At 48.9% G+C, this 57,671-nt stretch carries 46 protein-coding genes and 1 pseudogene (1 of these 47 running past the window's edge); 19 read left to right on the forward strand and 28 right to left on the reverse strand.

Annotated elements, in window-relative coordinates; all coding sequences use genetic code 11:
• Positions 1-1,197: 1,197 nt before the first annotated feature.
• The 5 genes and pseudogenes from QGP82_RS06540 to QGP82_RS06560 all read right to left on the reverse strand — a co-directional run.
• Positions 1,198-1,472, reverse strand: a pseudogene (locus QGP82_RS06540) (transposase); the annotation flags it as partial.
• Between the two features lie 12 nt (positions 1,473-1,484).
• Positions 1,485-2,390, reverse strand: a complete 906-nt coding sequence (locus QGP82_RS06545; protein ID WP_499057900.1) for a glycine betaine ABC transporter substrate-binding protein — start codon at positions 2,388-2,390, stop codon at positions 1,485-1,487.
• 80 nt (positions 2,391-2,470) lie between these two features.
• Positions 2,471-3,550 carry an ABC transporter permease gene (locus tag QGP82_RS06550; protein ID WP_499057902.1) on the reverse strand — a complete coding sequence of 360 codons (1,080 nt, stop codon included), beginning with the start codon at positions 3,548-3,550 and terminating at the stop codon, positions 2,471-2,473.
• An 11-nt stretch (positions 3,551-3,561) separates the two neighbouring features.
• A complete protein-coding gene (locus QGP82_RS06555) occupies positions 3,562-4,242 on the reverse strand; it encodes an ABC transporter permease (RefSeq protein ID WP_163669206.1) in 681 nt (226 codons plus the stop codon).
• A gap of 21 nt (positions 4,243-4,263) precedes the next feature.
• Complete coding sequence (locus QGP82_RS06560; RefSeq protein ID WP_163669204.1) at positions 4,264-5,403, reverse strand: ABC transporter ATP-binding protein; 1,140 nt, start codon at positions 5,401-5,403, stop codon at positions 4,264-4,266.
• A gap of 782 nt (positions 5,404-6,185) precedes the next feature.
• Between QGP82_RS06560 and QGP82_RS06565 the strand changes: the two genes are divergently transcribed.
• Genes QGP82_RS06565 through QGP82_RS06575 form a run of 3 tightly spaced genes read left to right on the forward strand, consistent with a single transcriptional unit; the run spans position 6,186 to position 7,815 of the window.
• Complete coding sequence (locus QGP82_RS06565; protein ID WP_499057906.1) at positions 6,186-6,599, forward strand: hypothetical protein; 414 nt, start codon at positions 6,186-6,188, stop codon at positions 6,597-6,599.
• Complete coding sequence (locus QGP82_RS06570) at positions 6,577-7,032, forward strand: hypothetical protein (protein WP_499057908.1); 456 nt, start codon at positions 6,577-6,579, stop codon at positions 7,030-7,032. Before QGP82_RS06565 ends, QGP82_RS06570 begins: the two co-directional genes overlap by 23 nt.
• 6 nt (positions 7,033-7,038) lie before the next feature.
• Entirely contained in the window at positions 7,039-7,815 is a 777-nt protein-coding gene (locus QGP82_RS06575; protein WP_163669198.1) for a hypothetical protein, read from the forward strand.
• A 249-nt stretch (positions 7,816-8,064) separates the two neighbouring features.
• On the opposite strand, the gene QGP82_RS06580 is transcribed toward QGP82_RS06575, so the two are convergent.
• The gene (locus tag QGP82_RS06580; RefSeq protein WP_499057911.1) at positions 8,065-10,497 is read right to left on the reverse strand and encodes a CHAT domain-containing protein; all 2,433 of its coding nucleotides are present in this window, start codon (positions 10,495-10,497) and stop codon (positions 8,065-8,067) included.
• Positions 10,498-10,815: 318 nt separating this feature from the next.
• On the opposite strand from QGP82_RS06580, the gene QGP82_RS06585 reads away from it, so the two are divergent.
• From QGP82_RS06585 to QGP82_RS06595, 3 genes are all read left to right on the forward strand, one after another.
• Positions 10,816-11,736, forward strand: coding sequence for a trypsin-like serine peptidase (locus tag QGP82_RS06585; protein ID WP_163702201.1), 921 nt, complete (start codon positions 10,816-10,818; stop codon positions 11,734-11,736).
• Positions 11,737-11,801: 65 nt separating this feature from the next.
• Positions 11,802-14,261: a CHASE2 domain-containing protein gene (locus tag QGP82_RS06590; protein WP_499057913.1), complete on the forward strand. Its 2,460-nt coding sequence runs from the start codon at positions 11,802-11,804 to the stop codon at positions 14,259-14,261.
• Positions 14,258-14,953 carry a hypothetical protein gene (locus QGP82_RS06595; RefSeq protein WP_499057916.1) on the forward strand — a complete coding sequence of 232 codons (696 nt, stop codon included), beginning with the start codon at positions 14,258-14,260 and terminating at the stop codon, positions 14,951-14,953. Before QGP82_RS06590 ends, QGP82_RS06595 begins: the two co-directional genes overlap by 4 nt.
• Before the next feature lie 69 nt (positions 14,954-15,022).
• Here QGP82_RS06595 and QGP82_RS06600 read toward each other — a convergent pair whose 3' ends face one another.
• Positions 15,023-16,027 (reverse strand): PEP-CTERM sorting domain-containing protein, encoded by a 1,005-nt coding sequence (locus tag QGP82_RS06600; RefSeq protein WP_499057918.1) that lies wholly within the window; start codon positions 16,025-16,027, stop codon positions 15,023-15,025.
• A 181-nt stretch (positions 16,028-16,208) separates the two neighbouring features.
• On the opposite strand from QGP82_RS06600, the gene QGP82_RS06605 reads away from it, so the two are divergent.
• The gene (locus QGP82_RS06605) at positions 16,209-18,395 is read left to right on the forward strand and encodes a S8 family peptidase (RefSeq protein WP_499057921.1); all 2,187 of its coding nucleotides are present in this window, start codon (positions 16,209-16,211) and stop codon (positions 18,393-18,395) included.
• A 150-nt stretch (positions 18,396-18,545) separates the two neighbouring features.
• Positions 18,546-21,461 carry a CHAT domain-containing protein gene (locus QGP82_RS06610; RefSeq protein ID WP_499057924.1) on the forward strand — a complete coding sequence of 972 codons (2,916 nt, stop codon included), beginning with the start codon at positions 18,546-18,548 and terminating at the stop codon, positions 21,459-21,461.
• Between the two features lie 71 nt (positions 21,462-21,532).
• On the opposite strand, the gene QGP82_RS06615 is transcribed toward QGP82_RS06610, so the two are convergent.
• The 4 genes from QGP82_RS06615 to QGP82_RS06630 all read right to left on the reverse strand — a co-directional run bounded on the left by QGP82_RS06615 (position 21,533) and on the right by QGP82_RS06630 (position 25,979).
• Positions 21,533-22,096 (reverse strand): Uma2 family endonuclease, encoded by a 564-nt coding sequence (locus QGP82_RS06615; RefSeq protein WP_499057927.1) that lies wholly within the window; start codon positions 22,094-22,096, stop codon positions 21,533-21,535.
• Between the two features lie 141 nt (positions 22,097-22,237).
• Entirely contained in the window at positions 22,238-23,302 is a 1,065-nt protein-coding gene (locus tag QGP82_RS06620) for a DUF1822 family protein (protein ID WP_499057930.1), read from the reverse strand.
• 105 nt (positions 23,303-23,407) lie between these two features.
• A complete protein-coding gene (locus tag QGP82_RS06625) occupies positions 23,408-24,754 on the reverse strand; it encodes a hypothetical protein (protein ID WP_163669179.1) in 1,347 nt (448 codons plus the stop codon).
• Positions 24,755-25,082: 328 nt separating this feature from the next.
• Positions 25,083-25,979, reverse strand: a complete 897-nt coding sequence (locus QGP82_RS06630) for a tetratricopeptide repeat protein (RefSeq protein ID WP_499057932.1) — start codon at positions 25,977-25,979, stop codon at positions 25,083-25,085.
• Positions 25,980-26,294: 315 nt separating this feature from the next.
• Here QGP82_RS06630 and QGP82_RS06635 point away from each other — a divergent pair, with 315 nt between their 5' ends.
• A complete protein-coding gene (locus tag QGP82_RS06635; RefSeq protein ID WP_499057935.1) occupies positions 26,295-28,970 on the forward strand; it encodes a CHAT domain-containing protein in 2,676 nt (891 codons plus the stop codon).
• A 79-nt stretch (positions 28,971-29,049) separates the two neighbouring features.
• Here the strand turns inward: QGP82_RS06635 and QGP82_RS06640 are convergent, their stop codons facing one another.
• The 4 genes from QGP82_RS06640 to QGP82_RS06655 all read right to left on the reverse strand — a co-directional run bounded on the left by QGP82_RS06640 (position 29,050) and on the right by QGP82_RS06655 (position 33,756).
• Positions 29,050-29,790: a hypothetical protein gene (locus QGP82_RS06640; RefSeq protein WP_250565130.1), complete on the reverse strand. Its 741-nt coding sequence runs from the start codon at positions 29,788-29,790 to the stop codon at positions 29,050-29,052.
• A gap of 53 nt (positions 29,791-29,843) precedes the next feature.
• Positions 29,844-30,641 carry a hypothetical protein gene (locus QGP82_RS06645; RefSeq protein WP_499057937.1) on the reverse strand — a complete coding sequence of 266 codons (798 nt, stop codon included), beginning with the start codon at positions 30,639-30,641 and terminating at the stop codon, positions 29,844-29,846.
• 221 nt (positions 30,642-30,862) lie between these two features.
• Complete coding sequence (locus QGP82_RS06650; RefSeq protein WP_499057939.1) at positions 30,863-33,145, reverse strand: caspase family protein; 2,283 nt, start codon at positions 33,143-33,145, stop codon at positions 30,863-30,865.
• 155 nt (positions 33,146-33,300) lie between these two features.
• Complete coding sequence (locus tag QGP82_RS06655) at positions 33,301-33,756, reverse strand: GNAT family N-acetyltransferase (protein ID WP_163669167.1); 456 nt, start codon at positions 33,754-33,756, stop codon at positions 33,301-33,303.
• 457 nt (positions 33,757-34,213) lie between these two features.
• Here QGP82_RS06655 and cobM point away from each other — a divergent pair, with 457 nt between their 5' ends.
• The 3 genes from cobM to cbiD all read left to right on the forward strand — a co-directional run bounded on the left by cobM (position 34,214) and on the right by cbiD (position 37,126).
• Positions 34,214-35,005, forward strand: coding sequence for a precorrin-4 C(11)-methyltransferase (gene cobM, locus QGP82_RS06660; RefSeq protein WP_499057942.1), 792 nt, complete (start codon positions 34,214-34,216; stop codon positions 35,003-35,005).
• A complete protein-coding gene (locus tag QGP82_RS06665) occupies positions 35,002-35,733 on the forward strand; it encodes a cobalt-precorrin-6A reductase (protein ID WP_499057944.1) in 732 nt (243 codons plus the stop codon). The genes cobM and QGP82_RS06665 overlap by 4 nt, the downstream gene beginning before the upstream one ends.
• 235 nt (positions 35,734-35,968) lie before the next feature.
• Positions 35,969-37,126, forward strand: coding sequence for a cobalt-precorrin-5B (C(1))-methyltransferase CbiD (gene cbiD, locus QGP82_RS06670; RefSeq protein ID WP_499057946.1), 1,158 nt, complete (start codon positions 35,969-35,971; stop codon positions 37,124-37,126).
• A gap of 458 nt (positions 37,127-37,584) precedes the next feature.
• Here the strand turns inward: cbiD and QGP82_RS06675 are convergent, their stop codons facing one another.
• From QGP82_RS06675 to cbiB, 4 genes are all read right to left on the reverse strand, one after another.
• The gene (locus QGP82_RS06675) at positions 37,585-38,190 is read right to left on the reverse strand and encodes a precorrin-8X methylmutase (RefSeq protein WP_499057948.1); all 606 of its coding nucleotides are present in this window, start codon (positions 38,188-38,190) and stop codon (positions 37,585-37,587) included.
• Positions 38,191-38,264: 74 nt separating this feature from the next.
• The gene (gene cobD / locus QGP82_RS06680; RefSeq protein ID WP_499057950.1) at positions 38,265-39,326 is read right to left on the reverse strand and encodes a threonine-phosphate decarboxylase CobD; all 1,062 of its coding nucleotides are present in this window, start codon (positions 39,324-39,326) and stop codon (positions 38,265-38,267) included.
• Positions 39,327-39,383: 57 nt separating this feature from the next.
• Complete coding sequence (locus tag QGP82_RS06685; protein ID WP_499057952.1) at positions 39,384-40,325, reverse strand: Fic family protein; 942 nt, start codon at positions 40,323-40,325, stop codon at positions 39,384-39,386.
• A 228-nt stretch (positions 40,326-40,553) separates the two neighbouring features.
• Positions 40,554-41,531 (reverse strand): adenosylcobinamide-phosphate synthase CbiB, encoded by a 978-nt coding sequence (cbiB, locus tag QGP82_RS06690; RefSeq protein WP_499058062.1) that lies wholly within the window; start codon positions 41,529-41,531, stop codon positions 40,554-40,556.
• A 40-nt stretch (positions 41,532-41,571) separates the two neighbouring features.
• Between cbiB and QGP82_RS06695 the strand changes: the two genes are divergently transcribed.
• The 4 genes from QGP82_RS06695 (at position 41,572) to QGP82_RS06710 (ending at position 45,706) form a co-directional block, all read left to right on the forward strand.
• On the forward strand, positions 41,572-43,074 hold the full coding sequence (locus QGP82_RS06695; RefSeq protein ID WP_499057954.1) for a cobyric acid synthase: 1,503 nt from the start codon (positions 41,572-41,574) through the stop codon (positions 43,072-43,074).
• A 126-nt stretch (positions 43,075-43,200) separates the two neighbouring features.
• Positions 43,201-43,440, forward strand: coding sequence for a DUF4160 domain-containing protein (locus QGP82_RS06700; protein ID WP_163665285.1), 240 nt, complete (start codon positions 43,201-43,203; stop codon positions 43,438-43,440).
• Positions 43,412-43,669 carry a DUF2442 domain-containing protein gene (locus QGP82_RS06705; RefSeq protein ID WP_499057956.1) on the forward strand — a complete coding sequence of 86 codons (258 nt, stop codon included), beginning with the start codon at positions 43,412-43,414 and terminating at the stop codon, positions 43,667-43,669. Before QGP82_RS06700 ends, QGP82_RS06705 begins: the two co-directional genes overlap by 29 nt.
• A gap of 222 nt (positions 43,670-43,891) precedes the next feature.
• Positions 43,892-45,706 carry a cellulase family glycosylhydrolase gene (locus QGP82_RS06710; protein ID WP_499057958.1) on the forward strand — a complete coding sequence of 605 codons (1,815 nt, stop codon included), beginning with the start codon at positions 43,892-43,894 and terminating at the stop codon, positions 45,704-45,706.
• 19 nt (positions 45,707-45,725) lie between these two features.
• Here the strand turns inward: QGP82_RS06710 and speG are convergent, their stop codons facing one another.
• The 5 genes from speG to ppsA all read right to left on the reverse strand — a co-directional run bounded on the left by speG (position 45,726) and on the right by ppsA (position 51,156).
• Positions 45,726-46,244: a spermidine N1-acetyltransferase gene (gene speG / locus QGP82_RS06715; protein WP_163665278.1), complete on the reverse strand. Its 519-nt coding sequence runs from the start codon at positions 46,242-46,244 to the stop codon at positions 45,726-45,728.
• 132 nt (positions 46,245-46,376) lie between these two features.
• Complete coding sequence (locus QGP82_RS06720) at positions 46,377-46,859, reverse strand: hypothetical protein (RefSeq protein ID WP_163701635.1); 483 nt, start codon at positions 46,857-46,859, stop codon at positions 46,377-46,379.
• 568 nt (positions 46,860-47,427) lie between these two features.
• Positions 47,428-47,925 (reverse strand): hydrogenase maturation protease, encoded by a 498-nt coding sequence (locus tag QGP82_RS06725; protein WP_163665274.1) that lies wholly within the window; start codon positions 47,923-47,925, stop codon positions 47,428-47,430.
• Between the two features lie 160 nt (positions 47,926-48,085).
• Positions 48,086-48,622: a universal stress protein gene (locus QGP82_RS06730; protein ID WP_499057961.1), complete on the reverse strand. Its 537-nt coding sequence runs from the start codon at positions 48,620-48,622 to the stop codon at positions 48,086-48,088.
• An 80-nt stretch (positions 48,623-48,702) separates the two neighbouring features.
• Positions 48,703-51,156 carry a phosphoenolpyruvate synthase gene (gene ppsA / locus QGP82_RS06735; RefSeq protein WP_499057963.1) on the reverse strand — a complete coding sequence of 818 codons (2,454 nt, stop codon included), beginning with the start codon at positions 51,154-51,156 and terminating at the stop codon, positions 48,703-48,705.
• A gap of 373 nt (positions 51,157-51,529) precedes the next feature.
• Here ppsA and QGP82_RS06740 point away from each other — a divergent pair, with 373 nt between their 5' ends.
• The gene (locus tag QGP82_RS06740; RefSeq protein WP_499057965.1) at positions 51,530-52,204 is read left to right on the forward strand and encodes an IS5 family transposase; all 675 of its coding nucleotides are present in this window, start codon (positions 51,530-51,532) and stop codon (positions 52,202-52,204) included.
• On the opposite strand, the gene QGP82_RS06745 is transcribed toward QGP82_RS06740, so the two are convergent.
• Positions 52,152-52,370 carry a hypothetical protein gene (locus tag QGP82_RS06745; protein ID WP_499057967.1) on the reverse strand — a complete coding sequence of 73 codons (219 nt, stop codon included), beginning with the start codon at positions 52,368-52,370 and terminating at the stop codon, positions 52,152-52,154. The two genes, QGP82_RS06740 and QGP82_RS06745, sit on opposite strands and share 53 nt — an antisense overlap.
• Positions 52,371-52,498: 128 nt before the next feature.
• Here QGP82_RS06745 and QGP82_RS06750 point away from each other — a divergent pair, with 128 nt between their 5' ends.
• Together QGP82_RS06750 and ung are read left to right on the forward strand one after the other, a co-directional pair.
• Positions 52,499-52,816, forward strand: coding sequence for an FkbM family methyltransferase (locus QGP82_RS06750; RefSeq protein ID WP_499057968.1), 318 nt, complete (start codon positions 52,499-52,501; stop codon positions 52,814-52,816).
• 203 nt (positions 52,817-53,019) lie between these two features.
• Complete coding sequence (ung, locus tag QGP82_RS06755) at positions 53,020-53,721, forward strand: uracil-DNA glycosylase (RefSeq protein WP_499057970.1); 702 nt, start codon at positions 53,020-53,022, stop codon at positions 53,719-53,721.
• A 17-nt stretch (positions 53,722-53,738) separates the two neighbouring features.
• Here the strand turns inward: ung and cobJ are convergent, their stop codons facing one another.
• The 3 genes in view from cobJ to cbiE are tightly spaced (each overlapping or abutting the next) and all read right to left on the reverse strand, a layout consistent with a single transcriptional unit that may run on beyond the window.
• Positions 53,739-55,745, reverse strand: coding sequence for a precorrin-3B C(17)-methyltransferase (cobJ, locus tag QGP82_RS06760; RefSeq protein WP_499057972.1), 2,007 nt, complete (start codon positions 55,743-55,745; stop codon positions 53,739-53,741).
• Positions 55,729-56,478 carry a precorrin-2 C(20)-methyltransferase gene (locus tag QGP82_RS06765; protein WP_499057974.1) on the reverse strand — a complete coding sequence of 250 codons (750 nt, stop codon included), beginning with the start codon at positions 56,476-56,478 and terminating at the stop codon, positions 55,729-55,731. The genes cobJ and QGP82_RS06765 overlap by 17 nt, the downstream gene beginning before the upstream one ends.
• Positions 56,468-57,671: the 3' portion of a precorrin-6y C5,15-methyltransferase (decarboxylating) subunit CbiE gene (gene cbiE / locus QGP82_RS06770; RefSeq protein WP_499057976.1), read on the reverse strand. The gene runs 92 nt beyond the window's last position; the window shows 1,204 of its 1,296 coding nt (coding positions 93-1,296); the start codon falls outside the window, past its right edge; the stop codon is at positions 56,468-56,470. Before cbiE ends, QGP82_RS06765 begins: the two co-directional genes overlap by 11 nt.

The following is a 57,671-nucleotide window of genomic DNA, read 5'->3' on the forward strand; positions in this document are numbered from 1 at the left end:
TCGTTGCAACCAACAAGTTCAGGCTTTGATGAGACTCGACCGAAACAAAATTGAGTATCATTTACGAGGGCTAAGAGCTATAGAAGCTGTCCTAGATACGCTTTAGCCGTTGTGTCTCCCTTTCAGTAAACATAGATGTCTTCTTTATTATTTTTCACATAACAATTGATTAGGGAGAAACTTTCTGCCTAATTCTCCGATTTAGTAGATTAGGTAGAAATATTTCAGTCTAATACTCTTTATAAGAAGATTAGGTAGACACCTGTCAGCCTAACATACCGATTTGGGGATTATTAGGTAGACACTTTCCACCTAACCACCAAGGCTTTATACAGTGGTATAGCTGCATAAAACTACAGCTATACCACCTCGCCCCTACCACTCCATCAACCTCGGATCAAAATCACGACTATCCACCGCCGCCACCGGACCACCCACATCATCCACATCCTGCATCCATGTCTTGCATTCCACGCCTCAAACCGGGTCGCCTGGCTCAGCACAATAGGGTACGGCAATGATCGAAAATACTTCAGCTTGCCCGTCGCATTCCGCAATTTAGGCAACGGGTCTGCCCCTTGGCTGGCAATTTGCGGTCTTGGCCAGCGCATCGGCTCTTAACCCAAAATTGAATTATCTGAATTCTAAACGGATCAAATCACCACTTGCAGTGTCATCAACCACAACATCCTAGAGACCTACCCCACTGACCAGTCACAAAAGATTACAACATTAACCTTTATGTCAGAGAAGAGACATTGAACCCCTCAAGGAATATGCTAAATATATGAGCTGAAAAGCTTATAACCACAACAAAGGAGGTCAACAATCGATATTTCTATATCATCGTTTGACAGACTACAAATAGCACCCAAACAGGTCACTGATATTTCTTCTTACTTGCGCTAGAGAGTATTGTTTTTAGTAAAGATAGTCCTTCTTAGAACAACTCTAGAAAGCCTCGTTTAATGCAGAAGAGTTCCTCAGGTAGATCGTTCTGGGTGCTGTTGTGCTTTAAAGCGTCCCTAGAACCATTGCCCAACGCTACACCTCACTGGGCCATAGCATCAGAGAAGCGCTGCTCAGACTATCGAAACCATGGAAACTGATGCTGAGCTGTCCTTCATGGGTCGCACCTTCACAATGAGAGCCCCCAAGGCCATGCCTGCTTAGCCTGCTACTCGCAGCCTCACATATCACGGCGTTCGAGGTCACCACGGCTGCCAGAATCTCTCCCATTTGCTCATCGACACCCAAATGGAGTTTGAGCCAAGTGCGACGTTTACTGACGCCATGGAGACGGGTTTTCCATTCCTCGTCTCCATAGACTTTAATGCCCGTACTGTCTACCACCACATGACGTCCTCCAGTCGTGGGTTTCGTTGGTAACTCAATGCTACGATCTTTTGACGACGCGACAGGGTTGTATGCACCGGTAAGGTCACCAATACTCCCATCAGCTCAAAGTAAGAACAGATATATTGTTATTCTCCAATTAGTCCATTTTGTTCTAAAAATTCACGGGCTACTTCATCAGATTCTCGCCCATTACCGGCCACCTGCCAATTGAGGGTTCGCATTGTATCAGCGTCTAGTAAGGCAGAGAGCTGATTGAGGATATCTGCAATTTCGGGATATTCATTGAGAATTTCTTGTCTTACAATAGGAGCCGCCGGATAAGGTGGCCAGAAGTTTTTGTCGTCTTCTAAGGCCAGTAAATCATAGGCGACAATTTGTCCATCTGTGCCAAATCCAGCAGTTACATCAATTTCTCCTTCTTTAATGCCGGAATAAAGTAACCCTGGATCAAGGGCAACAACATCTCTAAAATTGAATCCACCGTAGGTATTTTTCAACCCAGGTAGTCCGTCCTCTCGGGCAGTAAATTCCTGGATGGTGCCAAGTGTCAAATCATTGGCTTTACTCGACAGGTCACTCACAGTTTGAATGCCCAATTCACTCGCCCGTGGCTTGGGCATAAGGAAGACATAGGTATTATTAAAGCTTGTTGGGTCAAGGACAGCTAGATTGAATTGTTCGGCATAGGTGTCTTTAACTGTATTGTAGACTTCATCTGCTCCCATGCTTGAGTCAAACCCCATACTGAGGTGAACTAGTAGAGCGGTACCTGTATATTCTGGATAGATATCAAGATCTCCGCTGACAATAGCCTGATGGTTTTCACTGGTTCCTCCTATAGATCGGTAGTCTGCATTAAATCCTGACTCATCTAACAGGATTTCGTAGAGATTGCCGAGAATGTATTGTTCGGTAAATTCTTTTGAACCTATGCGAATTTTTGGTGCGTCTGGATTACTACTATTACAAGCGGTCACACCTCCGATTGAGAGGCCTAATAAAATACCTAAAAAGATACGTCGTCTAAACATCAGTACTCTCCTGGCAAGCTACAAGATAAACAATTAATCAAAAACATAGCGAAAATACAAAGGTCAACAAACATCAGGATTTATGGCGATGAAGCCATCCCTCGGAGTTGTTTAGTTCTGGACTGATAATTGCGATAGTTAAGGATACATTCAAATCCAGTGATCACCGCAATGCTCAACGTCGCTAAGAGAAACATTCTCAATCCGATTTGAAGTTGTTCAATAGTGGTTAAGATCCCGATCAACAGCCATATCAACCCAGCAAGTGCTGTTCCGGCAAGGATAAACGAGGTCAGAAAAGAATGATCCTGCGGCTTTCGTCGAGGAAACAATGTTGCAGTTAAACTCAAAAGCAAAACGGGTAGACCAATGGCTCGATACTCAGGGTGGAGACCCGTTAGCACAATAGGATTGCCAGAAACATCAATAGATAGTTCCCAGGGTAGCAAAACTCCAAAGATCAGTGGCATCACAACAACAGCTAATAAAACACTCGTAAATCCAGTGGGGGTTTTGGCTATATCCCTTAAGCCCTGAGGTGTGGCCCAAGTCTCTAGGCGACCAAAGGCCTCCTCAAAGTAGAACGCTAATAAGGTCGCAGGCAATGCCCCTGCTAACATAATGTGATCTTTATTCAGGGCATGTCCCCGCAAAATCAAATCTCCTAAACCGCCACCGCCAATAAATGCTGCCAGGGTAGCACTCGCTACGACCACCACAGCTGCGGTTCTCACACCTGCCATAATGATGGGCAACGCAATCGGCAGTTCAAGTTTTAGTAAAACGTGGAGATCTCTCATCCCCATGCCATAGGCCGCTTCTTTGGTATCCGGGTTAACTTGTTCAATGCCAACGGTTGTGTTGAGCAACACAGGTAAGGTACCAATAAATCCCAATGCAACTAAGGTGGGTGGCGTACCAATTCCCAACAATGGTAAGGCAAGCGCCAAAATTGCCAAACTTGGGATGGTACGACCAATTTTACTGATGGTGAGCAAAGGGTCTCGTAACCATCTCACCCGTGAACTCAAGATGCCTAACACCAGGCCCAGGACAATCGAAATGGCCAGCGCAATGAATGTAATCTGCAAATGCTGACTCAACGCAATTGTAAACTCTTGAGACTGACTGACAATGTAATCGAACATTTCCCTCAACATGCAGACTCCTCCTACTGAGTGGCGGAGCCGGGCAAGGCTCGCTCAATGTATCCAATGACCTGATCAAATAAAACAGCAAGGACAGCGGCACCAATCGCGCCAGCCACAATTTTGTCGTTCCGGGTACCGCCTGCAGAAATCCCTTCAAAAATTAGATTGCCTAGACTAGTTGCTCCAAAAAACGAAGCTAACGTGGCCAAACTAATGGTCGAAACCGTTGCAATGCGGATTCCTGCAAATATGACCGGTAAAGCAAGGGGGAGTTCAACCTTAAGTAAAATACTGCGATCGCGCATGCCCATGCCGCGAGCAGTTTCAATGACAGCGGCATCAACGCCGTCAATACCAACCGCCGTGTTACGGATAATCGCCAGCAAAGAATACAGGGTGAGGGCAATAATCGCCGCCTTAAACCCAATGCCTACCAGCGGCACCAGCATACCAAACATCGCTAAGCTGGGGACGGTATACAACATTCCAGCAAGTTTAATGACCGGATCATAAAGAACGCGTACACGCGTGATTAAAATCCCCAATGGCACACTAATTAGGACAGCAAGCACCAGTGTCACCAATGTGATCAACAGGTGTCCTCCCAAAAAATCTAGCACTCGGTCAGGACGTCCTACACCAGGCAGGTAATACAGCAAACCATCTTTGATACTGACTAGAAAACGAACGAAATTTTCCATTATTACACTGGGGTTAACGGCCTATTTTACGGAGGTAGTCAGAACCTTGGAGCGTTTGATCAGACGCTGGGCATCGTCCGCTGAAACCAGTCCCACTAAGTGGTGCGCGCTGTCAAGCACAGGCAAAAGACTTATCCCATAGCTCAACATTACAGAGAATGCATCTCGCATGGTGGCTTCCTCTTCAGTTGTCGTAATAATCTCATGCACAATCTCATGGGCATATTTACCCGGATGAGCTTGTGCACCGTCAAGGGTGACATAGCCAATAAGCGTTTGAGCATCATCAACGATAAATATGCTATCCAGGTTGTACTGCTGCATGCGAGTGGCCAAATCCGACGCAGACTCATTACATTGACCTTGAATTAGAGTGGTCTGCATCACCTCACCGACACGCACCAGGGTAAGCTTTTTTAAGCCTCGATCTGAACCGACAAAATCTGCAACAAAGCGGTTAGCCGGATTGGACAGAATATTAGTCGGTGTATCAAACTGTTGCAGGACTCCCCCGACTTGCAAAATACAGATAAGCGTTCCCATTTTGAGGGCTTCATTGATGTCGTGAGTAACGAACACAATGGTTTTTTTCAGCTGCTTTTGCAGACGCAGGAATTCGTTTTGCAACCGATCTCGAGTCATGGGGTCAATGGCCCCAAAGGGTTCATCCATCAGCATTACCGGTGGATCAGCCGCCAGTGCTCTTGCCACACCCACGCGCTGACGCTGCCCCCCTGAAAGCTGTCGAGGATAGCGATCGCAAAACTGCGAAGGATCTAGTCCAACAATGTCTAAAAGCTCATTCACACGACGATCAATGCGCCTCTTACTCCAACCCAACATTTGAGGAACAAGGGCAACATTGTCTCGAATTGTGAAATGGGGAAATAGACCGACCTGCTGAATAACGTAACCAATATTGCGACGGAGCTCAATCGTATCCTGCTTCAGGATATTGCGTCCCCCAACAAAGATATTGCCACTGGTGGGTTCAATCAGACGGTTGACCATTTTTAGAGCCGTTGTTTTGCCACATCCAGAAGGACCAATGACGACACAGGTTTCACCTTCAGGCACGGCAATCGTTAACCTCTGAACCGCAGGCTTGCCTGAACTGGGATAGTATTTCGTGACATCATCAAATTGAATCATTGGTACCATTGCATTTACCTGGATTGTGAAAGATCAATACCAGCTAGTTGAGAACAGTCATTCTTAAGATTTAGTTCTTATTACATTTATTTTTATAGTGTGATTGTTAGGGATAAGAGTCATACCACAAGTCCATATCCTTGACTGTGTCTCGTCAAGCTACAAAAGACACCTTCTCATCTTTAATGCCACACCACAAGTAATTGGCAAAGATATTGTCAAAGCTTAACCTCAGAAGAATATTAATAATAATTGAATATTTGGCTCTTAAAACACCTTGATTCGAAGGTGTCTGAGCATTCATGAACAACTCCCTTCTAAGCTGATTGGCTCTCTTCAAAAAGATGAACTCACCTAAAAACAATTAATTGGGGTGATATATCTAAATATCAATTTGAGGTCAAGGGCTAAGTTGTTCCATACTACTTTAGTAACATAGATATTACAGAACAACTTTCTCACTAAATCAAGAGTAAACTAACGATTGTTTTTGAGCAATGAACAACTCCAGTACTCAATTGAGCTGATCATTAATGGTGATAATCACTTTCTGTCATCCCAGTTCTGGGGAGTAGAAAAGAGTTCTTCTATATCAACGACTCTGTTGCATCCACTTGCCCTAGCTGTTGCAAAAATAGTTTTATTTTTTTTAACAGCTAATCAACCCTTGTTGCTGCTCCTTTAGAGGCTATTGCACAAAGCCTAAAACCTCTAATACATAAGGATTTAGCTATTGTTTCTTGTAGATAAACACGTCTATACTCACATCATCTGGACACAAGGAGTATCCCATGAACCAACGCCCCAAACGACAACCCAGACGACGACCTAGACAACAACGGCGTTATCGCCTTATCAGCGGTAGCATGCTTATACTCCTCGGCTTCAGCCTTGGTATCGGCCTTCGCTTCCAAGCCAAAGCTGCCTCAGCCAAGAAAGACCTCTGCCAGGATATAATATCCAGCCAAGCCGTTCTTTCACGACAACAGCTTATCCAATTGCTCACGATCCCCGAACGAGAAAATCGCCAGGCCATCGAAGCCATTGCAGAAGAGCCTTACTGCACACTAACCACCCTTGAGGTGAGGGCTGGGGTCATCGCTGAACGCACTGCCTATCCCCTGGCATTTGATCCCAATACCTGGTTGGTTGTGCTTTACGAAGAGGAGGAGTATGTCGGCTATGGCTTTAAACTTCAGCACTAAACACATACTAAGAATCACTGGTGGTGCACTGCTCACTCTGCTGACGGCCTGCCAGTCAGATCCCCCAACTCGCAACATTACCATTCAACAAACCTGGGAACTCCAGGTGGGTAATCAGGTAGGAGATTATCGCATTAGTAGCGGTCTTGGGGACGTTACTCTTGAATTGGATGATGATCCAGTGCGGCTACCCTTTGATGGCCAAGTCCAGCCTATGGATCCGCATTGCATTGCGATCACCAGCCCCGAGGTGCCCGCTTATCTGTTTCGACTCTGCGGCATCAATAGCCCCAAGTTGGGGCAAAACAACAAAGGTCACATCATTGGTCGGGCTCAGCAGCTAGTTTTTGCCGCTTTTAGAAAAGAACCTAACGGTACTTGGGCACTGATCGAACCGGCCACTGATCTGATTGAACAATTTCTGACGGAGTAATGCATCATGACCTATCGCTGGTCAGTTCACTGGTCAATTCCTATGGGCATTGTCTTACTGTGGGCCGCTCCGGCTCCAGCCAAAGATATTGCCCTGACATTTGATTCACCAAGGGCTCATCCTCCCCAACGAATCAAAAACACAGACCACAACAACGCAGTTAGTCTCAGCTTTGCGCCCAAGCCTCAAGGGGCACCAGTACCAGTTACCCAGGTTCTCCATACTTTAGACACGTTATTCCACGGCGGGAGCAACTCCTTAGTTGCTCGTGCTGTGGGCAGTGCTGAGGGCACCCGCACCCCCGACGGTGGCTATACCTCTGCTTACTACGGCCATATAGATCCTGGCAACCACAAGTGGAATCTGGGCAGCTTTTCTTATCAGCATGGAGCCAACTCCCCTGGCGAAGCCGATAACAAACAGCTCCAGCGCCTGTACAACCAGGCTATTGAGCTCCGGCAACAGGCTAGTGCACAACAGATCACTCTATCCCTTGCTGAGGAACTCAACGGTATCGATCTAGCTAATCAGGCCCCCTTAGCGGCTCTAGATCGAGGCTATATCAATTGGCTGGCAAAGCTCTACAGACGTGACAACACCAACCTGCAAACAATGAGTGCAACCGACCGCATTATCTGGGCCAGAACCCATGCATTTCTTGATCCCGATAGCGGTCACTGGAATGCCCCTGGTCTAGGTAACACCCTAAACTCCATCCGCTGGGACCAGGCTAGACGGCAACAGGCTGTGCAACAGGCAATTGAAATGAACTCAAGCAGGTGAGCCACAACATCGCTCACCCCTAACTCTAAATCAACAAACGTTCTGCTGAGGGATGGGAATGGTGAGGGATGGGGTGATGGGGGTGAAGGCTAGGATGTTGATTGGCTATTTCTGGGGTGAGGAGGCTTATGCGATTCTGGGGATATATTCGCTGGATGGCTTGTATATCAAACTATTGGGCACTGTTGTCTCCCCCTTGAGAAAAGGGGACTTCTTAATCTTGTGGAAGTTTAGGTGTAACTGAGCCGATTACAGACTGTTGCCAATCAGGTTAAATCCGGCCCATTCTCTGGGAGTACGATCCTGTTCAATTGCTTGTAACATAGCCTGACGTAGGGCTTGGGCATAAGAAAGATGAGGATTTTTGGTCACTTGTTGATAAAAAGCTTGCATCAGGTCCGCTGTTGGGGCATCGGGAACTGCCCACAAAGAAACCATCACCTGCTCTGCTCCGGCTAGCAAAAGAGAACGGGATAACCCAACTACGCCATCGCCCGTAATCTCACCACGCCCAGTATCACAGGCGCTTAACACCACTAGCTCTGCTGATAAGGATAGGTTGGCAATTTCTGTTGCCGTTAGTAAGCCGTCCTGACCATCTCCGGCAGCTAACGCGATCGCACCGGGGACCGTAATCGATTCATCCTCACCAGCGTAATCCAATAATCCATGGGTCGCTAAATGAATCCATCGGGCATTGGTCAATTGAGGAACTACGGTTGCTTCAGTTGCAGCTTCCCCTAGTAAGGGAGTGGTATTGAGGAGGGGTGCGATCGCAATCGCTTCCTTCTCGGCCCCTGGCAATGGGGCCAGCTCAAACCCTGGCACCTCTGGCATCGTTGGATCACCCACTACAACAGCGCCAGACCCACTGGCAGGTTGGATTAACCCTAATGCTTGCAAAGAGGGCGCACTGAGTAGGGTATGGTGCTCAATAAGATAGCGATTATCATCATCCAGTAAGGCTGCAAACGGCACCAGCAACAAACTTTCCTGGGGAATAACCACAACTGGCTCAGTGGGGTCTGGGGGTAAATGCTGAGCAATGGGGTCTATTAATATGTCGTGGAGCTGGCGTAATGAGTTACCTTGTTGTTCCGGATCAAACGTAGAAACAACCTTAATGCCACCTCGACCCAGTACACCCAAGTCTGAACGAGCATCAGCCACCAAATCACCCAGGGCAGGATAGTCTGTCAGGTCAACCTGCTCAAACTGAATCTCTCCGGTGGGTTGTACCACCCAGATGAGGAGCTCCATAGGCTGATTTTGCAGTTGATTATCCCGTCGCTGGGGTGCAAAAATCTCTTGGTTATCAACAATGAGGGCATATTCTACTACCGTAATTTGCTGCTCTTGGGCAATTCGTTTAAGACCTGCCAGGGTGGGCTTTGGTTGGGCAGGTGGTGGGTTCTCTTTTGCCAGCTGTTCAACAAACGAGCGGGCGCGCCCTTGTTCAGTCACTTCCAGGGCTAACTCAGGCTGGCCTTGGGCAACCAATACCTGCTGCAGGGTGCGATAGGTTAATACCTGGGTATCAAACAACTGAATCCGACTTTGATCATCGGTACCCAGGGTAGAGCGTTGGTCTTCCCACAAACGAATGGCTTGTTGTAGGTAGATAGCAGCTTCGTCCAGACGGTCATCAAGAAAGGCCACATTACCCAGATTATTGAGGGTTTGGGCAGTCCCTAACAGACTACCTGCCGCCTGTTCCGCCTGTAGCCGCTGTTGCAGCAGGTCGGTGGCTTGGCCATAGTTACCCAGGGTGGCATGGGCTAACCCCAGGGTGCCTAGAACATTGCCAATGAGGGTCGGATCACCCGTTGCTTGGGCTAGTGTTAGCGCCTGGGGCAAGGTTTCTAGAGCTATCTCGGGTTGTTTTAGCGCCAGCTGGGTTTCACCAACGTTGGCCCGTCCTATGGCTTGAAAATAGGGATCTTCTAATGCTTCTGCCAGGGTGACAACCTGTTGATGATACGTCAGGGCTTGGGGATAGTCTCCCTGGAAGAAGTAGGCGATGCCCAGACTTTGGGCAGCCTGTATTTGGAGGCTTGGATTTTGGGTTAACGTTGCCACCTCCTCCAACTCCTGTGCCGTATTCAACAGACGATCATAATTGCCTAGAACAGAATAGGTGACTGCCAGCAAACTCAGGGCCCTAGCCTGGTTCAGCGGGTCTGTTTGAGAAAGGGCCAAACTCTGCTGCAAATAGGTCTCAGCCACATCAAACTGCTCGGCCTGCACGGCAGCACTGCCTAGATTGCCGAATGCCTGGGCTGTGAGCGATGGATCACCTAGCTGTTGGGCGACATTGAGCTGTTGCTGGTAGTGGGTGATGGCAGCGGTATAGTCAGCGGCACTAAAGGCTACCAATCCTTGTTGACCATAGATCAAAGCCAGGGTTTGCCAGATCAACGATAGAGAAGCCGTGTCATTAATCTGTTGGTAGAGACTGAGGGCGGTTTGGAGAGAGTCAATAGCATCGTCTAAACGGTTTTCACCATAGGCGGTGACACCTGTCTGGAGTAAACCATCAGCTTGGTCTTTTAGCTCTTGAGAAGAAGCTGTTTGGGCGAGGGTTGATCGTACGCTATTTCCAGCAGGTATACCACTGGCAGCAACGCTGCTAGGGATCAATAGCAGCAGGCAGGATAGGAGCAGACAATAACGGTGGAGCATAGGGCACTGGCATTGATGCGGACACCTCTGGGGCAAACGTTATTTTTAGCTAGGCCGTCAAATTAAGTCTAACTAATTTAATATCAATCATTACCATAGATTGAGAGTCGCTTTAGATCGCAGTCTTTCCATTGATATATGGTCATTTTGTAACTGTTGTCAGCATCCCTGTGCCATCTGAATGAAATCTTAAAATTACAGCTCGTTCGAATAACCTGGGTGCATCGAGCGGTAACGATAGATGTAGTGCAAAGAGTGCATCAACAGATCACCACATTGCAATTGACTTCGTTTATCAGATTGGTTTTAGACTAACCCATGAAGAAATTAGTATTCTCTTCTATCGTTGGCATTGGTATTCTTTTTACCAGTGGATTGAACTGGCGACAGCTACAGTCTGCTAAAGCAGATGTAACGATTCGGCGTTCAGCTCCTACATTCACCCTTGACCCCAGCGAACTTGATCTTTCCACATCGGCGTTTGTGCCCGATAATCTGCCCATTTCTAATGAACCTGACGGCGGTCGTGGCATCATTGGCCCTGATGACCGTACTGAGGTGCGCCTACGCGCCTACCCTTGGACAGCCATTGGCCGTTTAGATGGCATGACCCAGGACGGTGGCCGCTACCATTGCACCGCCACCCTAATTGATGTCGATATTATTCTGACTAATTCTCACTGTGTCATTGACCCTGAAACCAGTCAATTTGCTGCTCGGCTAGTCTTTTCACCGAATGTTATCGATGGCACCGTTAGTTCCCCCCTAGACCGTGCAGAGGTCATTGACGGGCTGCTCGGTACAGAATTTCAAGACCGTAGTGATCCCCCCCATGAGGATGATTGGGCCATTCTGAAACTCAATAAATCCCTTGGGGAACAGTTTGGGACTATTCCGTTAAAGGCGATCGATACCCAAACCCTTGTGCAAGGGACCTACCGTAATAACCTGATCATGGTGGGTTACTCCGGTGACTACCCTGCAGTACTTCCCGGTCTCACTGCCGCCGCCCATATTGGCTGTAGTATCACCGCTGAGGCGGAGGAAGTGATTTATCACATTTGTGATACCTATGGTGGTTCTTCAGGTGGCCCGCTTTTAGCTAAGGATGGTGAAGACTTTAGCATCGTCGGTTTGAATGCAGCCGCTCAGCTAGATCGTGAGGAGCGTGGAGTCGTTAACTATGGTGTCAAAATCTCTCGTATTCTTGATCGCTTTCCTCAGCTAACAAGTCGATAAAAATAGCCAGCCATTTACTCGGTGCCACTCACTCGGTGCCACTCACTCGGTGCAATTTAATCTATATGGATCAAACCTATCGCCTTGTTGTTACCCATGTGCAGCAGATCTGTCTCTTTGATCTGACCTGGGGCGATGGCATGCAGCTTACCGCCCAGGTGCCCTATCCTGAAGAACTCACCCTATTACACCAACGCTGGCAGCGGGCTTACTACAATTTCTATCGTGCTTTGCAGAAGACCAATGCAGTGGGTGAGTCATCGGCAATGCGGGGACGAACGGGGGCTGTGGGGCAAGTGCCTGTTGCCCAAACCGACTTGCGGAGTCAGCTGGGTCAGGCTGAGGTACGCCTATTGACGGTGTTTCAAAGTTGGCTGGAACGGCGTGAGTTAATTGGCATTCGTGAACAGTTGAATCGGCGTGGAGAGGGACTCCAACGTGGGGTTACGTTGTACATTACCTGTGCTGCTAAGGAGCTGCGACGATTGCCATGGGAGACCTGGGAGCTAGCCCGAGGTTTTGGTCAAGGGCCACCCATGCGGATTACACGGCTGCCTGCCAATATTTCCGTGGCGGCAAACCCACCGAAGAAGCAACGGCGTAAAGCACGTGCTCTGGTGATCATTGGTGATGATTCGGGACTGGATTTTAAGCAGGATTTAGATGCTATTGATCGGTTGAAAACACTGGTAACTATTCAAAAAATTGGCTGGCAGCTGGGGCAGAAAACAAATGCTCTGATTGATCAGGTGCGAGATGTAATTCGTGACCCAGAGGGGTGGGATATGCTGTTCTTCTTTGGCCATAGCAATGAAATGGCTGAACTCGGGGGAGAGATTGCGATCGCACCCAAAACCACAATCTCCATGCGCGACCTGGAATCTGACCTCGCGGAAGCTAAACGCAACGGCCTCCAGTTTGCCCTGTTTAACTCCTGCAAAGGCTTAGACATCGCTGATCGGCTAGTGGCGCTGGGGCTAAACCAGGTAGCCATCATGCGAGAGCCGATCCACAATGACGTCGCTCAATACTTTCTATTACAGTTTTTACAACAGTTATCCCAATATGCCGATGTGCATACAGCTCTACAGGAAGCAACAAAGGCACTGAAAGCTGAAAAGACCATGGCCTATCCATCGGCCTATTTAGTGCCCTCTTTATTTAGCCACCGGGGTGCGCAGCTATTTCGACTCCAGCCAGTGGGTTGGCAAGCCAAGCTAACAGAGCTATGGCCCAGTCGAAAACAGGGGATGGCGCTGGGTGCGATCGCAATTCTCTCATTGCTACCGCCGGTGCGAGATAGGCTGATGGCGGGTCGCCTATGGACCCAGGCAGTTGCTCGTCAGATAACAACTCAACCTCTCCAGGCAGATGTTTCTCCCCCCGTGCTGTTGGTCCATGTGGATGAAACATCCATTGCCAAAGGGATTCCTGACGGTGATGCCAACCCCATCAATCGAGCCTACTTAGCTAAGCTACTAGACCGAATTGTTGAGTTAGATAGTCAGATTATTGGCATTGATTATCTGTTAGATCGGCGTCAGGATGAGAATAATGCCCGCTTGACAAAAACCCTGGAGAAAGCAGTCAATGAGGGTAACTGGCTAGTGCTGGCCAGTGATTTGCTAGATAAGCAAGAGATTGGCCCTTCAGAAGGGTTGGCTAATCCGGCATGGAGCATGCAGGGGTTGACTAAGGCTCCGGCTTCCTGGCACCTAAAAGCACTACAAATCGGTCAAGATTGCCACAGCCGTTGTCCTTTCAGTTACCTACTGGCAATTACCCATGCAGCAAGGGAGACCCCAGCTGGCAAAAGCCTGACCCCCTCCTTAGACAGAACCAACAATCTGCGTAAAGAATTATTTGAGACGATTATAAAAGACAATAATTCTCCAGTCTTATATCAGCTCTTGAACTATCGCCTGTCACCGATTTTAAGTCTGTCTCGGTGGATAGAACAACGCTGGTTCCATCCTATTTTAGATTTTTCAATGCCGCTCAGTCATATTTATGATCGCATACCAGCCCATGCGTTATTAGAAGAGGATATACAAGATTTATCTGCTCAATATGACTGGCAAAACCAAATTGTATTAATCGGTTCTGGTGGCTACAACGAGGCGGGTATAGGCTCTGAAAGTGACTATGTGCCGAATCCACCAGCCATTCAATTTTGGCGAGACCAAACCCAGGACTTGAGTAGTCGATTCACAGGGGTAGAAGCTCATTCGTATATGATTCATCATTTTTTAAATCAGCACTGGATGATACCGATTCCTGTTTTGTGGATGGTAGGAATTGGCACCATTGTAGGTGCGATGTCTGCGCTAGCTATGCAACGGGATCAGCAGTTACGACACTATCGCTGGCTAGGGCTCATAGGTTTCAGTGTCGGATATGGGCTATTCGGGATTGTCGTGTATGGTGCAGCCTCGATTGTTTTGCCCTGGCTACTGCCTACGGCCACTGTGTGGGTATATCACATACCCGGTTTGCAACGTTGTAATCAGGAGAAAAATCTATGACGATTCACTTCAAGGCCATGGGGCGCATGGGGTTGGTTAGTGTTGTTGCCCTATGCCTGGGCCTGGGGTTGGGATCAAATGCTAGCGCCCAAAACTCCTCTAGCGATTTACGCAGCCGCTTAACTAATATTTGGAGCCGTATTGTTAGGGATGATGAGGACAGGGAAAGAAGTTTGGTGTCACGGGGACCGCTATGTGTGCTCTCACCCACCCATCTGGGTGCAAATACTCCTGAGATCTGGCATGATCAGCCTGTGATTGTTTGGCAACCTGGGGCAGTGGCTAAAGTCTCTCTAGCGGTTGACTCAAAGAGTCCTTTTTGGGAATACACACCATCTGCTGATGAAACCCATGTCATTTATGATGGTGACCCCTTAGAACCCGGAGAAACCTATACGTTAGGACTATATGCCATTGAGAACGCAGATCCTACCTTAATTCCTAACTTTCAAATGGTCTCAGCTGAGACACGGACATTAATTAGCAATGAATTGGAGAGTTTTTCTAGCCCGAATGAGTCAACGGTGTCTAATGCTGAGTGGACTGCGATTCAGCAGACTGAGTATTTTGTGGAGCATGATTTTCCCTACGATGCAATTCAAGCTCTCTTTAGTGTAAGGGAGCCATCGGCTGAGCTGTTGGGAATCCAAGAAAAGATGATTGAGAAGGTGTGCACCTCTTCTCAAGATTAGGGCACGCCTATATTCAACAGAGCGGTGCGCACTAACCAGTATTATCTGATTAGTGCGCACCTGATTTTTCTAACGCTTTTTCTTAAACCCAAGTAATCCCAACCCAAAGAACAAAATTATCATCACCATCCCTGGTTCAGGCACACTGACTACCTTGTCAGATGGGTCTGTTGGATGATGCGGAGGGCGACTACGAGCAGATGTCGGAGGTATATCCCTACCTTCAGGCAAGAACTCTTTGCCTAAACGTGGTTGGGGAGACAGGTCTGGCGGTAGCTCCTCTGGGTCAAAACTGATAATGGGTGTTTCAGGCGTTGTTTCCACCTCATCCTCAGGAAACTGAAAATTAAACTCAGGCTCGTCAGGTTTCTTTTCTGACTCTACTACTGCTGGATAAGGCTGTTGCCGTAAGACTGGAGTCTTTGGCAACGTCTTAGGTGTGGGAAGCTGTATTGGGTTATCTGGAACCGTTGGTACAATTGGCTCAGGGGACTGTCTCGGAGCATCAGGTACAGTGGCATCTATGGGTATTGGCTCAGGTCCTTCTGGTAGTGGACCAGATCCTTTAATGGAGGGCCGATCTGGATTAGTCAGAATGATCGGGCGTTCAGGACTGTTGCGAAAATAAGGTGGCACTGTCACCTGGGGGGTAACCTCCAGACTGGGGGCAACGTCAAAGTTCGTATTGAGTTCAGGATAGAACTCAATTGTGGGCGAGACGGTAATCTCTGGGTTAAGTTCAGGATTGAATTGCAGTTCAGGAGAAAAAATCATCCTAGGATCAACCGTAACTGGAGTTTTTACCGTGATGTCAGGATCTACAGATACCCTAGGCAATTCAATAGTAATGTTAGGAATCTGGCTATCGGGACGAAAATCAGGAACAGGTTTATCCAGAGGCTGAGACTCATCGGGTAGGTGAAAGATATTGGTATTGAACCAATTGTTAAACATGTCAAAGACATAGGTATTGCCGGACAGCAAAATGAAACTTAAACTGCCAGCGGCGGATAGTGAGATCGCAGGTAACCCATATTGGAGTAGCTGCCGCAGCACGATTTGAGCTTTGGGCATGGGAGTCTCCTCATTGAAGAATCAGGGACTGAATAGCTGCTACGAGCCACTCAGCCAGGGTTACTTCTTCGTTGTTAAAGCTTATTCACACTTGAGAACATTGTGGATCAGTGAAGTGGATCAGTGAATAAGTCCCTTCAGCTCAGAAGTAACGACGGAGAGTGGATTGAGGATTGACTGAATGCTAAAGCAATTACTTCCCTGGATTCTGATGGCAACGGGTGCGTTTACAGGGGTAACCCAACCAGCGGCAATGGCAAATAATCAGCCCATACTTGCCCAAAATCCAACGCTCACTGCGGATCAAGCGGATCAAGAAGAACAGTTATCCTACACCTTCTATGGCCAACAAGTTCCCCTGGTGGAACGTTCAGATCAAATTGCGGTGGAGTTTAAGCCTGTTCCCTCCTTTACCCGTGACCTGAGTGAACCGGCCTATTTACGGCTACAGCGAGACCTGACAGCGGCCACTAGCTTTAGTCGAGAGGCACATAAAGCGGATGTCACCGTGAAACCCCTGGGGGAACGCTATGCCCTGGTGGAACTGCCCCATGGGTTAGATGAACAATGGGCACAGCGGCTGAATCAAGCCTATGTGCAGGCCACCCTACCGGTGCTGAGTCGGGAGAATATGACTGAATCCATTGTGGTCACTCAGGAAATAGTGGTGAGTTTTGAACCGGGCATTGCTGATGAAACGGCCCGCCGTTTGTTGGCCCAATATGGTGTAGACGTATTGCGATCGCTACGATTTAGTGAAGGACGCTACCTGGTGCGGGCCAATAATGTGTCAGGCACAGCAGTGCTGGCAGCAGCCACCCAGCTAAGGAATTTACCTAACGTTCAATCGGCCACGCCAAATTTTGTTCAGTCCATCCCGTTTGATGTATCCACATTGGATATTCTCTCTATGGACGACCCCCAACGCACCAATGGTCCAGAAAATGTATCTAATGTATCTGCGGCCCATGAGACGTCCCCATTTCCTAACTCATTGTTGCCATTGCAGTGGCATTTAAACAGTCGGGCTGTGCGGCCTCGCCCCTACCCACGGGTAGACGTGCGGGCAGTGGAGGCTTGGGAGACCACCCAGGGAGAAAATGTGGTGGTAGCCGTTATCGATAGCCTGATTCAGTGGGACCATCCTGATCTGGTGGACCGAGTGTATACGGTACCAGAGACTATAGCAGACCGGCTGCCAGGGGAAGAATATGGTTGGGATTTCTCAAATAAAGAAATAACCTGTGCAGGGAGTGAAAACTGTGCTCTGGGAGATGCCGATACCCGCATTAATGAAGAGGAGTTGGCCTATCTGAGACCCCATTTGCAGCACACATTTACATTAGGGACTGCGGATCTGTTGGCAGCCTATCCAAACCTGGCGCAACAGATTGCTAGGGTCATGCCCACCGCCTCAGAAAAACAACAGGCAGACGTTCTGCGGCGGATTATTCAGTTAGAGATTGGCAATGAGTTTCATGGTACCTGGTCAGCTGGGATAATTGCGGCAAATCCTGCGGGCCGTCAGGGAGTAGTCGGTGTTGCCCCTGAGGCACAGTTTTTGCCAGTGCGCGTATTTGGCCTGGGGGGAGAGATTACTGTAGCGGCACTGATTGAGGCCATGGGTTATGCAACAGCAAGAGATGTGGATGTGATTAATCTGAGCCTGGGGGGGTTGTTACCGGACGAGGAGCTTAGCGATCAAATATTTCAGATACTGGATGCACATCCAGCCATGGTGATTGTGGCCTCAGCGGGAAATAGCCAGCTGGATGGAGTATCTTTTCCGGCAGCGTTGCCAGGCGTAATTTCGGTGGGGGCAACAAATGTTCGGGGGAACCGCAGCTATTACAGCAGCTATGGAGCGGGACTGGATGTGGTAGCCCCCGGTGGTGAGACAAATCGTGAACAGGCGGGCGGTATTTTGACGGTTGGGGGTACCTGGGTGCCTGGTTTTTGGCAGAGTATGGAGCCACCACAGACGAGTTGGGGCTTGACGTTAGATCCGTTGGGACAATATGTGCAGGTACAGGGGACGTCGTTTTCGGCCCCGGTGGTGAGTGGGGTGCTGGCGTTGATGCGCTCGGTGGATGGGGCGCAGCAGTTGAGTCGAGATGAGCTAGGGGCAATTTTGGGGCAGACGGCGAATTATGGGCCGTTGGCACTGAGTCAGGCGGATCAGAATCGGTATCGGCTACAGGCGTCAGCTGGATTTGGTACGGCAGTCGATTTTCCATTTGTGCGGCCTTCGGGCATTAGTGGACCGGTGGAGGCCATTGCACCGGAAGTGTATTTCTTTGGGCAGGGGCTGGTGGATGCTGTGGAAGCAGTTGAAGCCGTGATGGAGGTGGTTGAGAAGAAAGGTTAATAGTTGGTTGAGTTTTTGGATGGGTGGGGGTCATAGTGAGGATGGCCCCTACTGCCGATGTTGCAACAAATTGGTTGCATTGTGGTTTAACTCTTGAAATGAATTATGAAAACCTTAACACTGCAAATAGGATTATCTGTTTTTTTCACAATGTTGATGATAGATAGTAGTGAAGCAGTACAGAAAAATCCAACTGTTGAGTACAGGGTTAAGTCAATTTCGGTAAAACAAGACGATGCCGTTACTTCTATAACAGATGAAGCTGAGCAATTAAATCGGATCGGTATTGCACTCATCAATCAAGAGAAATACTCAGAAGCACTGGAAAAACTGCTTAGTTCTTTAGCGCTCTATAGGAAAATTAATAATCTTCAAGGAGTCGGGGTTTTATTGAGCAATATTGCTACCGTTTATGAATATCAGTATAAGTATGAATATGCTTTGGACGTTCACATACAGGCATTGGCGATTCTTCAGGAGGTTGATAACCGGCATGGTCAACGTAATACACTAAATTCTATAGGTTTCATTTTTAATCGACTAGGTGACTATACAAACTCTCTAGAATTTTTCAAGAAGGCTTTAGTAATCGATCAAGAGATTGGTGAGCTTCATAATATTGGCATATCTCTAAATAATATTGGAAGTGCATATCATGGATTAAGTGATTATTCTCAAGCACTAGAGTTTTACAATCAGTCACTAGAAATTCGAAAAAAACTTAATGATCTTCAAGGGAGAGCTGCTGTCCTAAACAATATTGGTACTGTTTATTTCGAACAATCTTTATACTCCAGAGCCATCGACTTTCATCAGCAATCATTAGCGATACGTAGGGAAATATTTGATTCTTATGGCATCGGAGAATCTCTTAACAATATTGGATTGATTTTCGCCGTGTTAGGCCAGTATAAAAGAGGAGTTGATATTTCCATGGAAGCTCTTGAAATTCAAGAGTCAGTCTCGAATTTTCGAGGTATGAGGGAGGCTCTCACTAATATTGGATTTATGTATTCACGTCAAGGTCAATACGAGAATGCACGGCTGATTTACTCAAGGGCTCTGGAAATTAGTCAAAATATCGATGATCGACGTGGTGAAGCTACTTTACTCAACAGTCTTGGGTTGATTTATTCTAGACAAGGAGACGATTCCAAAGCGCTTAGTTCTTATCAAAAATCACTGAAAATCCGCCGAGAGATAAAAAATCCTTGGGGTATTTCGGAAACACTACACAATATTGCTGCTGTTTATTCACGTCAAGGTGAATATGACAAAGCATTAGAACTTTACAACGAGTCACTTTTGATTGCTCAGGATATTAGTGACCTTGCTGGACAAGGAAGCACATTAGGGAGTATTGGAAGCTTATTTAAAGAACAAAATCAAGTTGAACTGGGAATTACTTTTCTAAAAAAGGCTGTGACTGTTTACGAGAGTATTCATGGTGATCTCAGTGTTTTAGATCATGGGTTACAAGACTCATACAAAGAGACAGTATCAGCAACTTATCGTGAGCTGGCTGATTTACTCCTTCAAGAGAATCGAGTGCTAGAAGCCCAAGCTGTGCTTGATCTTTTGCGAACACAAGAGCTAGAAGACTATTTTCAGGATGTACGTAGTCATGATGATGCCCCTAGAAATTTTGACTATTGGCAACCAGAAGAAGAGATCCTTACCCTTTATAAAGAGGTTCTTCTCGCCAAAGAGGACTTAGCTCGACTCAAAGCCAAAGCAGATACTGAGGGCTATGACTCACTCACGTCCGAGGAACTAGAGCTATATGATCAACTTAGCGCCCGTGAAGGCGAATTGTTAGATAACTTCACTGAGTTTCTAGAATATCCAGCCGTTAAAGCCGCCATAGCCCTGCTACGCACCTCAACAGAAGGCCAAAATATTGAACTGGCCAGCCTCCGCACTCTCCAAAACAACATTGCCAACCTGCCCAATGCAGTCCTACTCTATCCGCTAATTTTTGAAGACCGCCTAGAACTCATCCTGGTCCCCCCAGATGCCCCACCCATCCGTCGCCCGGTGGAAGTCAGTGCTAAGGACGTCAATGAAGCTATCCTCAATTACCGCACCCTGCTCCGTAGCCCCCATGGCTCTACCCAACAGGCAAAAGCAGCTGCGCAAAAACTCTACAACTGGCTAATTAAAGATATCGAAAAAGACCTGGCCCTACTCGATAATGGCACCAGCACCCAAACCATTGTCTATTCTCCAGATGGTGCCCTGCGCTATATTCCCCTCGTCGCCCTGCACGATGGCAACCAGTGGCTTGCCGAACGATTCTCAGTCACCCACATTACCACCGAGTCCATTAGTGACTTTGACACCCCACCCCAGACTGAGCACACTATTCTGGCTGCTGCCTGTGCCGACTGTAGTTTTAGCCCCACCGTTGGTGGTGAGCAATACACCTTTAGCAACCTCCCCTTTACCCGCACCGAGGTCAACAACCTGGCAGCCCAAATACCCAACACCGATGTTCTCCTCGATGCTGACTTTAGCAAAACCGACACCGAACGCCGCATTGAATTAGTTGGCTACAATATTATTCACCTGGCCACCCACGGTGCCTTTATCTCCACCAGCCCCGATGATTCATTTCTGTTATTTGGCGATGGTGATATTGCCACCCTGCGCGATATTAGCAGTTGGGATTTAGAAGATGTCGATCTGGTGGTACTGAGTGCCTGTGAGACAGGACTGGGCGGACAGGATTTAGACAGTGGGATCGAGGTATTGGGGCTGGGCTACCAGATTCAGCGAGCTCAGGCAAAAGCAGCGATGGCATCGCTATGGCGCGTAGACGATGGCGGCACCCAGGCCCTGATGAATGCCTTTTACCTGGCCCTCAGTGAAGGATTACCCAAAGCCGAAGCTCTGCGACGGGCACAGTTGGCCCTGATAAAAGATGATCTCTCGGTAATTTCAGGAGAATCCAGAGCGGCAATTAATATTGTCGATTTCGACACAGGGGAACCGATTAGTCTGAAGGCAAGTTCAGATCATCCCTACTACTGGGCACCGTTTATTTTGATCGGCAACGGTTTGTAGCTAGTGCGTGGATGTGGAGCCGCAACAGTTTGGTGCCGCCTAAACAGACGACTTCAAACATAGACAATCTGCTATCCAAAAAAGACTTCAACCTGACAGGTAAAGCCTGGCAAAATAGGCGATTTCAAACTATCTTGCGAAAATAGTGTATTCATGAGTTTCAACAAACCATCTTCTCGGCGATACACTTCCAACTGCTGAGCGCGCCAATCTAAAATCCAATACTCTTGAACACCGCGTTCACTGTAGAGCTTCACCTTGGTTTCTCGATCTCGCTCTTGATTTTGTTTGCCAGCTGATAACACTTCAACCATAAGTTCTGGTGCAATGGTCAAATGACCTTCATCATCTAACCCTACCGATAGACGCTCATAGCTAATCCATACAACATCTGGAATTACATTATCTGCATCCTCAAAAATGACACCGGGTGTGGGTACAGCTTCACCGAGCTTACTAGTATCCGACCAAGTGTTGAGGACCCTGACTACATTGCTAATGACCTTTTGATGTTTCCAGTGAGGCGCACGGGTCGTTAGCAAGCGTCCATCAATTATTTCATAGCGGTTGCTACTATCAGGTAATCGCTTTAAGTCTTCGGTAGTCCAACGAACTCGATTAATAGATTGAGTCATGGCAGGCGCTAGGCTAGGGAGCCGATGGTTCTAGCCCCATGATACTAAAGTACTTACTTAAACGGTAAATTGTGGGTATCGGGAGTGCGATCGCACTTAAGTGAAATTACCTCTCCGTTAGCTGAGCCTGCTTCTAGGCCTTCAAACAAAACCAAACGGAGGTAGCGTTAATGTTTCACCATCCGATGAACTAATATCCACAGTAAACAGCTCATCTAAATTACCAATTGCCTGGATATATAAAAACGTAGTCATCGCCCCCGGCTGCACCTTACTAGTAGACATGACCGATGTTTGATCGCTTACCTGAAGCTCTGTGCCAATGGGTAATGGCTCATTGGCATCTGCACCAAATAACACAAATAGACTACTCCATTCATTTGTTTCTGCCAGTTCCCAGATGAACGTATAAAAGTAACAAATGACATTACCCACTCTGACAGACTGACAAGCTCCAACTGCGTCAGTGGGCACACCCACACTTCGGTCCTGCAACTCCCTAAGAATGTCTGATATTTTACCTAGAGGATCTTCAGCATCTCTAAAGTCCCTGAGCTCATAGCCACATTCTAAGGACGGGATAAACTGCCACGCTAGCTGCTCGGCCACAGTATCTAACTGCCCCTGTAGCCATTTCCCCGTATTGATAACCGTAGTCACAGTCTCATGCAGCTGAGTAGTAATTTTCTCTTTTACGCTAGATGTGACCGTGTCAGGTTTGATAATAGCCTCTGGCTTTAAACAGCTGAGATACCACAACAGTTTTTCAGGAGGCACTGTAAACTCGCTTACCGGCACCCCATACTCCTCAGCCTCGCACTGTCGCTCAACATAAGCCTCTAGCTGATGAGACAGTAACGCTGTCCTCACGCGCACCTGCGCCACTTCTTCGTGCACCTCTACTAACACATACAAATGGGCTGTGTGCTTCTCACTCAAGGCACTGGCTGGAATCACCACCTGATCATCCTTAAGCGTGCCCATGGGTAAAATATATAGCCGAAAATCTCCCACCTGAATAGTCGCATCTGTACCCGGCGCGACAGTCTGTGAATAGCTAATTGGTAGCCCACTATTCCCTTGATTTAGCCATTGTTCAAAGCCTGTAATGGCGAGGGCCCTTAAAAAGCTATGCCATTGTTCATCTGCATCTGCAATATCACGACAAACACGCTGAGCCCATTGAGTAGACGTATTAGTTAGCATAATCGTTTCTGTTGCTACAGGGTGAAAACCTTTGAAAGGGGCTGGGTTTGAAGGTTGAATACTCATGGCTTATCATCGGGCTGCAATGGTAGGAATGTGTAAATCTTAGGAAGGCAAATCAGGGGGCAGTGGTAGTGTGTCAACAACTGCGCAGAGTTGTCGGGCAAATACACTATTGGCTGTGCGATTTTTCGGTATCTGTGCTTCCGAGGCCGCTTCTGCCATCACCGCATCCGCCTCTTCGTTTAGGATTTGCTCTAGCTTGTCAGCAATGTTATCTAACTGATCAGGCGAAAGATGTTTTAGGGCGTTTTTTTGTACACGTTCCTTAAGTTGGTTAAGCCAATAAATACAGACTTCAGTGCGAAATTTTTTAAGATTCAGTAGCCGTGTGACCTTAACCTGACTGTTTAACCCCAGTGTTTTGGCAATCTCTCCCATGGGCCGTCCCTCGCAGTGAAACAGCTCCAATGCTTGACGATATACTCTGCCCTGGGGGGGTCTACGCTTTTGGTAATGGACCGTGTAGGCCGTCACCGTTACTTTAATGGCCTCGCCTAGAGTATTGAGAAAATCTTGACGATAGTTCTTGGCAAATTCATCTTGGATCTCCTGAAAATCATCAGAGACTGGGACCGCTGGTTCGGTGTATTCATTGGCATCAAGAGATTGGCTAGGTAGGCTGCCTCCCCGTGCAGCAACACGGGACTGGCGTAGCTGTTCTGCCAGGTCATGAAGCTGTGATAGAACGACATTTGGCGGTTGGCTAAGATCTATCCGCTGCAACTGTTCATCGGTAGGAGCGCTACATCGTTGCCCACGGCTAGTTCTCTGGGTAATGCGGTCCCTCCGATACACCCGATGGTAAGCTCCTAGCAACTGGGCAGCGATGTCTAACTCTGATGGACTCAGATGCGGTAAAAACCGAGGCAATTGGGTCGCCTTTGTATCATTCAGAATCGCCCAGGGGGTGGCTCGGTACAGTCCCTGACTAAGCAAAAAGTTATTTAATTCACGGTGATTTTTGGTGAGGCGACTGGCCCAGGTACTAAGGGCCCCCCGGTCTGGATCATAGCTGGCCAAGATCTTCATCGTAAACGATTGGTATGTGGCGGGCACTTTACCATCGTCATCTAACACCAACGGCCACAGGTCAGCTGCTTGAAAGCCATAGGTTGCACCAAAACTACGGGCTAGCTGGATGCAGATGTAAACAATTTGGTGAGATAACCAGCAGCGCAGACATAGCTGCGCCATGGACGCTTCATTAGGATGCGCCTGGCAAATGCGCCATAGCGTATCCTGACAAATGCGATCTGATAGCTCCTCAGCCGCGATTTCATCTTCAAAGCGAGCTTTGAACCATTGCTGAGCTTGGGGACAGTCTCGGTGTTCCAGCTGCCCTGCGGCGGTGAGGGTTGTTATTTGCCAATAGCGAAAGGGAGGTTCCATAGTGCTTGGATACGGACAGTGCCCTGGGGTTAGTCTAGATTGATTTTGGCCATGGTCAGAGAAATCTGAGGATTACCTGCAAAATTTCGATTTCGAGGCATTATAGAGATAGAGCATCGTTCTCATAGGTGGGGTTCGTTAACCTGTCGCCGTTGGGTATCGCTGGGTTAAGCAGACTTATTCACTCAGCTGGGATATTAACTGCAGCTGGAACTTTAAGCCGGAACTCGGCGAGGCAGGGCATCAGGTGTCAGTGAGATTCTGGATAAAGGGAAGCACTGTTCAACAACACGTCCCAAAAGACTGGCTTCAATGTTTTAATCCCCAACTATTGCTGTGCCAATTCTCTCCACTGATTTCGTAACTCCTGCGCCCGGGTATTTTGCGGATTAATCACCAGTACCTGATCCATCGCCTCAACGGCTTGTCCGTAACATCCTAAATCTGCCAGGGCCAGCGCCTTGTTATACCAGGGGCCCTCCGCCTGTGGATTGAGGGCAATCGCCTGATCATAAGAAGCAATCGCCTCTTCATACCGCTTGAGCCCGGCCAAGCTATTTCCCCGATAGAACCAGATGCGGGCATTATTTGCTGCCAATGCCACTGCCCGATCCAGGGCTGTCAATGCCTCACCTGGTCGCTCTAGCTTGAGCAATAAACGACCTACCCATAACCATGCCCCGGTCAGGTCTGGTTTGAGTTCAGTGGCCCGTTGAAAGTCCGCCAGCGCATCCCCATATTGCTCAGCGTTATTCAACGCAATGCCCCGATGGTAATACGCCCACGCATAGTTTGGATCTATCGTAAGCGCCTGCTGATAAGCGGCTAGCGCCTCTTGCAGGCGATCTGTTTCATCCAGCGCATTGCCCAACCAGACCCATGCGTAGGTTAAATTAGGGTTGAGTGCCGTTACCTGCCGATAGGCTATGCCTGCCTCTGCATAACGTCGCAGACCGTAGAGGGCTTCTCCCTTACCCAACCAACCTTGAAATTGATTAGGTTCCATCGCAATTGCTGTCTCAAATGAGGTCAGTGCGGCTTCGTAGCTACGCGATTTTAGTTGTTCTAGCCCTGTGTCGATTAAATCACTGTAGGACTGTCCCTGAGATAGCTGGATTGTCTCTTGGGGATAGATGTCAATGTGAGGTTCGATGGCTGCCAGTGCTGTAGTAGACAACAAGATGGGAAGAACAGTACCTAAACCAATGGCAGATAAAAGTTTCATGGTGATGACTCCGAATAAATGATTAGTATTGTTGATCCTCAATGGGGCTCAACTCTTGAAACGTGAGTGTTTTTGAGGCTGATTCGCCATTAATGCTTGCTAAACTGGGTGTTTCTTGGCGGTGTGCACTTATTCATGGTTTATGTGGCACATGGAGAAACGGAAAGCTGAAATTTTGTAGAGAACCTATTGAGCTTCTCCCGTCGGCATCAATGCAGCCCAGTTCTTCACTCCAGGTAGTATGACAGCAGCCTGGTTAACCTTTTTGGACCTTCTTCTGAGCGTATAGTTTAAGAAAATATAATTGCTGTAGTTATGGTCACCCATGCATTGGCATTGATTGCCTTAACGTTCTTGACATCGCTGAACCGTTTGCCTTCGCAAGTAATCTTTGCCGATAGCCATCAGTCACCAGCCTCGGTTGAGGTGACAGCTGAGGCTAACCGTTTACGGGATCGTGGTGTTGCGTCGTTTCAAGCAGAGCAATGGCAAGCGGCTATCGATGACTGGAAGCAGGCTTTAGGGCTGTATCAAGCCATGGATAACCAGGGGAGTGCATCTAAGTTATTGATTAATATTGGGCTCGCCTATCGTAAACAAAATAATTACTCTGAAGCTCTGCGCTACTTTGAACAAGGCCTCAGTGTCAACCGAGAACTAAATAATCCGGATGGAGAGACAGCGGCATTGACCCACATGGGTGTGGTTTATGATCTGCTGAGTCAGTATAGTCTGGCGTTACAGTTTCACCGACAAAGTTTGGAGCTTGCCCGACGTATTGATAACCCCATCCGAGAGTTTAGGGCGTTGGGAAATTTAGGGATAGTTTATAAAAAACTCGGTGACTATGGGGCTGCCCTTGATGCCTATGAACAGAGTCTGTTGCTGGTACGTGATGCGGATGACCCGGTAAATGAAGCGCGAGTGTTAAACAATATTGGTCAGGTGCACCGCTATCTGAAGAATTACGACAGTGCCTTGCAGGCCTTTGCACAAAGCTTGAGCTTAAAACGCCAGCTTGGCGACCCACAGGGTGAAGCCACGACCCTGGGCAACATAGGGATTGTTTACGCTTTACAGGAAAACTATTCGCAAGCCCTGGAGTATTATCAGCAAAGCCTTGAATTATCTCAAACATCTAGGTTTGCTGTTGGCAAACTCAGGGTCCTCAATAATTTGGGCGAACTTTATCAGTTGATGGGAGATTACGACACAGCATTACTTTATTATCAGCGTAGTCTTGCGATCGCAACCCAACTCAATCTCCGTCCAGCCCAGGGGACGATCCTCAGTAATCTTGGTTTACTCTACCGGGCTAATCAACAACCCAGTGTCGCAATTCTCTTTCTGAAACAAGCCATTAATCAATACGAAGCGATCCGCGCCGATAATCAGTCGCTGGCAGTGGACCTGCAAACCTCCTATGTCGATACGGTTGCCGATACCTACCGGCAGTTAGCGGACCTACTTTTACAACAAAATCGAGTGCTTGAAGCTCAACGCATCTTGGATTTGCTGAAGGTGCAAGAGGTGCAAGACTATTTTAACAATGTGCGAGGCAATGCCCGTACGGCCAGTGGCATTGAATTTTATCAAGCTGAGCAAGAGATTTTAGATCAATATGAGCGGTTGCAAACATCCGCCATTGAAATTGGTCAGGAGATTAGCCAATTAGAGGAAGCAACCATTCAAGGGACATTAACCCCAGCGGAGCAACCGCGACTTGATCAACTGCTTGAGGTCCAGGATCAGCTATTCCTTCAGTTCAATGAATTCACGCGCAGTGATGATATACAAGGAAGTCTACAGCAAATGGCTACAGACGAAAGCAGCTTCTCGATTCAAGAAATTAGCAGCCTTGGAGATAATCTAGAACAGCTTAATGCTGTTTTGATCTATCCACTGGTCCTAGAGGACCGCATTGAGTTGATTATTACCACTGCAAATGCTCCACCATTACGGCGAACAGTGAAGCATGTCAGCCGGGCTGAGCTCAATAGTGCGATCGCAACATTTCGATCTGTTCTACAACAACCCACACAAGATGCCAAAGGGTCTGCATATCAACTGTATCGTTGGCTGATTGAACCTTTGGAAGAAGACTTATCCAGGGCAAATGCACAAACGATTCTTTACGCACCAGACGGCCCCTTGCGCTATGTTCCCCTGGCAGCACTCTATGATTCAGCGAATGCTAGCGATGGCCAATGGCTAGCAGAGCGCTTTCAAATCAACAACATTACAGCCACATCCCTACAAAATCTCAATACACAGCCATTAACCGCGCCTCGTATCCTGGCAGCGGCCTTTGCAGATGAAACAGTGACCCACACCGTCAATGTCGGAAACCAGACCCTTAAATTTTCGGGCTTACCCTTTGCTGGCATAGAAGTGTCCATTCTTGCTCGTACCCTATCCAATATTCAAACCTACATTGACAATGACTTTAGTCTGGCGTCACTGCGGTCCAGGCTAAATACCTTCAATATTCTGCATTTTGCGACTCACGCCTCACTTGTACCCAAAGATGCAGGGGAGTCATTTATTTTGTTTGGCAACGGCGATCGTCCCACTATTCGAGATATTGAAACCTGGAGACTGACCAGGGTTGATTTAGTGGTGCTGAGTGCCTGTGAGACGGGTCTGGGTGGGTTTGACAATAACGGTGAGCAGGTGCTGGGGTTAGGCTATCAGTTTCAACGACAGGGAGCACGTGCTGTAGTTGCCTCTCTTTGGCAAGTAGACGATGGCGGCACCCAGACATTGATGAATGCCTTTTATCTTGCCATTAATGCAGGCTACTCAAAAACCGAAGCCCTACAAAAGGCTCAGCTAGCACTTATTAACAATGATCTGTCTAGCATCACAGGAGAACCGAGAGCCGCTATTAATATACTGGATACCGTTACTGGTAACCCCATCAGATTACAGGCTAGCCCAGACCATCCCTACTACTGGGCTCCCTTTATTTTGATTGGTAACGGTCTTTAAGCAGTATCTAGGGCAGATGAGTAGATGGGTCGATGAGTGGATGATTAGTTAATGGCAAGTGTCTATGCGCACTTCTCCTCTAGGAAAAATCCACTCGTATATTTAAATTCGCTTTTACCCGACGGCCACCATCGATAATAAAGAGAATTTCGGCAAACCCACCAGGCCCCGGCTCTTTGACTGTATATAAACGCGTAACTGAGCCAAACCGAGTTTCATAGCTGGTAATACTACTAGGTCCTAAATATTCACCAGTATTCGGATCTACATCACCGTCCCAGGTGCCCCAGTCTTCAAACCGATTACGAGTGGGTACTAGGGCACCATCTAACTCCAGCGCATCTAAATGTTCGTCGCCGCCCAGCACCTGCATACCGCGATCAACTCCAGCCGTCGTGGATCCCGTAAAGGCAATGGGGCTCACAAAATTATTCACAACTTGGATTGTGCCAAAGCCAGGATTAGGCCCTAGACGTTCATTGCGCTGTCTACCCCAAAGCGGGTTATCCACGTTACCTAAACGTTTAGAGAAAGGAGTTGCGCTATCTGTATAGCTGCGATTCGTAAACTCTTGCTGAACAGATTGTACAACCTCTGCAACAACCGAATTGGTCTCTGGGGGGAGGTTGGCCGTTTCTCCTTGGGCAATATTAACCTCACGAAAGGTTCTAAACACAGCATCAGCCCGACCATCTTGACTTAGCCGATAGTTAAGAGAATAAGCATTGGCCGGTTTAGGAAAAAAGAAACTGGAAGTCTTGGCAAAGGAAAGACTTCCCAGGGTACTGGTTACAATAAATTTGCGTCGGTTGAAGCTCATAGAGATGGCTGGCACTTAGGACAATAGGTTGACGCCAAGGGAGACAACGACGTTTAGAAGAGATCAAAAATATCGTTTACCGTATCTACAGCATCTTCAACTCCATTGAGCACATCATTGGTTTGATCAATCACGCTGCTGGGGTTATTGGGGGGAGTATGTCCTTCAGGACGATTGCTGTCTGAGGCTGTGGGATTTGTTTGAGGCTCGCCCGTGTTGATGACGTATCCTCCTGGGGCTGGGCTGCCTGTGGAGGGACTACTATGGATGGTATTATTTGTAGCACCATACAGCTTGGCTTCTAGAAAGTGAAGATTACAGCTGCTGTTCTGGCCGCTAGAGCCTGCCCGATGACACACAATTTCGATAGCAAAGTCTTCACCATTGCCTAGGGACAACGGAGTATTAATCAAACTACCTGGAATAATATTGTCATAGGAATAGACAACATTACCACTTTGATAAACATTGACTGTAGCTAATGTCTCCTTAGCGACATCATCGTCAGGCACCCCCATCTGTAACGATAGTAAGGGAAATATGCGTGAATCAGTCAAACAAGTAATCGCAGCCCTGTAGGTAGCACGAATCGACATGTAAAACTGTGACTCATAGGGGCGTCGGTTGACTGACACAATAGACGAGCCCGTGCGTAGCCGATCATACTGTGAGCGTGAACTAGTATGGGTACACTGTGCTCCGTCCAATAGCGGCATGTCCACATTAGAATCCTCTCGACCTCGGGGGTCAGGTCTAGATTGCCCTAGAACCGGTAGGCTCGACATTAACAAACCTGTCAACGACAAGGAAAATAATACAGTGGCTTTTGCTTTTGAGGTCATATGAGACATGGCGAGCTAGTAGGGACATCCTGAATGATGTTTGTATCATCAAACGTATCTGCTGCTTGTATATTTACACTGAGAAATAGCACTTCATGTGTTAAAAATTTATCCTGGTTGGATAAACAGTAAAGCTTACTTAAAGGCAATGTACTAGATAACTTTTACGATTGCTGGATATCACGGATCAACGTTTTCTTACATCTTGTGGCAACAGTATCCTATCAACGCTATTCCACCACTTCAAAAACCGCAGAAAATGCTGCTAGTCGCTGGGTATCAGAACTCTGGCGACCGCGTACAAGTACGGTGCTGCGTGCATTACGGTTTAAGTCACCCAATAAACTATCCAAAATCTCTACGGGAGCATCATCCCCTTCGTTAGAACCACGGGTTTGACCTTCGCCAAAAACAAGTGGATTACCGGAGCGGATACCTCGTCCACGGGCAATTTCTCTAAGGCCCCTCAGCGCATCCCGCAACTGGTCGGTACTGGCCAGGACCAACAGCTCAAAATGGCCAGCCGGTCCACCCACTTCAAACTCGAAATTGCTGCCTGGACTGGGGGCAATGAGTCGCTGACCGGGTTGCACCAGCGTCGCGGTTTCCGCTGCATTCCAATCCACAGGATGTAGCACAACGAGCTGACCTTTGCTATCGATAATGAGAATACTAATATAGAGATTTCTAGACTCATTATTGGTGACAGCAATCTCTATGCGAGTTCCCACCTCAACTTTTTGGATGCCTGTGTCGACGGTCTGGGCAATCAAGCCTGCTTCTTGAGCGGCGCGGCTGCCCCGACTGAGCAAAGTACCCCCAGTCGCGACTGGGGTAACGTCCACTTCTACATTGACATCCGAGGTCTCTCCATTAGCAATCGACTTGAGAATCCGCCCTGCCAGCAGCATCTTCATACGAGGTCGTAAACGAGCAACAGCGTTGACAACCGACTCATCGACCCGGCCAAAGGATTCAGGAACGGGCGTTAACCCTTCTGTAAATAAGCCGATACTACCGACAGGCGAGACCATGGTGATGCCCTCAGTGGCGGCTCTAGTTTTGATACTATCTGTCAATCTACCCAGTAGATAGTCAATGGGTTGAGTTTGGTCAACATCAACCACCGTGATGCGGTTAACGGCAGCCAGCGTTTCTCTAGCAACAGCAGCGTCCTCCGCCAGGCTAATATCTATGCCCACTCGTAGGGAAAGATCTGCCGGAATCCCCCGCACCTGTTCTCTCATCAAGATGCCGCGATCGCGTCCGCTGCGACCCATTGTTTCCAGAGTCCCATAGCCTTCCAGGCCAGCCCGGCCTGTTTGGGTTACCGCACCGATCGGATTCCCCTCGGTATCGATCAGATTAAAAACGGCCCCTGTGGTAAAGGCTTCGATACTCTGCGGAGAGACACCCCCTAGCCAAAACGTGATGTTGTTGCCGTCGATTTGTCGCACAACGGCCTCCGCTGCGGGGTGAGGAGCCTTAAGAAATAAAGGTGGCTGCTGTTCAAAATTGCTGTTGGGGGCAACCTCAAAGATGGGTTCTTGCTCTAGCCCTGCACTTTTAGCCACATCTTGGGTACTACGGGATAGGTTAACAAATACATTGTCGACCGATTGATCGCCCACCTGCTGCCATAAATAGCGCGTGAGTAAATAGCTAAACGCACCTGCATTAAAATCTCCAAAGGGCGCATCGGCGGCTAGCTGGTTAATGCGGGCTGATCCTAGGGCCATGCCTTTGGCAATGCCTGACTGGCGTAATTCTTGAAGTTTTTGTGACGATAGATTATTGAGCCCTTGCCACCTCTCTTGGTAAGCCAGTTCAGTATCCGAGGGTTCTATGTCACCACTCAACAATCGGTCGGTGACTGAACGAATGACTAGATTGCCCCTGGTGCCACCCCCAGCATGACAGCTATCTAAAATCAGGCTAACATTGTTGGTCTTGAGGGCATAGGTGAGCAAGAATAGAGTTTTGCCCATAATGTCATTGACCTGTTTATTATCGTGAGAAACACCAGCGCGTGCATCAATTGGAACAATAGTGCCATTGCGATTGTTAAAGCCTGGAATTCCATTTTCTTCTTTGACCAGCGCTCCATGGCCAGAGTAATGAAAGACAACAACATCGCCTTCGTTGGCCTGGTTGATCAGATGCTCTTCAAATGCAGTTAGTATATTTTCCCGCGTGGGTGGTGCGGCGACACGAGTGCTCAGGATGCCGTCAATCGGGTCGCTAATGATTTTTATGTCGTCGGGTTGAAAGCCAAAGCGATGGACCAGTAACTCGTACTGCATTTCGACATCTGTGAGGCATCCACGTAGACGACCTACCGATCTGGGATAATTATTGATCCCTACCAGCAGAGCCAGCTTGCGAGATGTGTCCTGAGCCAGTGCTTTGCCGTAGCGATCGCACTGTCGCAAAAAGTGTGTTTGACTAAGACCAATGGATGCCAGGGTAGATCCGGCAAGCTGTAGAAAATGACGGCGCTTAAACTGAGGCATGACAGGGGCTCTAACGTCTTATACATCGTCGCTATTTCTGGTGCCTTTGCGCTTATTCACTCAAATATTTTAAGAAATAGACAGAAAGTGCATCATATTATGTAATTGTTTTTTCTGGCTATAAACAAGAAGATTATTCTACGGACTGATGCCCCTCAAGTCTCTTCACGTCTCAAAACAAGACCTACTGCGGCAAACTCTTCATTACCTACAAGCTGGCCTTCTATGCGTTTTATGACCTTAAAGCCTTCAGCAAGATACAGTTCCAGTGCAGGTGTATTGCCTTCAAGCAATTCAATTGCCATAGTTGGTGCTGAGTTTGCAACAGCATGTTGGACTAACGCACGACCCACACCTTTTCTATAAAATTTAGGATCAACGTAAAGCCAGGTAAGTTCTTCATTCGTATAGGCAACAAACCCTTGGATAACATTATCGACCTCTGCAACAAAGAGTTGACCATCAAAAAGGCCCTCCTCCTTGGCTGTTTGCCCAAGGGTCAGGAACGCATCCATACCAACAGTTAATGTCAGTTCATCGACACGTGATGCATCATGGATTTCGCACAGCCTGGACCAATCTGTAACTTCATAAGAACGTATGTTGATCATTATCGGTAATCGCCAGCAGCTATAGTTGCAACTACTGTTGATCGTGAGTGGGTCGTGTTGCAACTGCGGCGGGATGAGATACGGATGCCAGCGCGAAAAACATGCAACGGAATTTTATTTGCCACCTGATTGTTGATCTTAGTACCCACAGGGGTACTTTTCTTGCGCCTGTGAACCATCTCCACTGAGACCCGATGAAACTCCAGCACCAACGATGCACAACAGTCTTCTAACAAAAAATACTCATAACCCAAATCATTAGCCCTTTATTTTCCATTGGGCAATAGAATAAAGACATTGTCGATGCTGAGGATCAACCCACGACTAACCTTTCTCAGGTTGCTAGTAAAACAGCTATCCGCACTGGATGTAAGCTGATTGCCCAGGACAATAACACTCTTACCACTGCATAACAAATTCACCGCTAAAACCCATACCCACCCTTGTTTTTTAACCTATGACCCAGACCATCCCTTCATCTCAACAATCGCCAGTCCAAATTATCGGGGCTGGTCCCGGTGCTCTAGACCTAATTACCGTTCGCGGTCAGAATCTCCTAGCGACAGCAGATACGGTCTTCTACACTGGGTCGCTGGTACCTGAACAGATGCTGCAATGGTGTCAGTCAACGGTGGAAACCATCGATACCCGATCCCATACCTTAGAAACCTGGTTGCCAATGCTCCAAGAACGGGTGATCAAAGGCCAGCGTGTGGTGCGATTGCAAGATGGCGATCCGTGTCTCTATGGGGCACTCCATGAGCTGATGGCGTTTTTGCTTAAGCACCAGATAACGTTTGAAATTGTGCCGGGGGTCAGTGCATTTCAGCTAGCAGCAGCACGTTTGGCGGTGGAGCTAACGGTACCTCAATTAGTGCAGAGCATTATCCTTACCCGAGTGCAGGGCCGTACCAATGTGCCAGGCGATGAGGACCTGGCCTCCCTGGCCGCGCACCGGGCTTCTCTGTGTCTTTACCTCAGCGCTCGCCATGCCGCTGCCGCCCAGGATAAGCTAATGACCCATTATCCACCAGAAACCCCTGTTGCCCTTTGCTATCGCCTGGGCTGGCCCGATGAAGAGATTTTTGTAGGGCGTTTGGATACCATGGCAACCATGACTCAGGAATCAGGCCACGATCGCACCGTGATGTACCTGATTAGCCCGGCCTTGGCTGCCCAAGAAGCGCGATCGCAACTCTATAATCCAGGCCACAGCCACCTCTTCCGTCCCCATTTATCCAGGGTGTGACCATTTGGCTAATCGGCGGCACCAGTGAAAGTCGAGCCATTGCCCAGCGACTCACTCAGCAAGGGATTTCGTGGTTGGTGACCGTCGTTTCCCCTACGGCAGGGCGGCTGTATCAGGGGCTGCCTGGTCAGATACAGCCAGGGGCATTGGATTGGGCCAGTATACAAACCTTGGTTCGGCAGCACCGCATTCGTGCCATTGTCGATGCCTCCCATCCCTTTGCCACCGAAATTTCTAAACAGGCCATGGCCCTCGGCTTGCCCTACCTGCGGTTTGAACGCCAGGCCTGTTCTCTAGAGCCACCTGCGGAGTCCGTGCCTGATTTAGAGACCCTTTTGCAACCTCAATATCTGGACAATCGTCGTGTGCTCCTTACCCTGGGTATCAAAGCACTACATCGGTTTCAGCCCTGGCAACAGCGGTCTTACCTCTGGGCCAGAATTCTGCCAACGGCTAAAGCTCAGGCCATCCAGATTGGGTTTGAACCAAAACAGCTGATTTGCGATCGCTCCCCCACCGATGCCCTAGCAGAACAAACCCTATGGCAGCGTCTGGGAGTGGATACCGTCGTCACCAAAGCCAGCGGTGGTCCAGGAGGAGTCCCCGTAAAACTAGCCGCAGCCAAAGCCCTGGAAGTGAGGCTATTGGTCATTGCTCGGCCAGCATTAGTTTATCCCCAACAAACCTATAATTTAGATGAGGTCATTGAATTTTGTTGCTATGCATGATCCCGTAGGAGTCGTGCCTTGTGCCTACCCCGCGATACCCCACACGATTAGCCAGGATAATTAAATAATTCTGTAGGGGTAATGCCTTGTGCTTACCCCGTAATGCCCTATGCTTACCCCGTAATGCCATACGCGATCAGCCAAGATCTCATACATACGAATTCTGGTTGGTGGCATAGGTTATCCCAGGGCAGGCACGAGACCTGCCCCTACGAGATATCTATAAGGAGATTCTATGGCCCGAGCCGGGTATACACTGCCAGTTTTTGCTGTTGCTGCCGCTAAAGCTGCTCTCATCCATCTGCTTGTTCAGTCTGGAGAGTTTGGAAAGGAAGAACAGGTTTCTAAGGCCCTACTATCTGACAAGGAACACGAGATACAAGTAACCCTTGATTTGGCTCCAGGTGAGGCTGAAGTTACAATCCAGCAAGTAGCCACCATCGACTCCACCACGGCCCTTGGCATTTGTCTTAGCGACCCCGGCGATAATCTTGACCTGACCCGCGATACCCCTATCTGGGCCTGGGTAAATCTAGAAGAAATTGGTGCAGATGCTGAAGACAATCTGATCTTGGAAGCGGGTGAAGGCATCGGTCACACTGCCGCCGGAGAACCTGCTTTCTATACCTATGCTCGTAAACTGTTTGATGTGAATGTTCGCCCTCTCATTCCAACTCAGTATCAGGCCAGGGTGCGGATTATTTTGCCAGAAGGGCGTCGGTTGGCCCAACGGACCTCCAATGAAGCTTTTGGCATTTTGGAAGGACTCGCCCTTGCGGGCACCAGCGGTATCTCTCAACCTCACTCGTCCACTGACCAGTTAGCAGAGTATCGAGCTAGCTTGCAAAAGGCCGTTCAGACGACACCGCATCTGGTGTTTTGTATTGGTCACAATGGTCAGCATACGGCCCACCGGTTGGGGATTGGCGCACAACATATTGTGCAGACGGGTAACTGGATGGGACCAATGCTGGCGGAAGCAGGGTTACGGGGTGCAAAATCTGTAATGCTGCTGGGTTATCACGGCAAGTTGGTTAAGTTGGCAGGGGGGATTTTCAACACGTCGAGTCATGTGGCGGATGGCAAACTACCGATACTGGCAGCGGCAATTGCACAAGTGGAGGAGACTCCGGAAACGACGGATCGTTTGGCGGTAATTCGTTCAGTGTTGGCATCTCCTACGGCGGCAGCAGCCCATGAACTTTTGATAGAAGTGGGTTTAGCTGATTCGGTATTTGGGTTGTTGGCAAGGCAAATTAGCGATCGCGCTCAAGCGTATATTCAGAAGTATGCCAATGTGCGGGTGGAGGTGGGGACAGTGTTGTGCGATCGCAAAGGCCACATCATTGCCCAGGATACACAATTAAATTCCTATCTCTCGGATGATCTTTGAAAATAATGGACAACCCTGTAGGGGTGGTGCCTAGTGCCCACCCTGGACAATCTGGCGCAATCAACCAGAATCATATATAACAAATTCCGTTGGATGATATAGGTTTTCCCAGGGCAGGTACAAGACCTGCCCCTACCGGGATTGTCGCCTATTTTTCAATGTTTTTTGGAATTTGCCTATCTCTCAGATGATCTGTGAAAAAGAATGGATAACCTGGTAGGGGTGGTGCCTAGTGCCCACCCTGGACAATCTGGCGCAATCAACCAGGATTTATATTTAACGAAATGTTGCTAAATGGCATACGTTGTCCCAGGGCAGGCACAAGACCTGCCCCTACAAGAGTTGTCGTCTGCTTTTCAATGTTTGACGAAATGTTGCGAAATGGCATACGTTGTCCCAGGGTAGGCACAAGACCTGCCCCTACAAGGGTTGTCGTCTATTGTTTGATTAAAAATTGTTCACTCCTGGGATAAATAGGCCAGGGCATTAACGATGGCAGCAGCCACTGGAGACCCTCCTTTACGTCCTCGCACCTGAATCTGGGGCACATGCACCTCTGCTAGAGCCTGTTTGGCTTCTTCAACGGCAACAAAGCCTACAGGTACACCGATTACTAGGGCTGGTTTTACTCGTCCTTTGCGAATTTGTTCCACTAGGGCAAGTAGGGCTGTAGGGGCATTACCGACAACAAAAATGCCAGTGGAGTATTGTTGTGTCAGGGTCAACATGCCCGCTGCCGTGCGGGTGGTGACGGCGGCACTAGGCATAAAATCCTCTGGAACATAATCCAGAGCACAGGCGATAGAAGAATGCCCTATGCCCTTGAGAACACCTGTGATGCCCATTTGCACCATGCGTACATCGACAATTACGGGTTGCCGTTGCTGAAGTGCCGCTATCCCTGCTGCCACTGCACCATCGCTGAACTCAAACAAGTTTAGAAGTTCAAAATCAGCGGTGGAATGGATGGCCCGGCGGATAATGGCATATTCCTCAGGGGGCCAATTGTGATGGTCAATTTCTCGGTCGATGATGGCAAAACTTTCGACGGTGATCGGGTGCATAGGTAAAGGACGAAGGCGGCAGGATGAGGAATTTGGGCGTTGTAGGGACCGTTGCATGCAACGTCCCCGCGTGGTTAAGGTTGTAAGGCCTGGGCAAGGGCGGTTAATAATTGATCGTTCTCTCCAGGAAGACGAACAGCAATGCGAAAATAATTCTCCCCGAGTTCTGGAAAGCTAAGGCAGTCGCGAATCAGAATTTTGTGAGATTTAAGTAAATCCTTTTGTAATTGAGTGCCAGGAACCTCTGTTTTGACCAGGAGAAAATTAGCGGCACCGACTAAGGGGGTAAGTCCAGGTAATTTTTGGAGCCCTGCAATAAGGGCATCGCGGGCAGGGGGCAACCAGTCCCAGGTTTGTTGCTGGAATGAATGGTCTTGGAGGGCTGCGATCGCAGCCACTTCAGCCAATGTATTCACAGGCCATGGATCCCGCCACTGCTGCCAACGTTTTAGATAGTCAGGCTGGCCCACGGCATAGCCCAGCCGTAGACCCGGCAGACTGTAGAATTTGGTTAGCGATCGCAACACAATTAAGTTAGGAAAGTCCGGCACCAGATCCAATACACTTTGCTGCTGCTCCGGCGGCAAAAAGTCCATAAAGGCTTCATCCACCACCACCAGGGCAAATTGATCAAGATAAGGGATTAAATCTTTTCGCAGTGTGAGGGTACCCGTAGGATTATGGGGATTGTTCAACAATAAGCCGCAGTTAGTCGATGCTGTTATGTTTGCCTGGGGGGGCACTGCTGCTAGATCCATGGGCACAGGAACAATCCTGGCGTTAAAAGCCCTGAGACTCCGTTGATAATCGGCAAATGCGGGTGTGACCAGATAAGTGGCATCTAACTGGGCCAATTCTCGCCCCATCCAGGTTAATAGTTCTGCGGCTCCATTACCGGGCAAGATCCAGTCCATGGGCAAATGGTGAAAGTTACTGAGGGCTGACCGCAGTTGAGGGTATCTGGGGTCAGGGTAGGCCGTTAGGTGCTGCAACTGCTCCGCCAGTATTGTCAAGACGGATGGGGGCGGTCCCAACGGGTTAATGCTGGCAGAAAAATCTAAAATCTCTTCCGGTGTGCAATTGGCAAGCTGAGCTGCCCAATTACGATTACCACCATGGGTAGGACGTACAGTCATTAATTGAAGTACCCCTTATTGTGAGGTGCCAATAAAAAAATGATAATCACTGAATAGTTAATCAGGTTTGACCTGCTCTAAAAAAGCAAGCATTTCATCGTAACAGTCCTCACCCTTATTCTGGTTTTCTGGTGCAGTCACAACGATTCTTAACACCTCAATTAAAGACTCCTGGGCCGATGTCAGCATTAACTCCTGAAATGCCGCTAAGTTATCCTGCTGCTGTGCCTGCACCAATGCCTCGATGTATACCAGCCGTTGATCGTTACGAATCACGATTACCGGATATCCCAGCCGTAGTAACAACAAATTCATTAATAGCCGTCCCGTGCGACCATTGCCATCTCGAAACGGATGAATTCCCACAAAGCGACAGTGCGCTGCTGACGCATACTGGATCGGGTGCAATTGCTTCGCTGGCTCTGAGTTTAGCCACTCAACAAACTCTGTCATCAGCTCTGGCAACAGATAGTGTGGTGGATAGGCATAGTCAGTACCAGCGGCCTTGACATCTAACTGCCGATAGCGGCCTGCTTCCGCACGGTCAATAACGCTAAACAACAAACTATGAATCTGCCGAATTTCCCATTCTCCAATAGTTGTATCTTTTTGTGCTAACGACTCTACATAGTCAATGGCATCCTGATGACCCACCACTTCCAAATGCTCGCGTAAGGTTTTCCCACCCACCGTAATTCCTGTTTCTAAAACGAGTTGCGTTTCACTTTGGGTGAGGGTATTGCCTTCAATGGCGTTGGAATTGTAAGTAAACCTGACGTCAAACAGTTGTTTGAGTTCAGTCACTATCGCAGACTGTAAGGGGCGAAAGCCATCGAGCCAGCCCTTGAGCTTATCCACCTGGGCATATTTTTCAGCCAGCGTCATACTGTCTAAGTCCCCCAGCATTTGCTGGATCAGCGTACCCACATCCCAAATTTTTCGCGCCTTTAAGGCAACAATAAATTCACTATAGCGAGTAGCATGATCGCAGAATGACATATGCTCAATTGTCGATCCGTTTGCAACACAGCCTACTCTAAATATCGGCTTATTAGGGGCAAGTTAAATGTCTACTTACAAGCAGTAAAAAATATTCATGGATAAATCCTCACTTAGAAAACTGCTCATTGGCGAATTCACTTGGAAACGATTAGTGCGCTCAATTCTACTTATTTATACATTAGTGGTGAGCATTTGTAGCAAGCCTTAGTGTCCTTTCAACAGCTGTTAGAAAATCAAGAGAATCCCTAAAGCTCCTAACCCTAACCAGAGCAAAAAACAAAATCGATTTAATCGTAAACACACTCGAACCACATCGGGCGTAATCTCACGGTCTGGGTCGCCCATCAAGGGTTTGACCTTAACCACGCCTTTATAGACGTTTTTACCCCCCACCTGCACCCCCAAGCTGGCGGCATAGGCACATTCACTCCAGCCGGAGTTAGGGCTGGGGTCGGCGTCAGCATCTCTCCGACAAAGGCCGATCACGGTTCGGGGTTTTCTAGAAATTAGAGCCAGGGTTAACACAGCTAAACGACAGGGCAACCAGGTTAAGACATCTTCGAACTTGGCGCTGCACCAGCCAATGTGGGTATAGGGCGCTGCTCGATAGCCCACCATGGAGTCCAGGGTGCTGGCAGCTTTATAGGCCAGGGCTAAGGAGGCACCCCCCAGGGGGGTGGCAGCTCCGACTAGGGCATAGAACAAAGGCCCCATAATGCCATCAACGCTATTCTCGGCAACAGTTTCAAACACGGCTCTGAGGATTTCGGCTTGATCCAGCTCCTGAGTATCGCGCCCGACATAGCGGCTCATACGCTGGCGAGCCTCGGCTAAATCGTTCTGTAGCAACGGCGCGAGCACATCTTCTGCTGCATCTCGCAGGCTGCGTCCGGCAAAACAGGAAGCGACTAAGATTATTTCTAAACTTAGGCCAAGCCAGGGATTGAACCACCGTGAGATCGCAACCAGTCCCCAGCCCACCATCGCACTCCCCCCAACCAAAAGAACGCTCAGCAACACCCCCAGCCCCTTCAGCACCGTTGCCGACTGCGTAGCCTTAAACGCCAGGTTGGTATACCGCTGAATTACCCAACCCATCGCCTGCACCGGGTGAGGCCAGTGCCACGGGTCCCCCACTAGAAAATCCAGCCCTGCCGCCCCCATCAGCACAATGGCCGCATAACCATCCACAAATTCAGTCATAGTAGTCATTCACCCATCCACCCCATCACCCATCCACTCCATGAAATCACTCTCCGTCCTCGGTACATCGTCTAATGCTGGTAAAAGCTGGATTGTTACAGCCCTGGGTGCCTGGCTACGGCGACAGGGGGTAAAGGTGGTGCCCTTTAAGGCACAGAATATGTCCAATAATTCCTACGTCACCCTGGAGGGGGGAGAAATTGGACGGGCCCAAGCGGCCCAGGCGGCGGCCTGTGGAGTGCGTCCGGTGGCGGAGCACAATCCGGTGTTGCTCAAACCCTCGGGCAATGGTACGTCTCAGCTGGTACTGCTGGGGCAGCCGAAGCAGCATATTCGGGCGGGGGACTATTACCAGCACATTGAGGATATCTGGCAGGTGGTGGCGCAAACCCTGGACTCTTGGCGCGATCGCTGCGATGTTTTGCTGTTAGAAGGAGCGGGCAGCCCGGTGGAGCTGAACCTGATGCATCGAGACATTGTCAACCTGCGGCCCATTCAATACCTGCAGGGGCGCTGGCTATTGGTGGGAGACATTGAGCGGGGGGGCATTTTCTCCCAAATTATTGGCACCCACACCTTGATACCGGAACCGGCAAAATCCCTGGGGTTAGGGTTTATCGTTAACAAGTTTCGCGGCGACCTCAGCTTATTTGATACAGCAGGAGAACATTTTGCTAAGCACCTACCGGATTTTCCTTACCTGGGCACGTTGCCCTACCGGGGTCATCTGCAGCCAGAAAGTGAAGACAGTCTATGTAAAGAAGCAGAAGAATTTGGCAGTGGTGCAAAATTCGCCTGGATTCGGTTTCCTCGGGTGTCGAATTCCCAGGATAGTCAACCCTGGCAGTTGGATACGGGGATTCGCACCTGTTGGGTAACCACACCAGAAGACCTGAAGGATGCCCAGGCCATTATTCTCCCCGGTAGCAAAAACACGCTGCAGGATCTGGAGTGGCTACGAAAGACGGGATTAGCGATCGCGATTCAACAGGCAGCTCAACGGGGTATTCCCATTGTGGGTATCTGTGGCGGTTATCAGATGCTGGGGCAGTCTCTCTCGGACCCCCATGGCTATGCGGGGCTAGCAGGGGAGGTACCAGGGTTGGGGCTGTTGCCCATTGCCACTGAGTTTATTGCTGAAAAAGAGGTGCGGCAGGTGAGTGCGATCTCAACCCATAACAACACAACAGACACCTGGCAAGCCTACGAAATCCACATGGGCCAAACCCAGATAATGACCTCCCATATTCCAGCTTCACCCTTGCTAAAGATTGAAGTGCAGGGAACACAGCGACCCGAGGGCAATCACTGCGTCCACACCTGGGAGACAACCCAAAGTCACGTATGGGGCACCTACCTCCACGGATTGTTTGAATCCACCTCTATGCGCCAGGCTTTAGCCCAACTGGCACATGTGCAAGACTATCGACCTGGCACCATATCTTGGCAACAACAACAATTTAAGCTCTACGATCAGATGGCCGACACTCTGGAGGAATACTGCGATATGGCCCTCATTCGCGATTGGGTTGATCTGGTCTGATGAAGCTAATACAAAATATATGTCCGAATATGTCCGATAGTGATGAGCGGCACTATGGGCAAAACCGTTGAGATATACAGACCACTCCTGATTTGCTAAGCTTAATAAGCGTGATATCCCTGAAATATGCCGACCATCTTGAGAGTAGGGCCTTATCGGCTCTACTTTTATAGCCATGAACCTAATGAACCACCTCATATTGATCGTGATAGTTCATCAGCCAAGTTCTGGATCGAGTCTGTCAAGCTAGCATCTAACATTGGATTTAGTCCAAAGGAGTTACGCAAAATACAGGCCATTGTTGAGGCAAATCAAGAAAAATTATTGGAGGCTTGGCATGGGTACTTCGGCAATTCAGGTGGATGAGCGGGTAAAAGCAGTTCAATTTACAGAAGAGACAATTAGCGTTGATCTCATGGATGGACGAACAATTGTCGTCCCACTGGCGTGGTATCCAAGATTATTAAAGGCAACTTCAGAACAACGAGAGAAATGGGAGCTTTGTGGAGGTGGCTATGGTCTACATTGGGAAGAGATTGATGAAGATCTAAGTACATCAGGAATGTTGCGTGGTGCACCTGCGCCAGCCAGGTAAGGTTCCCTGACACCAGATCATATTTATTTTATCTGAACATTGTTTATCACAGAATCTCCGTTTTTATACCTAACTTCGGATACAGATACGTTCCATCCATAAATCTTCCGGGTAGCCTATCGTAGGCTTAGTCACCATAGGCTGGGCGCTAATCATCAGTTGAATTACAGATGAAATTGCTGAGATTGTTCTACCCAGTGGTTTTTGGAGTATAAAATTGCCATGGCAAGCGATACTTTATATGGGGTCCACTTATTATTTACAGATGGCCCTTCCCACCTTAATGACAATTCATCTCGGGCTGAAACCTTCAAGAACTACATTGATGAAGCCATTCGACTAGGCTCGGATGTGGTTCGATTTCCAGGGGATTGGCATGAGCTAGAACCTGTAGAAGGTCAATGGAATAACAACTACATCAATGATGTCCGTGACGCTATTCAGTATGCTGAGGACAATGGGGTCCAGGTTGTTATGTTATTTGCCCAAACCCCTGAATGGGCGCGCCCCAACCCTAACGATGACATTTGGCATCCGCCAGCAGATGTGAATGATTTTGCGAATGCGGTTGCTTACTTCTACAATCAATTGGCTAGTGTCCGCGACAATATTACAGCTTGGGAAATTTGGAATGAACCCAATGTGTTTGAGTTTTGGGGTAGCGCTGATCCCGCCACAGATCTCCGGGACGTCAACGGCCAAACGGCCTATGCTCTGATCGATACAGGGTTTGCCAGTGATTATGCCCCATTATTGAATGCCGCCTACACTGCTCTTCACAATGCTGCTAACGCTGCCAATACAAATGTCACCGTATTGGGTGGTTCGGTAGCGGGCACCGATTTTCAGTATGTCCAGGCGTTACTCGATGCCGGGGCCATGTTTGATGGTCTGGCGGTGCATCCCTACACCCGTCCTAATGATTCCACTGGGATTCCCTGGGCACCGGATACAACCTTTGCACCCACTGCTCAGCCCACCCTGGATCAGCTATGGTCGTTTCAATATGGCATGGAACAATTGCGGAATTTGGTTGCTCAGCCCCTCTGGATTACGGAATTTGGCTGGCGGATTGGTAATGGCTGGGGAGATGTGTCGTCTGAGCTGCGGGTCGACTATATGGAAACAGCCCTTGAGTTAATTCAGGGATGGAATGATGTGGAAGTTGCGATCGCATACCGTCCGTTTGACGATCCAGCCAGTTCTGGGAATACAAATCGATATGGTTTGTTGAATGACGATGGTTTAATTCGTCCAACTGGCAGAGTGTTGCAGGAGTATGCAGGGTTAACTATTCATGGGACTCCCAGTAATGATGAACAATTGTTTGGTGCCCAAGGCCAGGATGAGCTTTTTGGTCATGCAGGCGATGATATTCTCTGGGGGTTTGGTGGCGATGATTTTTATGTTGGTGGTGCTGGCAACGATCAATTTGTCTTCACGGCTGGCAACGACTTTGTCAAAGATTTTGAGGTAGGTGCTGATACTGTAGTGCTCTCAGAGTCTTTGGGAATTTCTTCTTTCAGTGAAGTTCAGCCCTTACTACAACAATGGGGAAATAATGCCGCCATTGTGATTGATGCAAACACCTCAATCGTAATGGAAAATATCGATATCAATCATCTCAGTGCCAGCTCTTTCCACTTTGATGATCCTGATTTACAAGTTTACGGCACACCAGATAATGATTTGCTGTTGGGCGCGTTAGGCCAGGATGCCCTCTTTGGCGGTGCCGGTGATGACATTCTTTGGGGGCAGGAAGATAATGATTTCTATGTCGGTAATGCTGGTGACGATCAGTTTGTTATTACGGCTGGCAATGACTTCGTTAAAGACTTTGAACTCGCTGCTGATCGGCTGATATTACTAGATTTGGGAGTTTCTACCTTCAGTGAGGTTCAACCTTTGCTGCAACAGTGGGGGAGTAATGCCGCCATTGTGATTGATGCAAACACCTCAGTCGTGTTGGAAAATGTCACCACTGGTGATTTGACCGCTACCCATTTTGGCTTTCTCGATCCTAGTTTACCCGTCTAGAAAGAACGTTTATTTTGCACTACTGGGCACTAAAAAATGTGCCTTGCAAGATATACATCCGGATAACATCTCGATATTTTCCACCTGTAAACACTTCTTGGATCAAGCGACCTTCTTCAGTAAATCCTGACTGATTATAGAGATAAATTGCTTTTTCATTTTCCACTGCAACAAGAAGATATACTTTATTGAGGTTGAGAATCGAGAAAGCATAATCTAAGGCTTGGGCAATCAGAGATCTCGCAAATCCTTTGCCTTGATAACCCGGTGAAATAATGATTGCGAACTCTGATGTTCTATGGATGTAGTCAATTTCCAGGAGTTCTACAAGCCCTATGGAATTGCCGTCGCTATCTTCAGCAATGAAACGTCTTTCTGTATTGTCGTGAATATGCTTTTTGTATAAGTCTTCCAATTCATCAAATGATTCATACGGCTCCTCAAACCAGTAGGCCATTATATTTCGATTATTGTTTAATTTATGAATAAATTCTAGGTCTGTTTTCTCTAGAGCACGTAATGTTAATTGTTCAGGCATGGTTTTCCATAACTTAACGGTAGGTCTATCTAACCATGGTTAATTGAACAGTTAGGATACTTTTCATGGCCCTATGCATTTGAATATAACGTTGCTCACCATCCGCTGTAGATAACCTGTGCATCATGCAGCTCATGTTTTTGGTTCGTCCTTCTTTCCCAGCACCTTGGTCACCAAGATTCCCATGCAGACGGCAGGAAACAGCAACAATAATCCCTGATAGAGCACCCGCCCGCCATGCAGAGGGAACAGGCCTGTCGAGCCGGCGACACAGAGGAGAACGACCAACGATGTATAGGTTATTGCGATCGCGTCATACACGTTGTGGCGAATATACCGACCGATCCCGGCTTGAAGGTCCCGAAAGAACTCTTTGGTTGATGCGATGGTGTACGAGAAATAGAAAACAAACCAAATCCCTGTGAGAATTCCCAGTCGAAGCAGGAGATGAACGTAAGCAAACCGTCCTTCCTTCGGTGTGTCGAGGCCGGTTACCATCATAACGCTGTTGATAACAGTGACGATCAAAAACGCGTCAGAAACTCCCGCGACAGCGTTCTTCTCGGAGAAGAAGCGCTTGAGCGCACTTATCACTTTTGGAGCACGAAACGGCATGTGCATTCACCCTATTATCGACTCAAATGCTTGAACAGTGAGCATTTCTTCCAGTTTTCCTTTAACCTCTTCCAGCTTTTCAGCCTGAGAGAAGTTCAAGCTAGCATGAGGCCAGGATCAAGCGAAACGCATACAATTATGATTGTCTTTTTAACTTGATGAGAGGCAGCTGCACGGCCCCAGCTTCTTGATTGAGAACAAGATTCTGAAGATACAGCACCCTCCTATAACTATACATATATCTAGCTATAACTATACATGTATCTAGAAACTTTCTGGACAACACCCTTTAGACCACAGGGCAAACGCATATTCAATGAGCGAGGATTCCTAATAGAATAATCGTTATCCTATCCAGCTTTGAGACGTTTGCCCTTCGTGCCAGCTTTGGTTAAAGCGTTCTACCCCACCGTCAAAACTCAGCAAATAATAGCGTTGTTCAAGACTGGGAGGGTTAAGCTCTTTAGCTCAATGTCCTTAAGGATATTGAGCTTTTCTATAGCTTTGAAATAATCAGCCTTGTCATACGTTCAGTGTGCCCATGATTCTCTCTCGTAACCATAGAGACCTACGAGGCTGAACTTATTAATGACGCAATTGTTCGTAATGCCTGATCCACCCCTTGTTCTGCCAGGTCCGATAAGGGATGACCCATGGTAAAGTCGCAGGCAGGCACTTCAACCCACCAAGCTTTTGGGAAATGGCCATAGACAGATTGGGTCAATGCCAACAAGGAGCAGGGACTACAGGAATGACCAAAACCAGGCAGTGCAGAACCCGTAGTTTCGGTGCCACGGGCATCCAATGGTTTAACTTGAACCGTGTCAGTATTTGTTAATTTACAAGCATCAACAAAAATAGCAACACTTGCCCTGGCAAGCTTACTAGAGAGTTCTGGCGTGAGTTGTTTAACTGAATAAGCTTCGAGATTAGGTGTTTTTAACCCTTGAAGTTGAGCAACGACTTTCTGACCAATGGCATCATCGCCTTTGTCAGGATTACCATAGCCAATCACAACAAAAACAGGACTAACCTCAGAGGAAAAACCGTCAATAACATTGGCCATGGTACCTTCCTCTACTCATTTACCGATGTCTTACCTACCTACATTCTAGTAGCAAATTGATCTACCTGCTAGACGATACTGATGTCGTTTTATTATGTCCTCTACCAGGCGTAATTGCCTGGTAGAGGACAAGGGAGCAGAACTATAGTGTGATGAGGCGTTATTGATGGTCTACGATGACGTCCTCAGTCTTGTGTTCATGACGTTTGGTTGCATTCGGCTCATGGACGACCAAGACCGAACAGGGAGCATGATGCATGACATAATTACTCACACTGCCCAATAGCATCTCACCCAAGCCTTTACGGCCATGGCTGCCGACCATCACCAACTCAGCTGACCACTCTTTTGCATGGTCACAAATGGCACGACCAACGTCGCTATTGACCAGCTTAAAATCACTCCGAACACCGGCCTGTGTTGCTTGGTCAACAAAGTGACGCAACCGCTCGGTTGCCGCCGCTTCATAGTCACGATAGCTTTTGAGATACACCTCCCAAAGACTCTCGTGCCCCCCTAACGAGAAAGCTGTCAGCCCAGTCTGTTCGGGGAGGGGTAAATGCCCACCCCCATCAGGGGTTAAGACACTGAAAAACAGAAGTTCAGCCCCAGTCGCCTGGGCAAGGGTCAGCGATTGTTGGCCGAGCTCATGGCAGGTATCGCCATGATCGAGAGCAACCAGAATTTTAGTGAACATCCCACAACCTCCCCATCAAAATAGATCGAATAGACCAACAATTATCCATCGTCGTCATGCCCCCCTACACAGACAGCTCCCTAGGTCATGGTCTCCGCCTCCATGGCCGCAATCGCTAAGGTGGTCTTTAAGACAGAGTCTGGATTGAGACTAATGGAATCAATCCCCTGCTGCACCAAAAACTGAGCAAATTCAGGATAGTCACTCGGCGCTTGGCCACAGATGCCAATCTTGCGCTGATTCGCCTTCGCCTTCGCAATCACCTGACGCACCATCGCCTTGACCCCAGCACTGCGTTCGTCAAAGAGATGGGCCACCAGGGCAGAATCCCGGTCGAGGCCCAGGGTCAGCTGCGTGAGGTCGTTCGACCCAATGGAGAAGCCATCAAAGATCTGGCTAAACTCATCCGCCAAAATCACATTGTTGGGAATCTCACACATCACATACACCTGTAACCCCTGTTCCCCTCGCACTAACCCATAGCGGGCCATTTCAGTGAGCACCTGCTGCCCTTCTTCGGGGGTCCGACAGAAGGGCACCATGGGAATCAAATTGGTCAAGCCCATGTCTCGACGCACCCGCTGTAAGGCCTGGCATTCCAAGCCAAACGCTTCCCGATAGCGCGGGTCGGTGTAACGAGAGGCCCCCCGCCAACCAATCATCGGGTTCTCTTCGGTCGGTTCAAACGACGCGCCGCCCAACAGATTCGCATATTCATTACTCTTGAGATCGGAGAGCCGAATCACCACAGGCTTGGGATAAAACGCCGCGGCAATCATCCCTAATCCATGGGCCAACTGTTCCACAAAGTAGTCGGGCTTATGGGCATAGAGCGAGGTCAGCTGCTCAATCTCATGTTTAATGGGGCCGACGGCTAACTGGTCAAAGTTGAGTAAGGCCAGGGGATGCACTTTAATGTGGTTGGCAATGATAAACTCCATGCGCGCCAACCCCACCCCATCACACGGAATTTTCGCAAAATGAAAGGCTTCTTCTGGATTCCCCACATTCATGAGAATTTGGGTCCGCGTCCGGGGAATGTCATCAATCGCCGTTTCTTCGACTGTAAAGGGCAGGTGTCCCCCATAGACTTTACCCACTTCGCCAGCGGCGCACGTCACCGTCACGCTCACTCCGGTGGCTAGACGCTCGGTCGCGTTGCCACACCCCACTATCGCCGGAATGCCCAACTCTCGGGCAATAATGGCCGCATGGCAGGTGCGACCCCCTTGGTCGGTGACAATCGCACTCGCCCGTTTCATAATCGGTTCCCAATCCGGGTCTGTTCGCTGGGTAATCAGCACATCCCCCGGTTGAAACTCAGCCATGTTTTGCACCGATTGGATCACCCGCGCAGACCCCTGACCAATCATTTCACCCACCGCTTGACCCGTCACTAAGGGCGTCAGGTCGGTGGTATCCGCCTGGAGAACATAATTACGCAGAATCGAGGCTGACGTTTGAGATTGCACCGTTTCCGGGCGCGCCTGCACAATAAACAACTCTCCCGTGAGACCGTCTTTCGCCCACTCAATATCCATCGGCGTGTAGGTGCCCCGCACCTGGGTATAGTGGTCTTCGATGATGCACGCCCACCGCACTAGGGTTAAAATCTCATCATCACTAATCGCATAGCGCTGACGCTCCACCTCCGACACCGGGACGTTCTTCGTTAGCTTGCTGCCGCCCACGTCGTACACCATTTTGATCTCTTTACTGCCCAGGCGCTTTTTCAATATGGGACGATATCCCTCCCGAAGGGTGGGCTTAAACACTAAATATTCATCGGGGTTCACCGCCCCCTGCACCACATTCTCGCCCAACCCATAGGCGGCCGTGACGAGCGCCGCGTTCTTAAAGCCGGTTTCGGTATCGATGGAGAACATCACACCCGAGGTCGCCAAGTCCGAGCGCACCATCCGCTGCACCCCCACCGACAGGGCCACCGTAAAGTGATCAAAGCCCTTGATGGTGCGATAGGAGATCGCCCGATCCGTAAAGAGCGAGGCAAAACATTTATGGCACGCCTCCAGCACGCCCTTGACACCATGCACATTCAGGTAGGTTTCCTGTTGGCCGGCAAAACTCGCATCGGGCAGGTCTTCAGCCGTGGCACTCGAGCGGACCGCCACATCCAGCGCTGGATTCCCACTGTCAGCACAGAGGGTCAAGTACGCCTTGGCAATGGCCGCTTCGAGCTCCGGCGGAAAGGGCGTGTCGAGGATTAACGAACGGACGGTTCGACCACAGTGGCGCAGGGCCGTGACATCGTCGATATCCAGATCGCTTAGATGCGCTCTCAACGCCTCGTCCAGACCGGCCTGCTGTATAAAATAGCGATAGGCATCGGCGGTGGTGGCAAACCCAGTGGGCACCTGCACCCCTTGGGGCGTCAGCTGTTGAATCATCTCGCCCAAGGATGCATTTTTTCCCCCCACACAGGGAACATCATCAATCGTAATCCGCTCAAATTCAAGGATAAAGGCGGATTGAGTCGGCGTCGGGGCCAAATTTGCAGGGGTCGTTTGCACCATAAAAACAGAATCCAAAATAACAATCACTAGAAACGGGGGTGACCGTTTCCAATCTGGGTATAAGTCAAGACTTTGAGGAATCTATGAGGATGCCCACCCACGTATCGTTTCATTAACGCCAGACCAGGGGGCAGTCCCTTTTTTGGCATCCATGCAACAATTAAAGCAGGGTAGATGAGAGTCGTCGTCTGCTCGATGGAGTTCTCGTTCAACAGGGTGCAACAGCCTGGCTGTTGACCTAGGAGGAGACTATGAAACGACACTCTTTAGCCACACTCCCACTCAGAATGGGTTCGTAAATTATTGTAAAGGAGTGAATGTTCTTCCTTTCGTCCCTGTATAACCAGCAGTGTTGTTAGCACTGGAGGAAGGGATGAATTGTCTTCCGTATCCCTCAGATTTAAGCGATGATGAGTGGGACTTGGTTGAGCCATTAATTCCCGTCCATCAGGGTGTCGGTCATCCTCGAGAAGTGAACTTACGAGAGATCGTGAATGCCATTTTGTATTGGGTCGATAACGGTATCAAATGGCGTGCGATGCCCCATGATCTGCCGAACTGGTCAACTGTCTATGATTATTATCGTCGTTGGGTCAAGATAGGCTTATGGGACCAGATTAATGAACGCTTGGTAAAGCTAGTAAGACTCGCAGAGGGACGAGCTGAGCAACCGAGCTTGATCAGCATTGACAGTCAATCTGTGAGGACCTCAGAGAAAAAAGGACCTGAACAAGGAATTGATGGTCATAAGTGTGTCAAGGGACGTAAGCGTCATATCGTTGTTGACATCTTAGGCATGGTGTTAAATTGTTTTGTGAGTGCCGCCAATATGGCGGATATTAAAGCAGCCGTTGCAGTGTTAGGTCCTGTATTAGAGACCTATGTGAGGCTTGAGAAAGTGTTGGCTGACCAAGCATATAAGGGAGCTTTAGGAGAGATTATAAAACACGTTCATCACTGCATTCTAGAGGTGACAAAAAAACTAGGAGAGGGGTTTATCCCGGCTCCTTATCGATGGGTCGTTGAGCGAACCCATCGGTGGGCATAAGCGCAATCCACCGAACGGTATGGGCATCTAAATAATTCACCACTTCAACAGTGCCACTCCCACCGATAATCACCTGGGTATGTAAGGCCGGTAAGGTACCTGGAAAATACAGATCGACTACACTGCCTCGCACAGCAATCACTCTTCCCGAAACTGCTCCAGTCACGATAGACCTCATTGCTGATGAGTCTCTGAGATATCCCCATCAAAGGGTTGTACCCCTGTCTTAGGATCACCATCTTTAATGTATGAAGAAAGTTTGGGGATATTATGAGGAAATGAGACATCTGTTACTTGAATTTACCCGATTCCTCAGCTCGCAGCAGTGTAGACGTTGAAGTAACAACACTGCAGTTAATATTGGAAAAGATAGGTTCTGTTGATGTGCTCAAGGTAGACGTTGAGGGCTCGGAACATAGCATTTTAATGCCCTTTGGCGACTTACTAAAATCATCGGTTAAATATTTAATTGTTGAAGCTGGCGGTTCTCCCCGAGGAGATGGTATGACCTTACTAAAATTTCTGAAACATTTGGGGTTTTCCTGTGATTTTCAGGGTGACGCTTCGCTGATGCTAATTCGAGCTAAAAACAAACACTTACTGGGCGATTAATACCCACCATATTTTAGAACGATTTCCGATCTTGTAGAGTGCTCTCTTCACTGTACTCCTACATACCCTATCAATAGATGCTTGGGAACGCACCATGCCTATACATTCCTTGCAGTAAGCGGTCACAATGGGAAATGGTATGACAAAGTTTATGATAGTGCGAATTACTAGTTGTCTAAACCATCTACCCATACAGGCCCGTTATGACCATGGAAGCCTCGTCCTCTTCTAATAGCACGATTAAGCTTGAAGCCAGCTGGAAAGCGGTATTAGAAGATGTGTTTGCCACTCCCTACATGCAGGATCTAAAAAAATTCTTAAAGGCGGAAAAGGCCGCTGGCAAGGTTATTTACCCCCGTGGCGCACTGATGTTCAATGCAATGGATAGCACACCATTTGACCAAGTCAAAGTTGTGATTCTTGGACAGGACCCATATCATGGCCCCGGTCAGGCCCACGGCTTGAGCTTTTCTGTCCCGGAGGGCATTGCGCCGCCGCCTTCTCTGGTTAATATCTTTAAAGAAATTGAGCAAGATCTGGGCATTAAACCTCCTAATCACGGCTGCCTGCAAAGCTGGGCAGATCAAGGCGTGTTATTGCTTAACAGCGTCCTCACAGTGGAACAACATAAAGCCGCCTCCCATCGGGGAAAAGGCTGGGAGCAATTTACAGATGCCATTATCACTAACCTAAATCAGCAACGAAAAAATCTCGTGTTTCTGCTGTGGGGTAGCTATGCACAACAGAAAGGAAAATTTATTGATCGTGAACGGCATTTAGTGCTGACCTCACCTCACCCTTCGCCGCTCTCAGCACACCGTGGTTTCTTTGGCAATCGGCACTTTTCAAAAGCCAATGAATATTTGCAAAAAAATGGCATTGCACCTATTTCATGGTCGCTATAGTCGTTTTTTACCGATTTCTAGACTTTGTAACCCCTGGGGGTAACCATGCGACCCTGATGCAAAAACGTGCGGGTATTGCCGATTAACACCACGGTGAGCATATCGATGGTGGTCACATCTACCTCTTTCAGGGTAAGACAGCGGACGGATTCTCCTGAACGGTAGAGAGAACGTGCGATCGCAACCGGAGTATCATCCGAACGATGCCGTCGCAAAATCTCTAACGCAATTTCAATGCCCCGCGTGCGAGTCTTCGAGCGCGGATTATAGAGCGCCACCACAAAATCCCCTTGGGCTGCCGCCGCTAATCTCTTTTCAATCACCTCCCACGGCACTAGCAAATCAGACAGGGAAATGGCACAAAAGTCATGCATCAGGGGAGCCCCCACCCGGGCTGCCACTGCCTGGAGTGCCGTAATTCCTGGGAAGGCTGAAACACCGGGTGTGTTGCCATCCCAGCCTCGCTGCACCAGGCATTCCATCACCAGGCCCCCCATGCCATAAATGCCGCAGTCGCCGGAGGACACCATGCCTACGGTTAATCCTTGGTGGGCCAGGGCAACGGCTCGCTCTGCCCGCTGTACTTCCTGGGTGATTTTGCTAGTCTCAACCACCTGGTTAGGATGGAATAGGGGCCGCAACAGGTCTAAATAAAGGCCATAGCCAATTACCACATCACAGTCCAACAGAGCGGCCCGGGCCGCTGCGGTGAGCTGGGCTAAAGAGCCAGGACCTGAGCCAATCAGATACAGGTGACCCGGCCGGGGATTGTATGGCTGGTCAGCGCGGGCTACGGCAATGGTGCAGGCCCCCTGCTGCTCACCTTTAAAGACTTGTTTTGTTATCACCAGTTCCTGACTATGGGCGGCCAGCAGGGCAGCGGCTTCAGCGACAGACGGTGTCCCCACCGCCTGGGTAACGACATCTGAGGGATTGGGAACCGCTGGTTCTTGTAGTTGAGCAGCGCTGAATAAGTGCAGGGGCCACTGATGCCGTTCTGCCAGGGTTTGAAAGGCGACTTCGTCTTGCTTGAGGTCAATGGAGGCGATGCCGGCGATGGATTGCCAGGCCAGGTTGCGATCGCGCAATACCTGTCTAATACTGGCCTCAATTAACTCTGTCGATGTCCCTCGCTCACAGCCCAGCCCTAGCCATAATGTACGAGGATGCCAGCACACTTGAAGAGATTTCGCTGGGTTGTGCCCTTCTGAATCCTGACTAGGGGGTAGCTGATCCGAAATCCACAGTTGCGGAGAGGCTGGTAATTGAGTATTTGAGGCCGCAGTCTCCTGATCTGCAAAATAAAAAGAAGAATCGTCAGGTAACATCTGTCGCCATAGAGTCTCACCACAGGTTTGATGCACTGCGATCGCCTCTCGTTGTGCCAGCGCTGACGCCACCTTTGTCCAATCTCCCCCTCCACGCTGCCAACCATAGGGCTTACCCAACAGATCTACAGCCGGTAGCTGTTGTCCTTCAGAGGCTGACGTAATTACCGGTGCAGCTCTCAGTAGGGCCGCACATTGTCGTGTGAGCGCATCAGCTCCCCCCTGGTGTCCCCCGCTAACGCTAACCACAAACTTACCACTGTCATCAATGGCCACCACCCCCGGATCCTGGTGTTTGTTTTGGAGTAGTGGGGCAATCAGTCGCACCACTGCCCCCACGGGCAAGAAAAAGACTAGCTGTGTGGCTCGGTCCCAACAAGCTGCCACCACAGGGATTAGGGAGCCACTATAACAATGAACGACACCAAATTCTAAGTCAGTAAACCCAGCTAAAAATGGATGCTCCTGTAGGGGCAATCCCTTGTGGTTGCCCTGCGATATTGGGGGCTGACAATCAGGATGTTGTATAACACGATCAGCAGTATCCATCGAAGTTAGGGTATCTTCCCTGGTCCAAAGTTCCAGGGGCTGTAGACCATCCCAAAGCTGAAGAGCTTGATGACAGCCTGCCAGTGTGGGAGCAATGATCACAACCTTGGATTCAGGCATGAGAAAAGACTTAGAAGCGATAGTCATGGCGGCGCACAATCAAAATGGAAAAGTAGGGTGGTTTATGGTCAGCCAGGTCCACCAGGCTAGGATACCGTTTCTCCTCCGGTGAACCCACCCGTTCCACCAGACTGGAGTGGTCTAAAAGGTCTGCTTCTTTCAGGATTTGCCATACCTGACCAAACACCGATGCCACTTTCATCAACACCACAACTTCAGCCCACTCCAGGGCATGGGTCAGTTCGGACACGTCATACAGGGCAGGAAGAATGACAATTTTTTCTGCCCCCAGGGATAAGGGCATATTGAGGGCGGCCATGGCGGCTAGGGGAGAACACACCCCCGGTACAGTGGTAATTTCTACGTCAGGGGCCAAACGATGCACCGACTGGGCCACATAGCTAAAGGTGCTATATAGGCTGGCATCTCCCTCGGTGATAAATACCACATCCTGGCCCTGGGCTAACAAGGGTACTAGTTTCTCTCCTGCTGTAGTCCAGGCTTGCTGTAGCTGCACCGGATCGCGCACAAAGGGCAGGTCCAAGGGCAAAATCGTTTGCTCGGGCCGCAGGTGAGATTTGACAATGTTGTAGGCCATGCCGGGCTTTCCATGTCGATTCTGGGGACAGGCCACCACATCCACGGTCTGTAAAATTCGCAGTCCTTTTAGGGTGAGCCATTCGTCATTTCCTGGACCAACGCTCACTCCCCACAACTTGCCCCAGGCAGAAGATTTTGTCAGTAACTCATTAGATATCATTGCTTTCTCCTTGATCTGAGCCTGCATCGGGTTGAGGGAATGGTCGAGAGGCTTGCAACAAAATCACAGGGTTTAAAGGAACAAACCGGGTGGCGGTGGCCAGGGTGGCTGAGCGGGCAATGTTGACTTGTAAAAGCTGTACAATCCAGCCCTTATTTTGTAGCTGTTGCTTGGCTAGCATACAGGTTTCGAGGGTGGCAAAGTTGGCGACAATGACACCGTTCGGGCGGATGCGATCGCAACACACCGCCAAAATTTCCGACATTGCTTTTCCTCCCCCACCAATCATGATTCGATCCGGGTCTGGCAAAGAGTTTAGCGCCGCTGGCGCAACACCTCGGATAGGAGAAATGTGAGGCGTACCAAAGCGACGACAGTTTTTTTCGATTAAGGTCAGCCCAGCAGCCGTTTTCTCAATGGCATAGATGTGGGCATCGGGTATTAGCCGCGCAATCTCAATGGAGATGGACCCAGTACCGGCTCCTACATCCCATACCGTGATATCTGGCTGTAATCGCAGCAGGGAGAGGGACAAAGCACGGACTTCCTGCTTTGTAATCAAACCAGGCTGATCGGGAAAGGTGTGAAAGTCTTTATCGGCAATGCCGAAGAGGGGCTGAGGCAGGGCTTGTGTCAGAGGCTGTGCTTCTAGGACAACAACATTAGGGCTCGGGAACGAACTGTCTATTGCTGCTTCTATAGAAATTGATTGGATAGTCTCCTCAGTAGCTCCGAGCTGGCTACATACGGTCATGTGATACTGCGCAGGGGGGCGTATATCTTGAATAAGCCGGGCAATTTCTCCTGGCGTATGGACAAAATCGGTCAGAACTGCGAGGGGAGATTTGCCTTGTTTGAGGGCCTGCTCCAGGTGATCGGGCTGACGACCGTGGACACTGACGATGGTGGCCGACTGCCAGGGAATCCCTAGACGGTTAAAGGCCAGTTGGATAGAGCTTACCTGGGGATAGAATCGGAGATATTGCCGGTCGAATCGTTGTGTTAGGAGGCGGCCTAGACCATAGAACAGTGGATCGCCGCTGGCTAGAACTACAACGGATTGTTGTTGAAGTATGTCGGCTATTTGGTCGATCCAGGCGACAATATTGTTGCTGAGGGGCAGCTTGCGAGCTGGATGCTCGGCTACAGTTTGTAGATGGGCTTTACTACCTGCAATAATCTCAGCTTTTTTC

Source organism: Leptothoe sp. LEGE 181152 (assembly GCF_032906605.1).
Lineage (GTDB): Bacteria > Cyanobacteriota > Cyanobacteriia > Phormidesmidales > Phormidesmidaceae > Leptothoe > Leptothoe turfae.

Coding starts and splice junctions, on each gene's coding strand:
- QGP82_RS06550 (WP_499057902.1), bottom strand. CDS start 3,550: ATGTTGAGGGAAATGTTCGATTACATTGTCAGTCAGTCTCAAGAGTTT.
- QGP82_RS06570 (WP_499057908.1), top strand. CDS start 6,577: ATGGCTTTAAACTTCAGCACTAAACACATACTAAGAATCACTGGTGGT.
- QGP82_RS06655 (WP_163669167.1), bottom strand. CDS start 33,756: ATGATCAACATACGTTCTTATGAAGTTACAGATTGGTCCAGGCTGTGC.
- QGP82_RS06710 (WP_499057958.1), top strand. CDS start 43,892: ATGGCAAGCGATACTTTATATGGGGTCCACTTATTATTTACAGATGGC.
- ppsA (WP_499057963.1), bottom strand. CDS start 51,156: ATGGTGCAAACGACCCCTGCAAATTTGGCCCCGACGCCGACTCAATCC.
- QGP82_RS06725 (WP_163665274.1), bottom strand. CDS start 47,925: ATGGCCAATGTTATTGACGGTTTTTCCTCTGAGGTTAGTCCTGTTTTT.
- speG (WP_163665278.1), bottom strand. CDS start 46,244: ATGCCTGAACAATTAACATTACGTGCTCTAGAGAAAACAGACCTAGAA.
- QGP82_RS06645 (WP_499057937.1), bottom strand. CDS start 30,641: ATGTCTCATATGACCTCAAAAGCAAAAGCCACTGTATTATTTTCCTTG.
- QGP82_RS06605 (WP_499057921.1), top strand. CDS start 16,209: ATGCTAAAGCAATTACTTCCCTGGATTCTGATGGCAACGGGTGCGTTT.
- QGP82_RS06625 (WP_163669179.1), bottom strand. CDS start 24,754: ATGGAACCTCCCTTTCGCTATTGGCAAATAACAACCCTCACCGCCGCA.
- cobD (WP_499057950.1), bottom strand. CDS start 39,326: ATGACTGTACGTCCTACCCATGGTGGTAATCGTAATTGGGCAGCTCAG.
- cobM (WP_499057942.1), top strand. CDS start 34,214: ATGACCCAGACCATCCCTTCATCTCAACAATCGCCAGTCCAAATTATC.
- QGP82_RS06695 (WP_499057954.1), top strand. CDS start 41,572: ATGAAATCACTCTCCGTCCTCGGTACATCGTCTAATGCTGGTAAAAGC.
- QGP82_RS06650 (WP_499057939.1), bottom strand. CDS start 33,145: ATGCCTCAGTTTAAGCGCCGTCATTTTCTACAGCTTGCCGGATCTACC.
- QGP82_RS06740 (WP_499057965.1), top strand. CDS start 51,530: ATGAATTGTCTTCCGTATCCCTCAGATTTAAGCGATGATGAGTGGGAC.
- QGP82_RS06580 (WP_499057911.1), bottom strand. CDS start 10,497: ATGCTCCACCGTTATTGTCTGCTCCTATCCTGCCTGCTGCTATTGATC.
- cbiB (WP_499058062.1), bottom strand. CDS start 41,531: ATGACTGAATTTGTGGATGGTTATGCGGCCATTGTGCTGATGGGGGCG.
- ung (WP_499057970.1), top strand. CDS start 53,020: ATGACCATGGAAGCCTCGTCCTCTTCTAATAGCACGATTAAGCTTGAA.
- cobJ (WP_499057972.1), bottom strand. CDS start 55,745: ATGACTATCGCTTCTAAGTCTTTTCTCATGCCTGAATCCAAGGTTGTG.
- QGP82_RS06730 (WP_499057961.1), bottom strand. CDS start 48,622: ATGTTCACTAAAATTCTGGTTGCTCTCGATCATGGCGATACCTGCCAT.
- QGP82_RS06565 (WP_499057906.1), top strand. CDS start 6,186: ATGAACCAACGCCCCAAACGACAACCCAGACGACGACCTAGACAACAA.
- QGP82_RS06620 (WP_499057930.1), bottom strand. CDS start 23,302: ATGCTAACTAATACGTCTACTCAATGGGCTCAGCGTGTTTGTCGTGAT.
- QGP82_RS06595 (WP_499057916.1), top strand. CDS start 14,258: ATGACGATTCACTTCAAGGCCATGGGGCGCATGGGGTTGGTTAGTGTT.
- QGP82_RS06575 (WP_163669198.1), top strand. CDS start 7,039: ATGACCTATCGCTGGTCAGTTCACTGGTCAATTCCTATGGGCATTGTC.
- QGP82_RS06700 (WP_163665285.1), top strand. CDS start 43,201: ATGCCGACCATCTTGAGAGTAGGGCCTTATCGGCTCTACTTTTATAGC.
- QGP82_RS06630 (WP_499057932.1), bottom strand. CDS start 25,979: ATGAAACTTTTATCTGCCATTGGTTTAGGTACTGTTCTTCCCATCTTG.
- QGP82_RS06765 (WP_499057974.1), bottom strand. CDS start 56,478: ATGATATCTAATGAGTTACTGACAAAATCTTCTGCCTGGGGCAAGTTG.
- QGP82_RS06600 (WP_499057918.1), bottom strand. CDS start 16,027: ATGCCCAAAGCTCAAATCGTGCTGCGGCAGCTACTCCAATATGGGTTA.
- QGP82_RS06685 (WP_499057952.1), bottom strand. CDS start 40,325: ATGTCATTCTGCGATCATGCTACTCGCTATAGTGAATTTATTGTTGCC.
- QGP82_RS06545 (WP_499057900.1), bottom strand. CDS start 2,390: ATGTTTAGACGACGTATCTTTTTAGGTATTTTATTAGGCCTCTCAATC.
- QGP82_RS06720 (WP_163701635.1), bottom strand. CDS start 46,859: ATGCCGTTTCGTGCTCCAAAAGTGATAAGTGCGCTCAAGCGCTTCTTC.
- QGP82_RS06555 (WP_163669206.1), bottom strand. CDS start 4,242: ATGGAAAATTTCGTTCGTTTTCTAGTCAGTATCAAAGATGGTTTGCTG.
- QGP82_RS06675 (WP_499057948.1), bottom strand. CDS start 38,190: ATGCACCCGATCACCGTCGAAAGTTTTGCCATCATCGACCGAGAAATT.
- QGP82_RS06640 (WP_250565130.1), bottom strand. CDS start 29,790: ATGAGCTTCAACCGACGCAAATTTATTGTAACCAGTACCCTGGGAAGT.
- QGP82_RS06585 (WP_163702201.1), top strand. CDS start 10,816: ATGAAGAAATTAGTATTCTCTTCTATCGTTGGCATTGGTATTCTTTTT.
- QGP82_RS06610 (WP_499057924.1), top strand. CDS start 18,546: ATGTTGATGATAGATAGTAGTGAAGCAGTACAGAAAAATCCAACTGTT.
- QGP82_RS06635 (WP_499057935.1), top strand. CDS start 26,295: ATGGTCACCCATGCATTGGCATTGATTGCCTTAACGTTCTTGACATCG.
- cbiD (WP_499057946.1), top strand. CDS start 35,969: ATGGCCCGAGCCGGGTATACACTGCCAGTTTTTGCTGTTGCTGCCGCT.
- QGP82_RS06615 (WP_499057927.1), bottom strand. CDS start 22,096: ATGACTCAATCTATTAATCGAGTTCGTTGGACTACCGAAGACTTAAAG.
- QGP82_RS06590 (WP_499057913.1), top strand. CDS start 11,802: ATGGATCAAACCTATCGCCTTGTTGTTACCCATGTGCAGCAGATCTGT.
- QGP82_RS06560 (WP_163669204.1), bottom strand. CDS start 5,403: ATGGTACCAATGATTCAATTTGATGATGTCACGAAATACTATCCCAGT.
- QGP82_RS06705 (WP_499057956.1), top strand. CDS start 43,412: ATGGGTACTTCGGCAATTCAGGTGGATGAGCGGGTAAAAGCAGTTCAA.